The following is a 42702-nucleotide window of genomic DNA, read 5'->3' as shown; positions in this document are numbered from 1 at the left end:
CACCTCCGGCCTCGCGGTCGGGGTCCGCAAGGACGACACCACGATCAAGGGCGTCAAGGACCTCGCCGGCAAGACCGTGATCGTCGGGGCGAACACACCCGCCGTCACCGCGCTGCCCACCGCCGCGCCCGGCTCGAAGCAGATCGCCTTCGGCACCGACCCGCAGGCCTTGCAGGCGCTGCTGCAGAAGCGCGGCGACGCGTACGTGCAGGACTTCACGCTGCTCGCCTCGGGCGCCAAGGCGAACCCGGGGATGAAGGTGGTGGGCGAACCGTTCACCACCGAGGCCTACGGCATCGGCCTCAACAAGGAGGACGCGCAGTTCAAGGAGTTCGTCAACAACTGGCTGAAGAAAATCCAGGCCGACGGCACGTGGGCGAAGGTCTGGGAGGGCACCCTCGGCTCGGTGGTGGAGGGTGGGGCGCCCACCCCGCCCGCCCTCGGTTCCGCCGACGGCTCCTGAGCAGCCTCTCGTACCGATGGAAGCCCTCACCGCCCACCTGAGCGAGCTTGGCCACGGCCTGGTCACGACGGTCGAACTGACCGTCGTGACCACCGTCGGCGCGATGCTGCTGGGCATCGTCGTGGCCACTCTGCGGATCGCCCCCGTCCCGCTGCTGCGCGCCATCGGCACCGCGTACGTGGAGGTGTTCCAGAACCTGCCGCTGCTGGCGCTACTGGTGCTCTTCGTGTTCGCGTTGCCGACGATCGGCATCACGTTCCCGCTGTTCACCTCCGCCGCGATCGTCATCGCGGTGTACGAGGGGGCGTACCTGGCCGAGGCGATCCGAGCCGGGATCAACACGGTCGGTGTGGGCCAGGCTGAGGCGGCCCGAGCCATCGGGCTCACCTTCGGCCAGTCCCTGCGGCACGTGATCCTGCCGCAGGGACTCCGGGCGGTGATCCAGCCGATCGGCAACATCTGCATCGCGCTGCTGATGAACACCTCGCTGGCCGCCGCCGTCGGCGTGGTCGAGCTGACCCAGGCGGCCAACACCGTGAACCTGGTCGAGGCTCAACCGATCGCCGTCTTCACCGGCGCCGGCCTCGCCTACATGCTGCTGGCGCTGATCATCGGTCAGGTCACCGGCCTGCTCGAACGAAGGCTGGCGATCGTCCGATGAACAAGACGCAACAGATCCTCTTCGACGAACCCGGCCCGCGCGCCCAACGGCGGATCCGGATCGCCACAGTGCTGGGCGCCGTCGTCCTGGCCGGTGCCCTGGTCGCGGCGGTCTACCAGTTCGCCAGCCACGGCGAGTTGGCCGCCGCCCGGTGGGAGCCGTTCACCACCCGGCCCATCTGGCGGTACCTGCTCAACGGCCTGTGGGCCACGCTGCGCGCCGCCGCCGCGACCGCCGTGCTGAGCGCCGCGCTCGGGCTGTTGCTGGCGCTCGGCCGGCTGTCGACGCATCGACCGCTGCGCTGGCTGGCCGGCGCGTACGTGGAGATCTTCCGGACCGTCCCCACCCTGCTGCTGATCTACGTGACGCTGTTCGCGCTGCCGCAGTACGGGCTGAACTTCCCGCTGTTCTGGAAGCTCGTGGTGCCGCTGGTGGTCTCCAACTCGGCGGCGTTCGCGGAGATCTTCCGGTCCGGCATCCTGGCGCTGGACCGGGGGCAGACCGAGGCCGGCCTCGCGGTCGGGCTGCGCCGCGGCCAGGTGATGGCCCTGGTGGTCCTGCCGCAGGCGCTGCTCCAACTCGCCCCGTCCCTGGTCAGCCAGCTGGTCGGGCTGCTCAAGGACACCTCGCTCGGCTTCGTGGTCAGCTACACCGAGCTGCTCTACAGCGGGCAGGTGCTCTCCTCGTACACCCACCTGCTGATCCAGACGTTCCTGGTGGTGGCGCTGATCTACCTGGTGGTCAACGCCTCGCTGTCGAAGTTCGCCCGCGTACTCCAGGCCCGTAACGGCCGCTTCGGCGGACGGCGCGGCCGGCGGACCGCCGAGTTGCCCCCGCCACTCCTCGAAGGGAACACCCCCCGGTGAGCATCTTCCGCTACGCCGAACTGGCCCGGGTCGTGCGTAACGGCTTCGTGGAGAGCCAGCACTACGGCAGCGTCGTGGTGCTCGCCCCGGACGGGGCTGTCGCCCTCGCCGCCGGCGTACCCGACGAGCCGGTGCTGCCCCGCTCCACCCTCAAGCCGGTGCAGGCACTGGCCTGCCGGATCGCTGCTGGCGACGAGCTGACCGGCCCGGCGCTGGCCGTCGCCGCCGGCAGTCACACCGGCGACGACCGGCACGTCGAGGTGGTTCGGGCGATGCTGGCCGGGGCCGGCCTGAGCGAGGACGCGCTCGGCTGCCCGGTGGACTGGCCGGAGGACGAACCGACCCGGGACCGGCTGATCCGCGCCGACGGACAGCGCGACCGGATCCGGATGAACTGCTCCGGCAAGCACGCCGCGATGCTCGTCGCCTGCGTCGCCAGGTCCTGGAGCACCCACGACTACCTCGACCCCGACCACCCGCTCCAGCGGGAAACCGCCGCCGCCGTCGCCCGGCTGGCCGGCACGCCGGTCGCGCACCACGCTGTCGACGGCTGCGGTGCACCGCTGTTCGGCCTGTCGCTGACCGGCCTGGCCCGCACCTTCCAGGCGTTGGTCACCGCGCCCGCCGGCAGCGACGAGGCGCTGGTCGCGCAGGCCATGCGCCAACACCCGGAGTACGTCGGCGGCTGGAACGGGCACCCGAACACCGACCTGATGCGGGCGCTGCCCGGCGTCCTCGCCAAGGGTGGGGCCGAAGGCGTGCTCGCGGTGGCCGCACCGGATGGTCACGCGGTGGCGGTGAAGGCGATCGACGGTTCGCCCCGAGCCACCACCGCAATCGCCCTCGCCGCCCTCGACGCCGTGGGCGTACCGGTGGGTGGAGCCGACGCGCTGCGCCAGGTGCCGGTGCTCGGCGGCGGCGTACCCGTCGGTGCCGTCACGGCCGTCATCGACTGGGCCACAGCATCGTCTCGGACCGAAGCGGCATCGCCTCGCACGGAAAAGGAAGAATCATGAACACATTCGAGATCTGCATCGACAGCGTCGAGGGAGCGGTCGCCGCCGAGGAGGCCGGCGCCGACCGGGTGGAGTTGTGCTCCGCGCTCTTCGACGGCGGGCTGACCCCCAGCCTGGGCACCATCGAGACGACAATGCGCGCGGTCAGCCGGATTCGGGTACACGTGATCGTCCGTCCCCGAGCCGGCGACTTCATCTACTCGCCGTTCGAGATCGAGGCCATGGAGCGGGACGTCCGGGCCGCCGTGGCGGCCGGCGCGCACGGCATCGTGATCGGCGCGTTGACCGCCGAGGGTGACGTCGACGTGCCGACCACCCGCCGGCTGATCGCCGCGGCGGGCGACGCCAGCATCACCTTCCACCGGGCGTTCGACATGACCCGTGACCCGCAGGCGGCGCTGGAGCAACTGATCGAGCTGGGTGTTCACCGGGTGCTCACCTCGGGTCAGGAGGTCAGCGTGCTGGAGGGTGCTCCGCTCATCGCCGACCTGGTGCGCCGGGCCGCCGGCCGGATCGTCGTCATGCCGGGCGGTGGCATCACCCCGCGCAACATCGCCCGGATCGTCGAGGCGACCGGCGCCGACGAGTACCACTTCGCGGCCCTGGTCAGCTCGGACAGCCCGGCCGTGCACCGCAACCCGGCGCCCCTGATGGGTGGCAGCCTGAACCGGCCCGAGTACGAGCGTTCGGGCACCTCGGGCGCCCTGGTCGGCCAGGTGCTCGCCGCCGCCCGCCCCTGACCCACAGCGCGTTCCGACGAGCGGCGGACCTGGAGGAGTCACCTTCAGGCCCACCGCTCGCGGGTGTCAGCCGAGGGGCAAGCGCCGCGATGTCACCCCGGTTCGCCGGCGACCGCTCAGTAGCCCAACACAGCGATGAGCAGCGAGGACACCGCGGCGACCAGGAGCACTCCGCCGGTGCCGAGCCCGACCACCGCGCTCACCGCCACGACGCGGGCCCGGGCCACCGGCACCGCCGCGAGGGCCACCACGGTGACGAGCACGGCAACCAGATGAATCAACGGATAGTCGATCAGCGCCGCAACCGGGAAAAGGTGCACGCCCACGACGAGGGCGATCCAGGGGGCGGCCAGCTCATTGCGCCGCAGCATTGCGAGCAGTCCCGCACCGACCGCGGCGACGCCGAACTCGATGCCGACGACGATGCCGAAGGTAGGGCTGGTGTCGGCGTCGAAGGCCGTACCGTCCGACCAGTGACGCCAGGCGAGCAGGGCCCCGGCGGCTGCCGTGAGCAGGGAAAGAACCGACCCGGCGATGAGCACTGGCCGCCACCGCTTCGGCGGCGCCTCCTGCGCCCAACCGAACCAACTGATGGCGAAGAAGCCGAAGACGAACGCCGTCGCCGCCGCGTCCCGGACATGGTCGGTGATCATTGGCTCCCCGATTACTGCCTGGGCTTGGTGAGGGGGCACAGGCTACCCCCGCCCCCTTTGCTCTGCACCCCGATAAGCACCAGTCGCAGACCGTAACCGTCGCGTCCGCGGGTGCAGAGCAAAGGACAATCGACGAGCCCTTACCTCCCGGCCACCTCAGGCACCCGGCACCAGTGACACCCAGCGGCCACGCAACCCGACATCGGGAAGCAGCGGCCTCCGCAGCCGTGCGAGCCCACTACTTCATCGATTGAGCATGATCATGGGACCGTGAGCTGACTCGACGCGATGTCGTTGACGCAGCGCAGCACCGGGCGTGCGGTCAGTGCGGCGGGGTCCAGCGACCGATCCACGTGCACGGTGAACGTCGTCGACTCGCCGGGCAGCAGCGTGACCAGGGCCGTGTCCACCGTGGCCGCGCCGTCGAGGCGGTCCGCGAACAGCGTCAGATCGCGTAGCACGGTGCGAGCCGTGACCCGGACCCGCTGCCCACCGTCGACCGGCTCGACCGTCGCGTCCCAGGCCGCCGCCGGCCAGTCCACCTCCCTGTCCTCGGCGAAGAACCACAGGGCGCGCTCCGCGGTGCCACCGGACTCCGCGACCAGCAACTCGCGCCGGGCATCCTCCGGCCGCGCCAGGTCCGCCGGCAGCGGCAGCACCACCGAGGAGTACGCCGGGACGTCGAGGTCGACCGAGGTCTTCGCCCTCGGCTCCCCGGTGAGCGTGAACCGGGTGACCGCGGCCGGTACGGCCCACGCCTCGGCGGTCTCGTTGACCGCCACCAGGGCCAGGCCGCCGTCACGGGGTTGCACGGTGAGCAGCCGGTCGGCGTACGCGTGGCGCAGCGCGTACCACAGGGGTTTGCGGCGGCCGTCGCCGTCGACGGCCGACCAGGAGGTCACCGGCCAGCAGTCGTTGAGCTGCCAGACGATGGTGCCGGCGCAGACGTCCCGGTGGGAGCGGAAGTGCTCCACCCCGAGCTGGATCGCGCGGGCCTGGTTGAGCTGTGTCAGGTAGTGCCAGTCGTCGAAGTCGGCCGGGGTGGGCAGGTGCGCGTCGAGGCCGCGCTGGAGCTTGGCGTCTCCGCCGGCCGCCTTCTGGTGGTGCGCCATGCCCGGTGAGTCGTGGGCCAGGGGTTCGTCGCTCAACGCACGGCGCAGCGTCGCGTACGCCGGTGGGGCCTGGTAGCCGAATTCGGCGACGAAGCGCGGGACGTACTCCCGGTATCTGGTGTAGTCGTCGGTGTTCCACACGTCCCAGATGTGGGTGGTGCCGTGCGCCGGGTCGTTGGGGTGGAGCGCCTCGCTGCCCGACCAGGGGCTGCCCGGCCAGTACGGGCGGGTCGGGTCCAGCTCGCCGACGATCCTGGGCAGCACGTCGAGGTAGTAGCCGCGCCCCCAGGTGCGCCCGGCGAGGGCCTGCTGCCAGTCCCAGTCGTGCCAGCCCCAGATGTTCTCGTTGTTGCCGGTCCAGAGCACCAGCGACGGGTACGGCGCGAGCCGGGTCACCTGCTCGGCGGCCTCGGCGGCGACCTCGGTGCCGAACGGCTCCTCCTCCGGGTACGCGGCGCAGGCGAAGAGGAAGTCCTGCTGGACGAGCAGGCCGCGCTCGTCGGCGAGGTCGTAGAAGTCCGCCGACTCGTACCGGCCGCCGCCCCAGACCCGCAACAGGTTGACGTTGGCCGCGACCGCCTGGTCGAAGCGCTCGGCCAACCGGGCCCGGGTGATCCGGGTGGGGAAAGCGTCGTCCGGGATCCAGTTGACCCCACGGACGAAGACCGGGACGTCGTTGACCGACAACGCGAACGGGGTGCCGTGCGCGTCGGGGGTGGTGTCCAGCCGTACCGAGCGGAAGCCGAGGCGGTGCGACCAGCTGTCCACTGTGTCGCCGTCCGGTGCGTGCAGTGTCACAGCGATCGGGTGGCGGGCCTGCTCGCCGTACCCCCGGGGCCACCACAGCGCGGGATCGCGGACGGTGAGGGTGAGCACGGCCGTGCGCTGCCCGGCCGGGACGACCACCTCGGCGTGGACGCCGGCCACGGCGGCGCGGACGGTCAGCGGGACGTCCGCGACACGCTCGACCTCGACGTGCACCTCCACCCGGCCGTCGCGACCGTCCATGGTGACCAGCGGACGGACGGTGGCCAGTCGAGCGGTCGACCAGGCGTGCAGGCTGATCTCCTGCCAGATGCCGGCGGTGACCAGTGTCGGCCCCCAGTCCCAGCCGAAGTTGCAGGCCATCTTGCGGATGAAGTGGAAGGGCTCCGGGTAGGCGTTCGGCCGGTCGCCGAGCCGTTCCTGCTGTGCCTCGGCGTAGCGGTACGCGGAGTCGAACGTGACGACCAGGTCGTTGTTGCCGTCGCGCAGCAACGGTCGCACGTCGAACCGGTAGCCGCGGTGCATGTTCGCGGTCCGGCCGACCTCCACCCCGTTGACGGTGAGCGTGGCGACGGTGTCCAGGCCGGCGCAGACCAGGTCGAGGCGCTCCTCGTCGCCCGCCCGGTGGACGAATGTGGTCTGGTAGACCCAGTCGGTGCGCCCGATCCAGGCCAGCGCCACCTCGTTGTCGTCGAGGTACGGGTCGGGGATCAGCCCGGCGTCGAGTAGATCGGTGTGCACGCAGCCCGGCACTGTCGCCGGCACCGACCGGCCGGCGACCTCCTCGGGCACCTGCGCTCCGGGGGCCGCCCGCACCGTCCAACCGTCGTAGAGTGCCTGTCGACTCACGATGTCACTGCACCTTCCCGCATCGAAAGATGCCAACTGAACCGGATAAGCTGAGCCACGCTACGGTCCGGAATCGGGGCTGTCAACGGCCAGAGAGCGAAGGAGCACGCCGGTGAAGCGGCCGACCATCGCCGACGTCGCCCAACGCGCCGGGGTGTCCAAGGGCGCCGTGTCGTACGCGCTCAACGGGCAGCCCGGCGTCTCCGAGGCCACCCGGCAGCGAATCCTCGCCATCGCCACGGAGATCGGCTTCAGCCGCAGCAGCGCCGCCCGCGCCCTCTCGGCCGCCACCGCCGGTGCTGTCGGCCTGGCCCTGTGCCGCCCGGCGCGGACCCTCGGCGTCGAGCCGTTCTTCATGGCGCTGATCAGTGGCGTCGAGGCCGAACTCTCCGCCCGCTCGTACGCGCTGACCCTCCAGGTGGTGGCCGACCCGGACGCCGAGATCGCGGTCTACCGGCGTTGGTGGGGCGAACGACGGGTGGACGGGGTGCTCGTCTGCGACCTGCGCACCGACGACCGTCGCATCCCCGCACTCGAACAGCTGCAACTGCCGGCGGTGGTGATCGGCGGTCCCGGCGGCACCGGTGAGCTGGCGAGTCTCTGGTCCGACGACGCCGCCGCGCTGACCGAGACGGTGGAGTACCTGGCCGCGCTCGGGCATCGCCGGATCGCCCGGGTCGCCGGTCTGCCCGAGCTGCGGCACACCGAGATCCGCACCGACGCCTTCGCGGCGGTCTGCCAGCGGCTCGGCCTGGTCGACGCGGTCACCGTCTGGTCCGACTACACCGGCGAGGAGGGCGGCCGGGCCACCCGCCGGTTGCTCAGTTCGGCCGGCCGGCCCACAGCTGTCGTCTACGACAACGACGTGATGGCCATCGCCGGGCTCTCCGTCGCTCAGGAGATGGGCCTCACCGTGCCCGGCGACCTGTCCATCGTGGCCTGGGACGACTCGCCGCTGTGTCGGCTGGTGCACCCGCCGCTGACCGCGCTGGGCCGGGACATCCCGGCGTACGGCGCGCACGCCGCCCGGCAACTGCTCGCCGTCGTCGCCGGGCAACCGGCCGGGCGGGTGCAGGACGAGACACCCCACCTCACGCCGCGTGGCAGCACCGCACCGCCGCGAGGGAGATGAACCGGTTCAGCGGGACGCTGAGGGAAATTCCTCGAAGTACGCCTCGACCCGCTCGGCAGTCGCCGGCCGGGACAGCGCGAACCCCTGCCCGTACCGGCAACCGCCCCGGCGCGCGCCCTCGACCTCCGTCGACGACTCCAACTCCTCGGCGACGATCTCGACGCCCAACCGTTCGCCCACGTTGACCACCACGTCGATCAGCGGCGGTTGCCCGTCCGGCCGTGCGCCCACCAACTCCGGGCCCACCTTGAGCAGGTCGATCGGCAGGCGGCGAAGCTGGGCCAGCGAGGCGTGCTCGGCCCGGAAGTCGTCCAACGCGGTGCGCACGCCCAGCGACCGCAGCCCGGCCAGTCGAGCCACCACCGTCGACAGGTCACCGGCGACCCTCGGCTCGCTCACCTCCACCACCAGTCGCTCCGGCGGCACCCCGTACGCGGCCAGCACGGCCGCGAGCCGCTGGACGAAGTCGGGAGTGGTCAGCTCCCGGGTGGTGACGTTGACGGCCATCCACAGCTCCCGGACGCCCACCGACCAGTTGGACAACTGCCGGCAGGCCCGGTCCAGCACCCACCACTCCAACTCGCCGACCAGGTCCAGGTCCTCGGCGACCGGCAGCAACTCGGCCGGGAGCACAGTGCCGAGCACCGGGCTGCGCCACCGCAACAGCGCCTCCGCGCCCACCGGCTGCCCGTCGGCCAGGTCGACCACCGGCTGGTAGACGAGGTCCAGCTCCCCGCGCGCCACCGCACCGGGCAGCTCGCGTTCCAGGTCGAGCCGACGCACCAGCTGTTCCTCCAGGAACGCGTCGTACCACTCCACCCGGCCCCGGCCCAGTTGCACTGCCCGTCGCCGGGCCAGCTCGGCCTGCCGGAGCACGTCCGCCGGCCCGGCGCCGCTCACCTCGGCCAACCCGATGCTCGTCTGCACGCGCAGCATCGCGCCGGCCAGCCGGTAGGGCGGGTCGAGCGCGCTCAACAGTCGGGTGCCCAGCGCGTACGCCAGCACCGGGCCGGCGGCCGTGACCACCGCGAAGCCGGTTGCCGTGCAACCGGTGACCAGGTCGTCGGGTGCGATGACCGCACGGGCCCGGTGCACCGCCTCGGCCAGCACGTCCTCCCGGGCCGTCGGGCCGAACCCCTCGGTGCCGTGCAGGTCCACGAGCAGCAGCGCACCGGCCGGCGCCGGAACGTCACCGATCGCGGCCAGGGCGTCCAGCAGGGCGACCCGGTCACCGGGGGTGCCGCCCGCCGACGCGGCTGGCCGGTTGAGCCCCGACCACGCGGAACTGTGGTCAGGCGACCAGGTGGAGCCGACGCCCGTGGCGGTGGCTGCGCCCTCCGGGACGCCGAGGGCCTGCTCGGGCAGCGGCTCCGGCTTGTCCGGCCAGCGTGCCGGCACCCCACGGCGGTGCCGCAGCGAACGGCCGGCCGGTCGCCGATGAGCGGCCCGCCGGACGGACCTGGACGCGTCACCGGCGCGCAGCAGCTCGCGCAGCACCAGGGGCGGCACCGCCGCCAGGGCCAACAGCACGCTCGTCTGGTCCGGTGCGCGGCCGGCGCTCAGGTGCAGACCCGATGCCAGCAGCAGCACCGCCGCGGGGAGCACCGACCGGGGCCAGGCCGCTGCGACCGGCTCCACCGGCTCCGTGTCGTCAGCCGCATCCGCAGCGCCGACGGCGACGAGCAACATCCCGAACACCAATGGGGGTACGGCCAGCAGCGCCACCCGACCGGCCGGCGCGGCCGGCAACGTGGCCAGCAGCACCAGCCCACCCAGTGTGAGCAGCACGCCACCCCGGCAGACCGCGGCACCCGAGCGCCGTCGTGGCCCCGCGAACGCGTTCAACGCGGCCATGCCCAACCCGCCGAGCGTCAAAGCGGCGACCAGCCGGACCGGGGCCGGTGGGCCGTCGGGGGGCAGCAGCAACCAGCCGGCGAGAGCCAGACCGACGGCCGGGCCGGTCGACTCGACCAGCCACCGCAACCGGACCGGGGCCGCCGCCCGGGATCGGCCGGGGAGCCGGTGCAGACCGGCCGTCGAGAGGGCCGCCACGACCAGCGACCCGATCAGCACGGCGACGGCGTGCCCGATGCCGGCCAGCGGCAACACGACGGCGGTGAGGCCCGCCGCCACCACCGCCGCGTCGAGCAGCACCCCCGCCGCACGCGGTGTCGGATCGGTGCCGCGCCGGGCGGCCAGCCGGGACAGTCGAAGGCCCGCGAGCGTGGCGCCGGCGCCGGCGGCCAACGCGATCACCACGGAGGGCGGGACCAGGTCGACGGAGCCGGCGAGAAGGAGCAGCGCCACCGCCACGGACGTGGCGGCCTCCGGTGCCGCACGGCGGGGGACGATAACGCGGAACGGGTACGCGAGGAGCACGGCGGTCGCCTTCGTGAGGGGGCACGGGGGCGGTGCGGCGGTGCGGGACATCGGACGTTGCGAGTCCGCTACCCACGATTGGCAACGATGGACGGCCGAATTGGTTACTTGCCGGTCACTCAGGGGAGACAAAGACCTGTGTCACTGTACGGCGTACCGCACGCTGCCGGCACCGCCCGCCGCGAGCCGAAACAACCCGGAGTGGGATCATCGGAGGGTGAGTAAGCCCGACACGGTCCGCTTCCGGTACAACCAAGCCATCCTGGTGGCCGCGATCATCGCCTTCGTCGGCGCCCTGCCACTGGCCAACGCCCGGGACTACCTGCTGCCGGTGCTGCTCGTCCCGCTCGCCGTCGCGGTGTGGGCCTGGCGGGCCGGCACCGACGCCGACGCGCGGGAGCTGCGCATCCGGGCGCTGGTCGGGCAGCGTCGGATCGACTGGGAGCAGGTCCTCGAGCTGACCACCGACCAGCGCGGGCGCGCGGTGGCCCGGCTCGACGACGGCCACCAGGTCACCCTGCCGGCCGTCCGAGGAGCGGATCTGCCCCGACTGGTCGCGGCGACCGGCCAAACGCTGCCGGACGCTGCGGCGGAGACCCCCGGTCAGTAGCCGTCGACCACCGTGTTGATCAGCGGTTGCCCGGCGGCGAACCGGCGGACCTGATCGCCCACCAGTCGGTAGGCCCGTGGCAACAACCCGCGCACCGACCCGCCGACGTGCGGGGTGAGAAGCACGTTCGGCATGACCCAGAGCGGCGAGTCGGCGGGCAGCGGCTCCGGGTCGGTGACGTCCAACGCCGCCGAGATCCGACCGGTCCCCAGCTCGGCGACGAGCGCCTCGGTGTGCGCCACCGGGCCCCGGGCAGCGTTGACCAGCAGCGCCCCATCGGGCATCGCGGCCAGGAACTTCTCGTCGATCAGGCCACGGGTCTGGTCGGTGAGCGGCACGATCACCACCACCACGTCCGCGTCGGGCAGCAGCCGGGGCAGCTCCTCCACGGCGTGCACCCCCTGCTCCGGGCGGGCCGACCTGGCGACAAGGGTGAAGCTCACGTCGAACGGGGCGAGCCGGTCGCGCACGGCCGCGCCGATCGAGCCGGCCCCGACGATGAGCACCCGCTTGCCGGTCAGCTCGTCGGTCGGGGTGTTCTCCGCGAACGTCCAGCGCCGCTCGGCCTGCGCCCGGACGAACGCCGGGAACGCCCGCAACTGGGTGAGGATCGCGGTGACGACCCACTCGGCGGTGGACGGGTCGTGCACGCCCCGGGCATCGCAGAGCGTCACCGCAGGCGGTGTCCGGCCGGCCCAGGCGTCCGCCCCGGCGGAGAGCAACTGCACCACCGCCAGGTCGGGCAGCTCCCGCAGCACCGCCGTCCCGTCCGAGCCACCCAGGAACGGCGGCACCCAGAAGCGGACGTCGGCCGGCCCGGACGGCATCCGGTCGGTGTGCTCGAAGACCTCCACCGTCACGCTCGCGGGCAGCTCGCCCAGGAGGTTCAGGCCGGCCTGGTGCGGAATCCATACCTTCACGTCCGCCGACGATAGTCCCCGACGCGGCGGCTGGTGCGGGCACGGCGGCGAACGGGTATGCCGGACTGTGGCGCACGAGGCCGGGACGGGCGAGACTCAGCACACCGATGTTCGGCACGGGCCCGTGCGAGGTATAAGAAAGGGTCGGAGGGCGGGTCCGCCTCCGCCCGGCAGACAGGTGCACGATGACCGACGGCTCCCCCGCCACCAACCGGCGTTCGATCGCCCCACCCGCGGCGCTCGGCGATCCGGATCGGTTGCGCGCGCTCGCCGACACCGGGCTCGACGCCACCCCGGACGAGGCGTTCGACAGGTTCGCCCGGCTGGTCAGCGACCTGTTGGACGTGCCTGTCGCGTTGGTCTCCCTGGTCTCCGCCGACCGACAGTTCTTTCCGGGCGCTGTCGGGTTGCCCGACCCTTGGTCGCAGCGGCGGCAGACTCCGTTGAGCCACTCGTTCTGCCAGCACGTGGTGGACATCGAGGCCCCGATGGTGCTGCCGGACGCCCGGCTCTACCCCCGCGTCCGGGACAACCTGGCCATCGACGACCTCGGCGTGGTCGCGTACGCGGGAATGCCGCTGACCGACCTCTCCGGCCGGGTGCTCGGCTCGCTCTGCGCCATCGACAGCAAGCCCCGCGCCTGGACGGCAGCGCAGCTGCGGACCCTGGCCGACCTTGCCGCCGCCTGCTCGTCGGAGCTGCGGCTGCGGATCGCGCTCGACGGCGCACAGGAGGCGCAGCGGCGGGCCGTGCAGGCACACGAGCGGCTGGAGCTGCTGGCCGGGGTGAGCGAGACGTTGGCCGGCACCCTGGACGTGGGCACCGCGCTGCGCCGGCTCGCCGCCACCATGGTGCCGTTGCTCGCCGACTGGTGCCTGCTCACCCTGATCGGGCCGACCGGCCTGCCCCGCGAGGTGGTGTCGGTGCACCGGGACCCGGCCCGCACGGCGGACATCGACCGGTTCGGCGAGCTGCTGGGCAGCGGGCTGAGCGCCGAGTCGGTCATCCGGGCGGTGCTCCGGACCGGCCAGCCCCGGCTCGGCAGCGTGGCGTCGCTGGCCGACGTCACGAGGGGCAGCACCAACCCGGAGATGACACTGATCGCGCAGCGCCTGGGCATCGCCTCCTACCTGAGCGTGCCGGTGCGGGCCGCCGGCGGCACGGTGCTGGGGGCGATCACGCTCGTCAACGACGGCCAGCGTCAGCCGTTCGACGACCGCGACCTGCTCACCGCAGTGGACATCGGCCGCCGGGCCGGCCAGGCCGTCGGCAACAGCTCGATGTACGGCGAGCAGCGGCACGTCGCCGAGGTCCTGCAACACAGCATGCTGCCCCGGCTGCCGGTGGTGGCGGAGCTGGAGCTGGCGGCCCGCTACCAGCCGGCGGCCGACCGGGTGGAGGTGGGCGGTGACTGGTACGACACCTTCGTGCAGCCCGACGGCGACGTGATCGCGGCGATCGGGGACGTGGCCGGGCACGACATCGAGGCGGCAGCGACAATGGGCCAGCTACGCAACCTGGTGCGGGGCGACGCCTTCGGTCGGCCGGACGCGGTCGGAGTGCTGATGAGCAACCTGGACGGCGCGATCCGTGGCCTGCGGCTGCCGATCGCCGCCACCGCGACGCTGGTGCGGATCTGTCCGCAGCGCGCCGGTGCGCACGAGATGACCTGGTCCAACGCGGGGCACCCGCCGGCCCTGGTGGTCCGCTCCGGCGGGGCGGTCGAGGTCCTCCAGGGCACACCGGAGCCGCTGCTCGGCCTGGCCCGTCCGTCGCCGCGGAGCAGCCACAGCAGCAGCCTGGCCACCGGCGACACCCTGCTGCTCTACACCGACGGGCTGATCGAACGGCGGGACCGCTCGATCGACGAGGGGTTGGCAGAGTTGGCGGGCCGGCTGTCCGACACCGACAAGCTGCCCCTCGACGACCTGTGCGACCTGCTGCTCGCCTCGATCCAGCACCGTGAGGACGACACCGCGCTGCTGGCCCTGCGGGCTCGGTGAGTGGCCCACCGGGGCTCATCGGGCGGGCCCATCGGCATCCGTTGCATCTCGACGGGCCCGGCCGGGTCGCGCGGCGGGCTACCCTGGGCCGGGTGAGCGCCCGTCCCCCGTACCCTCGCATCCGCCGCCTCCGGGTGGCCCTCGCGGCGTCCTGCGCGGCGCTGCTGTTCACCGCCGGTTGCAGTTTCGGTGAGCCGGAGCCCGACCCGGCCGGCGAACCGCCCAACCTGCCCACCCCGTCCGCGTCGGCGGGCCCCGGTGGCGCCGGCCAGCAGGCGGTCGCGACGGTGCTCGCCAAGGGGCTGCGGGTGCCGTGGGCGATCGCCTTCCTCCCGGACGGCGGCGCGCTGGTCACCGAACGGGACAACGGCCGGATCCTCCAGGTCGGGCCCGAGTCCGGGCCGGACGGGCTGCGGGTCCGCCCGGTGCAGACGATCCCCGACGTGGCCGCGGCGGGCGAGGGTGGCCTGCTCGGCATCGCCGTCTCCCCCGACTACGCCCGGGACCGGACGGTGTTCGTCTACTACACCGCCGAACGGGACAACCGGGTCGCCCGACTGCAACTCGGCGGGCAGCCCACCCCGATCCTCACCGGCATCCCCAAAGCCAATGTGCACAACGGCGGAGGGCTCGGCTTCGGCCCGGACAAGCAGCTCTACGTCAGCACCGGTGACGCCGGCCAGCGCCCCCTCTCGCAGGACGTGAAGAGCCTCGGCGGCAAGATCCTGCGAATCACCCCGGACGGCAAGCCCGCCGCCGGCAACCCGTACCCCAACTCCCCGGTCTGGTCCCTGGGGCACCGCAACGTCCAGGGTTTCGCCTGGGACGCCGCGAAGCGGATGTACGCCGTCGAGTTCGGCCAGAACACCTGGGACGAGATCAACCAGATCACCAAGGGCGGCAACTACGGCTGGCCGGAGGTCGAGGGTCAGGCCGGCGACAAGCGGTTCACCGACCCGATCGTGCAGTGGGCGACGTCGGATGCGTCCTGCTCCGGCCTGGCCGCCACGGACCGGCTGCTGGTCACCGGCTGTCTGCGCGGCAAGCGCCTCTGGGTGATGGAGCTGACCGACACCGGCACCCTGCTCGGAAAGCCCAGTGAGCTGCTCACCAACCGCTACGGTCGGCTGCGTGCGGTGGCCGCGGCACCGGACGGGTCGCTCTGGGTGAGCACCTCCAACCACGACGGCCGGGGCGACCCGGCGGGCGACGACGACCGGCTCCTGCGGGTGGTCTTCGCGGGTGGTGACGGCGGACGCAGCTGATTGCGTCACCATCCGTTCAGGTTTGCCAAGATCTTCCGACGGGCAGGTCAGACTCTCAGCATGGCGGGCAACGCGACGAGCGGCACGACGACGCCGATGACCGGGACGACCCGGTGACCGGCGACGATCGGCCACGCCCTACCGGTTGGTGGGTCGGAGCGGCCGGCCCGCTGCGTCGCCTCGGGCTGATCGTCGCCGTCCTCGCCGTGGCCCTGGCCGGGGCGGTGCTCGGGGTGCTCGCCGGTGGCCAGGTGAGCACCGACATCGGCCCGTTCCGGGCCAATCTCAGCATCTCCCCCGCCCGGGACGGCGGCACCACCGTCGACATCCCGCCGCTCGGCGCGCTGCTGCTCGACAGCCACGACGGGCCGACCCATCTCACCGTCCGGCTGGGCGCCCTCGACCAGGGGCGCACCGAGGCGCTGATCGACGATCCCGCCAGCATCAGCCGGGCCAGCCAGAGCGCGGTGGAGGACGTCCGCTCCGGGGTGATGCGCCTCGGTCTGCGTACCCTCGGCGCGTCGGTGCTCGTCACGTTGATCCTGGCCGGGCTGATCTTCCGCGACGTCCGGCGGACCGCCTGGGCGGGAGGGTTGGCGCTGCTGGTCACCGCCAGCAGCCTCGGCACGGCGGCGGCCACCCTTCGCCCGCAGGCCATCGAGGAACCGCGCTACGAGGGGCTGCTGGTCAACGCGCCGGCCATCGTCGGTGACGCCCGCCGGATCGCCAACGACTACACCAAGTACGCGGAGCAGTTGCAGCGCCTGGTCGGCAACGTCAGCCAGCTCTACACCACTGTGTCGGCGCTTCCGCTGTTGGAGCCGACCCCGGGCACCACCCGGGTGCTGCACGTCTCCGACATGCACCTCAACCCGACCGGCTGGCAGCTGATCCGGACGGTCGTGGAGCAGTTCGGCATCGACGTGGTGATCGACACCGGGGACATCACCGACTGGGGCAGCGAACCGGAAGCCTCCTTCGTGGCCTCGATCGGCCTGCTGAAGAAGCCGTACGTCTTCATCCGGGGCAACCACGACTCCGGCAAGACCGCCGCCGCGGTGGCCCGTCAGCCGAACGCGATCGTGCTGAACAACACGACGACGACCGTCGCCGGGCTGACCATCGCCGGCATCGGCGACCCGCGCTTCACCCCGGACAAGAACACCTCCCCGGCCGGCAGCGGGTTGACCCAGCAGGTGGCCGACCAGGTGATCGGAGCGGGCAACCAGCTCGCTGCGACGGTCCGCAGCTCACCGCGACCGGTCAACATCGCGCTGGTGCACGACCCCGCGTCGGCCGGGCCGCTCGCCGGCACGTGCCCGTTGGTGCTGGCCGGGCACACCCACTCCCGGCAGGTCTCCGAGCTGCCGCAGGCGCCCGGGCAGCAGCCCACCACGCTGATGGTGGAGGGCTCCACCGGCGGCGCCGGGCTGCGTGGCCTGGAGGGCGAGAAGCCCACCCCGCTGTCGATGAGCGTGCTCTACTTCGACCAGCAGAAGCTGCTCCAGGCGTACGACACCATCACCGTCGGCGGCACCGGGCAGGCCCAGGTCAACCTGGAACGACGCCTGGTGGAGAACCCGACCGCCGGCGTCCCCGCCACACCCACGCCCACACCGACGCTGAGCGGCGGCGTCCCCGCCACACCCACGCCCACCCCGACCGGCTGAGCCGACGCCGACGCCCGCCAGCGGGCCGGCCGGTCAGCGCAGGGCGATGGCGGCCAGGGCGGCGTTGACGATGCTGCCGGGCAGCAGGTCGTGCAGTTCGTACAGCTCGGCGACGCTGCCGGACTGGCCGAACTCGTCCACACCGAGCGGCACCGCCGGTGCGCCGACCGCCGAACCGAGCCAGGCCATCGCGTGCGACGCGGCGTCGTGCACCGACACCACCGGCACCCGATCGGCGAACGCGGACCGCAACGCGCCCGGCACGCTGGGCACCGTGGCCGTCCGCACGCCCTGGCGAAGGGTGCGCTGCCAGGCCCGGTAGAGCCGGTCCAGCGAGGTCACGTCCACCACGTGCGCGGCGACGCCCTCGTCGGCCAGCTCCGCAGCGGCGGCCAGCACCTCGGGCAGCACCGCGCCGGAGGCGGCCAGCTGCACCACCGGGGCGTCGACCAGGTGCGGGTACGCCTGGTGCGCGTCGACCAGCCGGTACGCCCCGGCGACGACCTGCCGGCGCAGCACCGCGTCGCCGAGCCGCGCCCGGGCCGCCTCGAACGGCGTCTGGTCCAGTGGTCGGGTGCTCAACCGGAAGTAGTACGCGCCGTCCTCGGCAGGTGCGGCGGTGGCGGCCGGTGCCGACCCACCGGCGATCTGGCCGAGCGCGTCGCAGAGCAGCCAGTCGAGGGTGGCCGCGTACGCCGGCTCGATGAAGGTCACCCCGGGCAGCTCCAGGCCGACCGACGCGGTGATCGTGGACTGGTGGGCGCCGCCCTCCGGGGCGAGGGTGATGCCGGACGGCGTGCCGGCCACCACGAACCGCGAGCCGGAGTACGTGCCGTACAGGAACGCGTCCAGGCCGCGCAGCACGAACGGGTCGTAGACGGTGCCCACCGGTAGCAGCGGCTGCCCGGACAGGTCCCAGGACAGCCCGAGCTGACCGAGCAGCAGGAACAGGTTCATCTCCGAGATGCCCAGCTCGATGTGCTGCCCAGCGGGGCTCTCGGTCCAGCGCAGCATCCGGTCCTCGGTCCAGGAACGCTGCTCGGTGGGGGCGAACACTCCGGTCTTGTTGATGAACCCGGCGAGGTTGGTGGAGGTTGCCACGTCCGGGGCTGTGGTGACCAGGTAGCGGCCCACCTCCCGGTCGCGCGCCAGGTCCACCAGCACCCGACCGAAAACCTCCTGGGTGGAGATCGGCTTGGTTGCGCGTACTCCTGTGCTTTCCGGGACGGTGACCCCCAGCGCACGCTCGCGCGGCGCACGGGACAGCGCCTCCCGGCGGGCGCCGGCCTGGATCCCGGCGGGTGACGCCGGGTCGAGGCGGTCCCACTCGGTCTCGGCGGTCAACCCCTGCGCTGCGCGCAGCGTGTCGACCTGCTCCGAGCTGAGCAACGCGGAATGGTTGCGCGGGTTGCCGGCGATGGGCAACCCCCAACCCTTCACCGTGTACGCGAAGACGACGCTGGGCCGGTCGGTGACCGCGTCGCACTGGGCGTACGCGTCGAGCATCGCCTGAAGGTCGTGCCCGCCCAGGTCGGTGACGAGCGGGCCGAGGTCCTCGTCGTCGATGCCGGCGATCAGCTCGGCGATCCCGGTCGGCGCGCCGTCCAGGAACTGCTTGCGCAACGCCGGACCGGCCAGCCCGAACAGCGACTGGTACTGCTCGTTCGGCATCGCGTCGATCCAGTCGCGCAGCGCCTCACCGCCCGGCCGGGCGTACGCCTCGGCGAGCTTACGGCCGTACTTGACCTCCACAACGTGCCAGCCGGCCGCCTCGAACTGGCCCCGCCACTGGTTGATCCGGATGCCGGGGACCACCCGGTCCAGCGACTGGCGGTTGAAGTCGACGAGCCACATGACGTTGCCCAGCCCGGTGGTCGCCGGGTCGGCCACCGCCTCCCAGATGTTTCCCTCGTCCAGCTCGGCGTCGCCGATCAGCGCCACGAACCGGGAGTGCGGGCGGGCCCCGAAGTGCGCGTCGACGTACCGCCGGGTGGCGGCGGCGAAGAGCGGCGCGGCAGCGCCCAGGCCGACCGACCCGGTGGAGAAGTCCACAGCGTCCGGGTCCTTGGTGCGCGACGGGTACGACTGGAGGCCGCCGCGGGCCCGCAGCCGGGGCAGGTAGGAGCGGTCCAGGTTGCCGAGCAGGTACTGGATGGCGTGGAACACCGGAGACGCGTGCGGCTTCACGGCGACCCGGTCCTCGGCGTCCAGGTGCGCGAACCAGAGCGCTGTCATCGCCGTGACCAGCGAGGCGCTGGACGCCTGATGGCCGCCGACCTTCACACCGTCGCCGGTGGCCCGGTCATGATTGGCGGCGTCCACGATCCGGGTGGCGAGCCAGAGCACCCGCCGCTGGATCTCGTCGAGGACATCGAGGTCATGCTGGGTCACTGTGGCTCCATCCAGGCGTCGCCGTTGACGCCCTCGCGAGGGGTGCGGGGTGGCCGCTCAGTCGGCAGGGGGTGGCGGAAGGCCGCCGCCGGGTCACGGCGGCGGCCTCCTCCGGGCGGGTCTCTCAGCCCTGGACGCCGAGGCGCTCCAGGATCAGCTCACGCAGCGTCTTCGCGTCGGCCTGACCACGGGTGGTCTTCATGACCGCGCCGACCAGCGCGCCGACCGCCGCGACCTTGCCGCTGCGGATCTTGTCGGCGATGCCGGGGTTCGCGGCGATCGCCTCGTCAACGGCGGCGGTGAGCGCGCCCGTGTCCGACACGACCTCCAGGCCCCGGCTGGTCATGATCTCGGTGGGCGAACCCTCACCGTCGACCACGCCCTCCAACACCGTGCGGGCCATCTTGTCGTTCAGCTTGCCGGCGTCGACCAGACCCTGAAGCTCGGCGACCTGCGCGGGGGTGGCACCGATCTCGCCCAGCTCCACACCGCTCTCGTTGGCCCGGCGGGACAGCTCACCCAGCCACCACTTGCGGGCCGCCGCCGGGGTGGTGCCGGCAGCAACGGTGGCCTCGATCAGCTCGACCGCGCCAGCGTTCAACACCGACTGCATGTCCAGGTCCGAAAGGCCCCACTGCTCCTGGAGGCGACGCCGGTGCACCCGGGGCAGCTCCGGCAGAGCGGCCTTCAGCTCGGCGACCCAGGCCGGGTCCGGGGCGATCGGCACCAGATCCGGCTCGGGGAAGTACCGGTAGTCGGTGGCCGTCTCCTTCGAGCGACCCGGGGTGGTGTCACCGGTGTCCTCGTGGAAGTGACGCGTCTCCTGGGTGATCCGGCCGCCCGCGTCCAGCACCGACGCCTGCCGCAGCATCTCCGAACGGACCGCCCGCTCCACCGACCGCAGCGAGTTGACGTTCTTCGTCTCGGTGCGGGTGCCCCACTCCGCGCCCGGCAGGTTGAGCGAGGTGTTCACGTCGCACCGCAGCGAACCCTCCTCCATCCGCACGTCGGAGACGCCCAGGGTGCGGATCACGTCCCGCAGCTCGGCGACGTACGCCTTGGCCACCTCGGGGGCGAGCGCACCGGTGCCCGTGATCGGCTTGGTGACGATCTCGACCAGCGGAATGCCGGCCCGGTTGTAGTCGACGAGCGACTCCGTCGCCCCGTGGATGCGGCCGGTGGCGCCGCCGACGTGCAGCGTCTTGCCGGTGTCCTCCTCGAGGTGCACCCGCTCGATCTCGATCCGCACCGTCTCGCCGCCCACCTCGACGTCCAGGTAACCGTCGACGCAGATCGGCTCGTCGTACTGGCTGATCTGGAAGTTCTTCGGCATGTCCGGGTAGAAGTAGTTCTTCCGGGCGAACCGGCACCACTCGGCGATCGAGCAGTTCAACGCCAGGCCGATCCGGATGATCGCCTCGATGGCCGCCTTGTTGGCCACCGGCAGCGACCCGGGCAGGCCCAGGCACACCGGGCAGACCCGGGTGTTCGGCTCGCCGCCGAAGTCGGTCGGGCAACCGCACCACATCTTGGTGTTCGTGCCCAGCTCGACGTGGGTCTCCAGGCCGATCACCGGTTCGAAGCGCGCAACGACCTCGTCGTACGCGGGCAGTGTCGTGGTCATGAGACGCTCCAGGCGCGATCCGGACAGAACCTGTCCAGCCTAATGGGGTTGTCCGATCAATCCTCGGGCGGGTTTCGTCACGGGCGCGTGGCGTCGTCGGCGGCGGGGTAGGGAACGGCGATGACGAATACGGGGAGAGAGTCAGGAGTGCAGGCCCGGCCGGTCATGGAGGCCCGGCGGCGCTCAAGCCGGATGACCAGGGCCGCGGTGGTGCTGTTGGCGGCCACCGTCCCCGCCACGTTCGCCATCGGGATGCTGATCTCCGACGGGAAACGGGATGCCGGCGACCCGCTGATCCGGCTGCTGCTCCTCCTGGTGACTGCGACGCTGGGCGTCGCAGTCATCCTGCTGATCAACGCATGGATGACGAGAAACTCTTCTGTGTCCGACGGCGCCGACCCGGCCAGCCGTCGGCGGGTGAAGGCGGCACTGCGCGATGGGTCGAGCACTGACCCGCAGATCGACGCACTGGCCCGCAAGGAGGCTGAGCGGCAGGTACGTCGACGGTGGGTGTTCTGGGCCCTCGGTGCTGTCCTGGCGTTGCAGATGCTGAACGCCATCAGCACCGACCGCACGTCCGCCCGCTGGACGTCCGGACTGGGCGCGGTGGTCTGGGCGGTGGTGCTCTACCAGCACTGGCGCACCACCCAACGGGCCCGCCGCTACCTCGCCGGTCCGCCAACCGCCGAAACAGCCGAGGCGGGTCACGGACCGGCGTGAACCGCCCGTCCCGACCCGCCTCGGCCCCGTTCGTGCCTACAGCGCCGGCGGGGTGAACGTGCCGATCGCCGACTCCAACGCGGCGGCGACCCGGTACATCCGGTCGTCGGCCATCGTCGGGGCCATCACCTGCAGACCGACCGGCAGCCCCTCGGAGAGCCCACACGGCACCGAGATGCCCGGCCCGCCGTACAGGTTCGTCGGAATCGTGTAAAGGTCGGCCAGGTACATCTGGTACGGGTCGGCGGTCCGCGCACCCATCGGGAACGCCACCGACGGGGTGGTCGGCGAGATCAGCGCGTCGACCCGCTCGAACGCGGCAGTGAAGTCCCGGGTGATCAGGGTCCGGACCTTCTGCGCCTGCCCGTAGTACGCGTCGTAGTAACCCGACGACAGCGCGTACGTGCCGATCATGATGCGGCGCTTGACCTCCGGACCGAAGCCGGCCTCGCGGGTCAGCGACATGACCTCCTCCAGCGACCGGTTGCCGTCGTCGCCGACCCGCAGGCCGAACCGGACACCGTCGAACCGGGCCAGGTTGGAGGAACACTCGCTCGGGGCGATCAGGTAGTACGCCGGCAGGGCGTACGCGAACGTCGGGCAGGACACCTCGACGACCTCGGCACCCATCTTGGTCAGCGCGTCCACCGACTCACGGAACGCGGCCATCACGCCCGGCTCGGCACCCTCGCCCACGAACTCGCTCACGATGCCCAGCCGCACACCGGTCAGGTCACCCGTAGCGCCGAGCTTCGCCGCCGCCACCACGTCCGGCACCGGCTGCGGGATGGAGGTGGAGTCACGCGGGTCGTGCCCGCCGATCACCTGGTGCAGCAGGGCCGCGTCGAGCACGTTGCGGGCGCACGGGCCCGGAGTGTCCAGCGACGAGGAGAAGGCCACCAGCCCGTACCGGGACGTGCCGCCGTAGGTGGGCTTCGCGCCCACGGTGCCGGTGACCGCGCCGGGCTGACGGATCGAGCCGCCGGTGTCCGAGCCGATCGCCAGCGGCGCCTCGTACGCGGCCAACGCGGCAGCGCTGCCACCACCCGAACCACCGGGGATCCGGCTCAGGTCCCACGGGTTGTGCGTCGGACCGTACGCCGAGTATTCGGTGGACGAGCCCATCGCGAACTCGTCCATGTTGGTCTTGCCGAGCATCACCGTGCCGGCCTCCCGCAGCCGCTGCACGATCGTCGCGTCGTACGGCGGGCGCCAGCCCTCCAGGATCTTCGACCCCACGGTGGTCGGAATGCCCCGGGTGGCGAGCACGTCCTTGACCGCGACCGGCACACCCGCGAGCGGGCCCAACTCCTCGCCGGCGGCCCGGCGCTCGTCCACCGCGCGGGCAGCGGCGAGCGCACCCTCGGTGTCGACATGCAGGAAGGCGTGCACCCGGTCGTCGACCGCGGCGATCCGATCCAGGTGCGCCTGGGTCACCTCGACTGCGGACGTCTCGCCCCCAGCCACCAGGGCCGCGATCTCCGTCGCGGTCATACCAATGAGATCGCTCATGCCGTCACTCCGCTGCCGCTCGCTCATGAGGCCACATCCTCGGTCAGGATCCGCGGTACGCGGAACCGCTGGTCCTCGGCGTCGGGCGCGCCCGACAGCGCTTCCTCCGGGGTCAGGCACGGCGTGACGACGTCCTCGCGGAAGACGTTTGTCAGCGGCACCGAGTGCGAGGTCGGCGGGATGTCCGCGGCGGCGACCTCGCCGACCTGGGCGACCGCCTGGAGGATCACGTCGAGCTGGCCGGCGAACGTGTCCAGCTCCTCCTCGGTGACGGCGAGCCGCGACAGGCGCGCCAGGTGCGCGACCTCCTCGCGGGAGATGGCGGCCATCCGTGCCCCCTTCTGAATTCCTGCTGGTCGGGCGGTGTGCCGGCCGCGCGACGGGTGGAGCGTGACACGCGGTGACCGGAGCGAGTCTATTGTTCCGCTCCGGTGCCGCGTCCCCGACTCCCCCTCCAGCGGCCCTCGCGCGGGGTCAACGGGTGGGGCGGCGAGCGGCATCCGGCTGCGGGTGCCCGCCGGTCGGGCGGACCGGCCGGTACCGGGTCAGCCAGGTGACCAACTCCTCGGCCGGCATCGGCCGGGCGTAGAACCAGCCCTGCGCGGCGTCGCAGCCGGCGGCGTGCAGCATCCGCCAGGTCCGTTCGTCCTCGACACCCTCGGCCACCACACGCAGCCCCAGCGCGCCGGCCAGCTCGATCATCGACCGGACGATCGCCGCGTCGTCGGTGTCGTCGGCCATGCCGAGAACGAACGACCTGTCCACCTTCACCTCGGACAGCGGCAACCGGCGCAGGTGCTGGAGCGAGGAGTAGCCGGTGCCGAAGTCGTCGAGCGCGATGGCCACCCCGATCCGGTGCAGCCGGGAGATGGTGGCCAGCACCCGTCGCGGGTCGGCCATCAACGCGCCTTCGGTGATCTCGACCTGAAGCCGCTCGGCCGGCACCCCGTAGCGGGCCAGCCGGTCGGCGATCTGGTCGGCGATCTCGCCGGTGTGCAGGTCACGGACGCTCACGTTCAGCGCCGCGCGAAGGCCGATGCCGGCCGCCGACCACTTGGCGAGCTGCTCCACCACGTCGTCGACGACACGACGGGTGAGCAGTCGCATCACGGCGCTCTGCTCGGCGACCCGAATCAGTTCCTCCGGGTCGACCATGCCCCGACGGGGGTGCCGCCACCGCAGCAGCGCTTCGACCCCGACCACCTCGCCGGTCGCGATGGCGATCTGCGGCTGGTAGTACATGGTGATTTCCCCGGCGTCGTCGGCCGGCTCCTCGTCCGCGTGTGCCCACCCGGTCGGTTCGAGCGGCTGCCCGGGTGTACCCGGCCCGACGTCCCGCCGCGCCCCGGTGCGACCCCTGCCCACCGCGCTCCCGTTCGGGGACCGCCGGCCGATCCCGCCCCCGGCGCGCCGCTCCCGAGCCGAGCCGGAACGGGTGCCGGCGACAGTGGCACGGGCGTTGCGGCCCCGGATCGGGTCGGCTCCGGTGGCGATCCGGTTGATCAGCTCATCGGAGTGCACCAGGTCGGCGTCGGTGTGCCGACGGCGGGCCCACCATCGGGCAGCTCCCAGCCGTGCTGTGGCGACCGCCGCCGCCGGGTCCGCCGCTGGCGCGGACCGGTCCGACGCCGCGGTGGGCAGCGCGCCCTCGGCCGGCGCGCCGGTGGGCAGCGCCGCCCCGTCACCGCCGCGCACCTCCGCCGACGCGACAAGGGGTACGTCGGCAGTCCGCTCGGCGTCGCTCGGCCCGCTGTGCCGACCGTTGCCGTCCGGCTGCGCGTCCTCCTCCTGGGCTGCCGCTTCGACTTCCGCAGGCAACTCGGTCGACGGGCTGGCTTCCAGTACGCGCCGCAGGTCGGCGAGGAGGCCGAGTCGCTCGGCGGAGTTGTGGTCGGACTCCGGGGCGTACACGGCCACCGTGTCGTTGCGGTGCTTGGCGTCGTACATCGCCACGTCGGCGTGGCGCATCAGGGTGGCGAAGTCCTCGCCGTGCTCAGGGAAGAAGGCGATTCCGATCGACCCGCCCACGTCCAACGGCAGCCCGTCGAGCGGCACCGGCTCGGCCAACGCCTGAACCACCCGGTCGGCCAACTCCCGCGCCTGAGCGACGTCGGTCAGCCCGGTCATCACGATCGCGAACTCGTCACCGCCGAGCCGGGCGATCATCTGCGGTCGGGGCTGCATGTCGGTCAGCCGGGCGCTCACCTCGACCAGCAACCGGTCGCCCACGGCGTGGCCGAGGGCGTCGTTGACGTTCTTGAAACGGTCCAGGTCGATCAGCAGGAGCGCGAGCTGCCCGTCGGGTTCGCCGCGGGCGGTCCGCTCGGCGTGCAGGTGCACCTGCTCGGCCACCTCGGCCAGCAGCGCCTTGCGGTTGGGCAGACCGGTCAGCGGGTCAGCGGCGGCGAGGTGCTGCTGTTCGTTGGTCAACCGCGCCATCCGGTAGACGGCGAAGAGCGGCACCAGCACCAGCGGGATCAGCGCGGCGCTGACCCGCGCCGCCGCGACCAGCACCGGGGCGAGCAGCAGCAGCGAGCCGGTGGAGAGCAACTCGAAGCCGAGGCCCTGGCGGAGGGTGGGCCACCACCGGTCCCCGAAACGCAGCCGCACCGCCCAGCTGACCAACCCGTAGTTGACGACGAACCAGGCCAACGCGGCACCGCCGACGGCGGCCACGTCGGTCCAGTGCGAGCGCCCGCCGGAGAAGATGGTGCCCGAGCCGAGCTGGATCACCCCGTACGCGGCGGCGAGGGCACACACGTACTGGCCAACGTTGAAGGCCGTGCGCCACGCGGCGTGCCGCATCCGCCAACCCGAGACGACCACGCCCACCGCCTGCACCACCACCGCCGGGCCGAGACCCCAGCCGAGCAGGATCGCGAAGGTGAAGCAGGTGGACGGGAACACCGCCGACGTCTGCCGGCGCCCCGGTGGCACGAACGGGCGCGCGTCGCAGACCACAGCGAGCGCGGCCATCGTCCAGAACGCCACCGGCAGGTCGGGCAACTCGCCGGGGAGCGTCGCGAGTGGAACGGCGGCGGTCAGCGCGGCGACCGCCAGGATGCCGGCGACGAAGGCGGCGAACGGTGCGACCCGTCCCGCAGGAAGCGAGTTGCGTGGGTCGGCGACCTCCACCACACCTCCCGACCGACCATCGGCGTGCCGGTGCGCGCGCCGTGACCCAATGAAACGCCCTCGGCCCCCAGTTTCCCGGTATGACAGTCACGAATCGGTCGTAGTCGTAATTAAGTTGGTATACGCGGCCAGTCGCCGTGCCCAGCGACCGGCCGGGTCACTCCCCGAGCTGAGCGACCTCGCGCGCGGCCTCCGGGCCCGCCTCCAGCAGGAGCCGGAACCCGTCCTCGTCGAGCACCGGCACCTTGAGACTGACGGCCTTGTCGGCCTTCGACCCCGGGTTGTCCCCCACCACCACGAAGCTCGTCTTCTTGGAGACCGACCCGCTGACCTTGCCGCCCCGGCTCTGCACGGCCTCGGCGGCCTGGTCGCGCGAATAGCCGGCGAGGGTGCCGGTCACCACCACTGTCAACCCCTCCAGCGGGCGCGGCCCCTCGTCGACGGCCTCCTCCGCCATCCGTACGCCGGCCTCGGCCCACTTGCGGACGACCTCGCGGTGCCAGTCCACTGCGAACCATTCCCGGATGCTGGCGGCGATGGTCGGCCCGACACCGTCGACGGAGGACAACTCCTCCTCGGTGGCCGCGTCGATGGCGTCCATCGAGCGGAAGTGCCGGGCGAGCGCCTGGGCAGCGGTCGGGCCGACGTGCCGGATGGAGAGCGCCACCAGCACCCGCCACAGGTCCCGTTCCCGGGCGACAGCGAGATTGTCCAGCAACTTGGTGGCGTTGGTGCCCAGGCTGCCGTCCTTGTTGACGAAGAACGGCGACCGGGACAGCTGCTCGGCGTCGAGGTGGAAGAGGTCGCCCTCATCGCTGATGATCTCGGCGTCGAGCAGGGCGGCGGCGCCCTTGTAGCCGAGCACCTCGATGTCGAAGCCACCCCGACCGGCGAGGTGGAACACCCGCTCCCGCAACTGCGCCGGGCAGCTGCGGGTGTTGGGGCAACGGATGTCCACGTCGCCCTCCTTCGACGGCGCGAGCGGAGTGCCGCAGGCCGGGCAACTGGTCGGCATGACGAACGGCCGGGCATCGGCGGGCCGCAGGTCCACCACCGGGCCGAGCACCTCGGGGATCACGTCGCCGGCCTTGCGCAGCACCACCGTGTCGCCGATCAGCACCCCCTTGCGCTCCACCTCGCGGGCGTTGTGCAGGGTCGCGAGCGCGACCGTGGAACCGGCCACGCGCACCGGCTCGAGCACGGCGAACGGGGTGACCCGGCCGGTGCGCCCCACGTTGACGTCGATGTCGAGCAGCTTGGTGGTGACCTCCTCCGGCGGGTACTTGAAGGCGATCGCCCAGCGGGGGGCACGACTGGTTGACCCGAGCCGGCCCTGGATGGAGACCGGATCGACCTTGACCACCACGCCGTCGATCTCGTGCTCGACGTCGTGCCGGTGCTCGGCGTAATAGGCGATGAACTCCGCCACGCCGGCCAGATCCGGGACGACCCGCCACCGGTCGCTGGTCGGCAACCCCCACGACCTGAGTGCCGCGTACGACTCGGACTGCGCCGTGGGCTGGAACCCACGACGGGCGCCGATGCCGTGCACCACCAGGCGCAACGGCCGGGTGGCGGTGACCCGTGGATCCTTCTGGCGCAGGCTGCCGGCGGCGGCGTTGCGGGGGTTGGCGAAGGGCGCCCTGCCCTGCTCCACCAGACCCGCGTTGAGATCAGCGAACGCCGCGATCGGGAAGTAGATCTCGCCCCGGACCTCCACCAACTCGGGGACGTCCGGGAATTCGGCGGACGGGACGAGCTGGCCGGGCACGTCCCGAATGCTGCGCACGTTTGCCGTGACGTCCTCACCGGTGCGCCCGTCGCCCCGCGTGGCGGCCCGGACCAGCCGGCCGTTCTCGTAGGTCAGGTTGATCGCCAGGCCGTCGACCTTCAGCTCGCACAGGTAGGGCACCGGACCGCCCGCGTCCCGTTCGACCCGCTCGGCCCAGGCTGCCAACTCCTCGTCGGCGAAGGCGTTGTCGAGCGAGAGCATCCGTTCGGCATGGGTGACCGGGGTGAAGTCGGTGGAGAAGGTGCCACCCACCCGCTGGGTCGGCGAATCGGGCGTCCGCAGCGCCGGGAACTCCTCCTCCAGTGCCTCCAGCTCGCGCAACTGCCTGTCGAAATCGGCGTCGGGGATGGTCGGCGTGTCCAGCACGTAGTAGCGGTACTGGTGCTCGGTCAACTCCTGACCGAGCGCGGCGTGCCGTTCCCGGGCCTGCGGCGTCGGCTCAGCCCCGGCCGCCGCCTCCTGCGCCGGGCTGACCTGCTGACCGATCTGCTCCTCGGACACACCGCCACCTTCGGACACGCCTGCGACCTCCCTGATCACGCTACTCCGGCACCGTATCGGGCCGGTGGGACAATCCGCCGCCCACCCGCGCCCGAAGCGACCCCGCCCTCAGCCGCATCCGGTGATCCCGTGACGCTCGGTAGCCGTCGACCGGCCGTTCCAGCTACCGACCCATCGAGTGACGGCCGGCGTGGCGTCGTCGAGGTGTGCGTGCGGCGGGGCGGCTGCGGTGTGGTTGGCAGGCGGCACGGCCGCGGTGTGGTTGGCAGGCGGCACGGCCGCGGTGTGGTTGGCGGGCGGCACGGGCGGCGGCGTGCAAGGATCGCCGGACGGTGCGACCGGCGGGTCGCCGCAACGCGGAGGTACGGATGCGCGAGGCACTGCTCTGGGCGGTGGCGATCCTGCTGGCCGTGGCCGCCGGCTGGGCGTGGAACAGCTGGCGGCACCGGGTGGCCAACCGGCGTCCGGGCACCCGGCCGGATCGGGGCGACGCCGGTGGCCGTCGTTCCACCCCGCCGCGGCCCCGTGGCGCCGAACGGCCCTCCACCAAACCCCGCTCGCGCGACACCGACCGGCACGGCGACGCCCCGGCGGCCGGCGAGATCTGGTGGGCCGACGTGCCGTACGCCGACGGCACCGGGTCGAAGGTGCGCCCGTGCCTGGTCCTGCGTGCCGACTCCCGAGGCGCCGACGTTCTGAAGATCACCAGCCAGGACAAGAGCGACCGGGACGACCACGTGCGGATTCCGACCCGGGACTGGGACCCGGGCGCGGAGCACGACAGTTACCTCAGCCTCACCGAGCCGATCCGACTCAACTCGGCCGCCTTCGCCGACCATGCCGGCCGCTGCGACGCCGACCTGTGGCGGAAGGTCCGCAGCCTGCGCCACCTCCCCACCTCCTGACCACCCCTCGTGGCCGCCCGCCGACCACCCTCGACCGCCTTCATGCCCGCCCGCCAGCCATGATCGACTCGGGTTCCTGAAAGTCGCGGTGTCCTGAGCTCCCGGATGCCCCGGTTTACAGGAACCCGAGTTGATCATGAGCGGGGGTCGGCCGCGGGGGTCGGGGCAGACCACGCCGGCCGCGCCGGTCGGGGCAGACCACGCCGGCCGGTCCGGTCGGGGCAGACCACGCCGGCCGGTCCGGTCGGGGCAGACCACGCCGGCCGCGCGGGCCGGGGCAGACCACGCTGGCCGGTCCGAGTCAGTCCCAGGTCGCGCCGAGTGTGGCGAGCTGATCCGCGTACTCGATGCGGTTGACCCATTCGCGCGGCCAGGCGGTCATGCCGACGGCCGCGCCCACGAACGCGCCGGCCAGGGCTGCGATCGAGTCGGAGTCGCCGGCGGTGGTCGCGCCCCGAGCCAGCGCCGAGACCGGGTCGTCGGCGTGCCGTACGGCGCAGAGCAGCGCGGTGGCCAGCGCCTCCTCGGCCACCCAGCCCTCCCCGGTGGCCTGGCACGGGTCACCACCGTCGTCCGGCCGCGCCAGGGTGTCTGTCAGTCGGCCCAGCACCGCCAGACACTCGTCCCAGCCTCGCGCGATGAACTCCTCCGGCGTGCCGACCCCCGGGCGCTGCCAGAGGTCGCCCAGCCACCGCTCCCGGTAGACCAGGCGTTGGGCGAGCGCCCGCTCGGTGAGCAGCGCGGGCACCTCAGGCAGGGTGGCGCCCGCGCGCAGCACGAAGACCGCATAAGCGGTCAGCTCGCTGGCGGCCAGGCCGGTGGGATGGCCGTGGGTCAGCCCGGCCTGCAACTGGGCCAACCCGGCGAGCGTGTCGAGGTCCACGTCGAGCAACCCGACCGGGGTGACCCGCATGTTGGCGCCGCACCCTTTCGACCCGCTCACGGTGGCCTCCTGCCAGCGCACCCCACGGCTCAGCTCGGCGCAGGCGCGCAGGCAGGTCATGCCCGGGGCACGGTTGTTGTCCGGGCTGGCCGCCCAGGCCAGGAAGCGTCGCCGCAGCAGTGGCTCGACCGCCTCCGGCGTGAACGACGGCGCCTCGTGCAGCGCCCAACCCACCGCCAGGGCCATCTGGGTGTCGTCGGTGACCAGTGCGGGCTCGCCGACCAGCTCGCGTGGACCGGTCGGGCCGTACCGGCGCTCGATCTCGGCGACGGTCAGGAACTCGGTCGGCTTGCCCAGCGCGTCACCGTAGGCGAGGCCGAAGAGCGAACCGGAGGCGCGAAGCGCAGAGGTGTGGATCACGGCGGCCATGATGCCCGGCCGCCGCAACCCATGCCGGTCCGGCCAGCTCTTCCGAAACCAGCGCCCTAGTCCCAGCAGAGGCAGAACGGGTGGCCAGCCGGGTCGGCGTAGACGCGGAAGCCCTCACCCTCACCTGGCAGCCGCCGCGCACCCAGCGCGAGCGCAGCCTTCTCGGCAGCCTCGATGTCGTCCACCGTCACATCGAGGTGGAACTGCTGTGGGCGATCGGGATCCGGCCAGACTGGTGGGCGCAGGTTGAGCGCCCGTTGGAAGGCGAGGCGCGGCTGGTGACCGGGCGGGCCGCCCAGCACCACCCAGTCGTCATCGGAGTCGCCCTCGGCGAACGGTACGCCGAGCAACTCGGCGTAGAACGCCGCCAACGCCCGCGGATCCGGGCAGTCGATCACCACTGAACGCATCTGTCCAATCATGACCGTCATCCTGCCCACCGGGTACGACAGGAAACCTCAGTCCTCGGCGAGGCGCCGGCCGGCGTCCCGGCACGCGGAGAGCACCGCCCGCGCGTACTCCGGGCTGGCGCCGGCGAGGCCGCAGGCCGGGGTGACCACCACCTGTTGGGCGAGTTGGCGACGAGGGAAGCCGAGGCGGTCCCAGACCTGGCGTACCCGCTCAGCGATCTGCGCGGAGTTCGGCGCGCCACCGGCCGACGGCGGCCGGGTCGGCGCGGCCCCGGCCAGCAACCCGAGGCCGGCGTCGATCGCCTCGCCCAGCGGGTCGAGCTTGGTGACCAGGTCCAGGTCGAGGGCGACCGCGACGGCGCCGGCGGAGCGGATCAGCTCCAGCGGCACGTCCGGGGCGCAGCAGTGCACCAGCGTCGGTACGCCGACCGCGTCGACGATCGTGCGCAGCAGCGCGGCGGCGTCCACCGACTCGACCGCCCGGTACGCGCCCAGCCCGCTCTCGGTCGGCACCCGCCCGGCCAGCACGGTCGGCAGTGACGGTTCGTCCAGTTGCAGCAGTACCGACGCCCCGGGCAGCCGGCGGGCGACCGCCGCGACGTGCGCGCGCAGCCCCTCGGCGAGGGAGCCGGTCAGGTCGCGGACCGCGCCGGGATCGCGCAACAGTCGGCCACCGATCGGCAGCTCCAGCGAGGCGGCCAGTGTGAGCGGGCCGGCGGCCTGCACCTTGATCGGCCCGGTGTACCCCTCGGCCTGCTCGGCGAGCTGGTCCAGGTCGCGTTCCATCAGGTCACGGGCCCGGCGCAGGTCGCGGCCCGGGCGTGGGGCGACCCGCCACCGCCCCGCGTACACCTCGACCGGCAGCTCGACGAGCAGTCCGGCGGACCGGCCGATGATGTCCGCTCCGGGGCCACGGGCCGGCAACTCGGGCAGGTGGGGCAGCTCGGGAAGCTCACCGAGGACCACCCGCTGAGCCTCGCCGATGTCGGTGCCGGGCAGCGAGCCGATTCCGGTTGCCGCGCCGGCCGGCCAGGGCCACGCCTGATCTGTCACGGGCGAAGGCTATCCCGGGAACACCGAGGCCGTGCGGTCAGCCGGTGATGGTCGCGGAGCCGAGGACCACGTCGCCGGCCGGATCTGGTCGGTACGCCACCAGGGCCTGACCGGCAGCGACGCCGCGTACCGGTCGGCGCAGCTCGGCGTGCAGCCGGTCACCGTCGAGGGCGACGGTCGCCGGCACCACGTCGCCGTGCGCGCGCAACTGCACCTCGCACTCGACCGGGGCGTCCGGTCGGGCGCCGCCGGTCCAGACCGGACGTACGGCGTGCACGTCGGACACGTCCAGGGCCTCGGCCGGGCCCACCGTCACAGTGTTGGTCTTCGGCGTGATGGAGAGCACGTAGCGTGGCCGACCGTCCGGGGCGGGCCGGTCCAGGTGCAACCCGCGACGCTGCCCCACCGTGTACGCGTACGCGCCGCTGTGACTGCCGACGACCGCGCCGGTGGAGGCGTCCACCACGTCGCCGGGCGCCTCACCGAGCCGGCCGGCCAGGAAGCCGCGGGTGTCCCCGTCGGCGATGAAGCAGATGTCGTGTGAGTCCGGCTTGTCGGCCACGGCCAGGCCACGCTCGGCGGCCTCGGCGCGGACCTGCGCCTTCGTCAGGTCACCGAGCGGGAAGATCGACCGGTCGAGCTGCTCGCGGGTGAGCACGGCGAGCACGTACGACTGGTCCTTGGCCAGGTCGACACTGCGCCGCAGCAGCCCGTCCGCGCCGAGGCGGGCGTGGTGCCCGGTCACCACCGCGTCGAAACCCAGGGCCACCGCCCGGTCCAGCACCGCCGCAAACTTGATCTTCTCGTTGCAGCGCAGGCAGGGGTTCGGCGTACGGCCGGCGGCGTACTCGGCGACGAAGTCGTCGACCACGTCCTCGTGGAAGCGGTCGGCCATGTCCCACACGTAGAACGGAATGCCGATCACGTCGGCCGCCCGCCGGGCGTCCCGGGAATCCTCCAGGGTGCAGCAGCCGCGCGCCCCGGTCCGGTAGGTCTGTGGGTTGCGCGCGAGGGCCAGGTGTACGCCGGTCACGTCGTGCCCGGCCGCCACCGCCCGTGCCGCCGCCACGGCCGAGTCAACCCCACCCGACATCGCCGCCAGAACCCTCACTGACCCACTCCCCTTCCCCGTCCCGCCCGTTCCCCCACAACAACCCTATCCACCAGCCCCGAACCCCCCGCCACCCCACAACCCCAACCCAAACCCCAAACCCCAAACCCAAACCCACGCCCACGCCCACGCCCACGCCCACGCGATCTTGCACTTTCTGCTGGGACATATGCCGCACAAGACGCGAACAGACGACCGAAAGTGCAAGATCGCGGAAATCAGGGGGTGGGGGCCCGGTGGTTAGCGGGGGGTGCGGAGGGCTGCGGCTCGGCGGGCTCGGTCGACTGCTGCCGGAAGGGCCGCGATGAGGGCGTCGACGTCGGTCTGGGTGCTGGTGTGGCCCAGTGTGAAGCGCAGCGAGGAGCGGGCGCGGTCGTCGTCGGCGCCCATCGCCAGCAGCACGTGCGAGGGCTGGGCCACGCCGGCCGAGCAGGCCGAGCCGGTCGAGCAGGCGATTCCCTGCGCGTCGAGCAGGAGCAGCAGCGCGTCCCCCTCACAGCCGGGGAAGGAGAAGTGCGCGTTGCCGGGCAGCCGATCGGTCGGGTCACCGTTGTAGATCACCTCGGGCACCGCCTGGCGGACCCGCTCGATCAGGTCGTCGCGGAGCGCGGCCACCCGGGCCGCGTACTCCTGCTGACCCTTCACCGCCGTCTCCACAGCGACCGCGAAGGCGACGATGCCCGCGGTGTCCAGGGTGCCGGAGCGGATGTCGCGTTCCTGGCCGCCGCCGTGCAGCAGCGGCGTGGCCGGCACGTCCCGGGCGAGCAGCAGCGCGCCCACTCCCATCGGGCCGCCCAACTTGTGCCCGGTGACGGTCAACGCGGCGACCCCGCTCGCGCTGAAGTCGACGGGCACCTGTCCGACCGCCTGGATGGCGTCGGTGTGGAAGGGCACACCGTGTTCGGCGGCGACGGCGGCAAGCTCGGCCACCGGCTGGACGGTGCCCACCTCGTTGTTCGCCCACATCGCGGTGACCACGGCCACCTGGTCGGCGTGCGCGGCCAACTCGGCGCGCAGGGTCTGCGGGTCGAGCCGACCGACGGCGTCCACCGGCAGCCAGCCGACCTCGGCGCCCTCGTGCTGGGCCAGCCAGTCGACCGCGTCCAGCACCGCGTGGTGCTCGACGGCGCTGGAGACCACCCGGCGGCGGTCGGAGCGGGCTGCGCGGCGGGCCCAGAAGACGCCCTTGACAGCGAGGTTGTCGCTCTCCGTGCCACCACCGGTGAAGATCACTTCAGAGGGCCGCGCGCCCAGCACAGCGGCCACCTGTTCGCGTGACTCTTCGACCCGGCGGCGGGCACGGCGGCCCGACGCGTGCAGGGAGGACGCGTTGCCGACCTCGCGGGCGGTAGCGACGTACGCCTCCAGTGCCTCGTCGAGCATGGGAGTCGTCGCCGCGTGATCCAGGTAAGCCATCACCGTTCAGCGTACGGCCGACACCTTGGGGACCGGATGCCGGAGGGGACTGCGCGCACGGGCCGGGGCGGAACTCCACCCCGGCCCGACGCGTGCGGGCCCGGTCAGGCGGGCACCGCGGTGACGACGATGTTGTCGCGGTACTTGCGCGCCTTGGCGTCGAACGGCCCACCACAGGTGATCAGGGTCAGCCGCGGCTTGCCGTCGCGGGCGAAGTACCGGTCCAGCGGGATCTTGGTCTTGTCGTACTCCTCCCGGGCCACGACCCGGTACTTGCGGGCCTCGCCATCACTGCCGGTCGCGGTCAGGGTGTCGCCCTGATCGAGCTCCCGCAGCCGGAAGAACGCGCCCTTGCCCTGCTGGGCGCTGTCCACGTGACCAGCGATGACGATCGAGCCGGCGTTCGCCTCCAGGCCGGGCCCGTACCGGTACCAGCCGATCTTGTCGACGCTCGGCGGCACCTCGAAATCGTTTGTCCGCTTGTTGATGCCGACAGCGTTGATCGTGGCGGTGACGTCGATCGCCGGGATCACCAGCCGCACCGGCGGGACGATCTCCGCCCCGGCCGGCAGTTCGCCGACGGTCACCGGGACAGACTGGCCATCGGCCGCGCTGGCCGACGGGGTCGGGGTGGCGGTCGCGAGGTTGGCCGCCTCGTCGCCGCCCACGTCCTCGGCCGGCTGGGAGCCGCACGCCACGAGCGTGGCGACGGTGAGCGCGGCAACGCCGGCGGCCAGGGCCGCCAGCGCGCCGCGATTGCGCACCGTCACTTGCGGCCGGTCCGCGCGGTCGCCATCCGCACCCCACCACCAAGGAGCAGGAGTACGCCGGCGCCGGTGAGCACGTACCACCAGGTGTCCACGCCCGTGCCGGCCTGTCCGCCGTCACCGCTGGGCACGCCACCCGGGGCGGAGTGCAGGCCGGTGATGGTCTGGGCCACCACGTCGAGGGTCTTGCCCTCGGCGGAGCCGATCGCGTAGACGATCGTGGCGGTGCCCTCCTTGAGGTTGAGGTCCGCCGGGCCGATGGCCACGGTGTCGGTGCCGGCCAGCACCACGTCCGCCTTCACCTCGCCCGCGTCGACGTCACCCTTGGCCTCGTTCGGGTTGGTGAGGTCCTCGAAGACCGGCTTGCCACCGGCGCGGACGTCGACCGCCGGAGCGGCGGCGGTGTGCCGGACGATCAGCCGCGCCTTGCCGGCGTCGACCTTCGAGACGTCGTTCACGAACGGGGTGATCTTCGGCTGGCCGGCGGCGTCGAGGTGGGCCGCGATGCTGATGTTCGCACCGCCCGGCACCGCTGCGTTGTCGACTTTGAGGATCGCGCTGCCGATCGGCTCGCCCGGCTTGGTGAGCGCGATGTCGTAGTCGCCCTCCTCCAGGTTCAGCGGTCCGGCGACGTCACCGGGCTTGAAGTTGTCGAGCGTCTTCTTGCCGTTGACGTAGACGTCGACCGGGGTGTCCGGAATGCCGTGCACGACGGAGACCTTCGACGTGGCGGCGTACGCCGGGCCGGCGGTGAGCCCACCGACGCCGGCGAAGGTCAGCGCGGCTACCGCGCCGCCCGCGGCGACCCGACGGAAGTACGAGAGCTGCATGTCTGCCTCCTGGTGATAACTGCTGATTCGTCAGGCCTGGCTTGCAGAACGGGTTACGCCGGCTGTCGGACGGGCGGATGCGCCCCGGAGGCACTTTTCTTTTCCGGCCCCGACCGCATCCGCAACGGGGTCGGGAGACGAAGAGCAGGTGAGATGACATCGACCGGGGAAGTGGGGCGGAGACTGTGGCAGCTACAGTCGGGTATGCCCCATCGAAGGCGAGCCGCCCGATGACGGCGCTACGACAGGAACCGGACCCTCCGGTGGACGACCTCGACCGCAGGTTCCGTGACGGCGACGACGTGGCGCTGCGCGAGGCGTACGACCGCTACGGTCGTGCCGTGCTCCATCTGGCCACGTCCATGCTGGCGAACCGCAGCGACGCCGAGGACGCCACCCAGGCGACGTTCGTCGCCGCCTGGTTGGGCCGCGACACGTTCGACCCGTCCAAGGGGTCGCTGATCGGTTGGTTGCTCGGCATCGGCCGGCGGAAGGTGATCGACCGGATGCGCGCCTCGGCCCGGGAGACCCGGGTGGTGGAGACGGTCCGACAACTGCCCGAGCCGGCGCAGACCGAGCCGGATCCGGACCGCGTGGTGGACCGGTTGGTGATCGCCGACGAGTTGGCTCGCCTCCCGGACGACCAGCGACGGATGCTGGAGCTGGCCTTCTACGACGACCTGACACACCAGCAGATAGCCGCGGTGACCGGCGTGCCGTTGGGCACCGTGAAGAGTCACATCCGACGCGGCATGGCGAGCTTGAAGCGCAGATGGGAGGTGGACGGTGCAGCACCTGGACCACGACCGGCTGGTATTTCTGGCACTCGGTGAGAGCGAGGCGGACAACGGGGAGAGCACCCACCTCTCCACCTGCGCGCTCTGCCGCGCGGAGGTCGCGAGCCTTCAGCAGGTGGCGGGGCTCGGCACCGAGACGCAGGGCCTGGCCGACCTGCCCGACCCACCGGAGCACGTCTGGCAGGGCATCGAGGCCCAGGTCAGGGCGGCGGAGGCCGGGCCGTTGCTGACCGAGACCCGTCGACACCGGGTGCCCGGGCAGGCCGACACCACGACGGCCGGACAGGCCGACACCACCACGACCGAGCGGACCTCCGGCGCGGCGGCCGGGTCGACGGTGACCCGGCTGGACCCGGCGCGGCGATCCCGCCGGGGTCGCGGCTGGTCCGGTTGGGTGGCCACAGCGGTGACCGCGGCCGCCGCCGCGGCGGTTGCCGTCGTGGGCACCGTCTCGGTGCTCCGACCGGACGATCAGACGCCCACCCCGACGCCGGTGGTGGTGGCGAGCGCTCCGCTGGCCGCGTACGGAGCGACCCCGCCGACGGCCAAGGGCGACGCCCGGGTTTTCCAGGACGGCCAACTACATCTGCATGTGGCGAATCTCCCGAGCGTCCCGGGGTACTACGAGGTCTGGCTCATCAATCCGACGACCATGGAGATGTTCTCGGTCGGCACCCTGGGTGGCGGCTCGGACGCCCTGCTGCCCCTGCCTCCGAATGTCGACCTCAAGAGCTACTCGGTGGTGGACGTCTCCGCCGAGCAGTACGACAACAACACCCGCCACTCCGGCGACAGCCTGCTGAGGGGCTCCCTGACGGGCTGATCGGCGGGCCGGCTCAGCTCCCCGGCTCGCCGATCAGCTCCCATACGGCAGTGGCCGCCCGTGCGAACGGGCGGCCACTGACGTATCGCTGGCTTACTTGCGCTTGCGGATCTCCTCGGCGGCCTGCGGGACGATCTTGAACAGGTCGCCCACCACCCCGAAGTCAGCCAGCTCGAAGATCGGCGCCTCGCCGTCCTTGTTGACCGCGACGATGGTCTTCGAGGTCTGCATGCCGGCCCGGTGCTGGATCGCACCGGAGATGCCGAGGGCGACGTAGAGCTGCGGGGAGACCGTCTTACCGGTCTGGCCCACCTGGAACTGGTGCGGGTAGAAGCCGGAGTCGACGGCCGCGCGGGACGCGCCGACGGCGCCGCCGAGCAGGTCGGCGAGCTCCTCGACCAGCTTGAAGTTGTCGGCGTTGCCGACGCCCCGACCGCCGGAGACGACCACGCCGGCCTCGGTCAGCTCGGGGCGGGAGCCCTTCTGCTCGGCGACCCGCTCGACGACGGTGGCCAGCTTGTCGGTGTCGGTGACCGACACACTGAGCTGCTCGATCGCCGGGGTGGCCGCCGCCGGGGCGGGGGTGACCGAGTTGGGCCGGACGGTGACCAACGGCAGGCCCTTGGTGACCTTGGACTTGACGATGGTGGAGCCGGCGAAGGCGACCTGGGTCGCGGTGCCGTCGGCGTCCAGGCCGACCACGTCGGTCAGGATGCCGTTGTCGAGCTTGACGGCGAGCCGGGCGGCGATCTCCTTGCCCTCCTGGGCCGACGCCAGCAGCACGGCGGCCGGCTGCACGCGCTTGACCAACTCGGCCAGCACCGTCGCCTTGGGGGCCACCAGGTAGCCGTCGATCTCGTCACCCTCGGCGGCGTAGATCTTCTCCGCGCCGTACTCGCCCAGCTTGCCGCTCAGCGCCTCGGCGGCACCGGCGCCGCCGAGCACCACAGCGCTCGGGGTGCCCAGCTCACGCGCGAGGGTGAGCATTTCCAGGGTGACCTTCTTGACGCCGAATTCCTTTGTGGCTTCGACGACGACGAGAACCTCGGACATGTCAGACCCCCCTCTCACACGAACTTTTCGGTGGCCAGGAACTCGACCAGCTTGACGCCGCCCTCGCCCTCGTCAGTGACCTTGGCGCCGCCGGAGCGCGGGGGGCGCTTGGTGTGTTCGACGACGGCGCTGGTGGCGCCGTCGAAGCCCACCTCGTCGGCCGCGACTCCGAGGTCGGCCAGCGAGAGCGTCTGCACCGGCTTCTTCTTGGCGGCCATGATGCCCTTGAAGGAGGGGTAGCGCGGCTCGTTGATGGTGTCCCAGACGGAGACCACGGCCGGGGTGGCGGCGGTGACCACCTCGTAGCCCTCCTCGGTCTGCCGCTCGACGGTCAGCGTCGCGCCGTCGACGGTGAGCTTGCGGGCACCGGTGAGCGCCGCGACGCCCAGCCGCTCGGCGATCATGTGCGGCATGACCTGGACCCGGCCGTCGGTGGACTCGGCACCGCAGATGACCAGGTCGGCGTTGAGCTGACCGAGCGCGGCGGCGAGCACCTTCGAGGTGGCGACGGCGCACGAGCCGTGCAGGGCGTCGTCCAGCACGTGCACGGCCTTGTCCGGGCCCATGGAGAGCGCCTTGCGGATCGACTCGGTCGCCCGGTCCGGACCCATGGTCAGGATGGTGACCTCGCCGCCGTGCGCCTCCTTGATCTTCAGCGCCTCCTCGATGGCGTACTCGTCCATCTCGTTGATCACGTTGTTCGCCGAACCGCGGTCGACGGTGTTGTCGTCATTGCGCAGGTTGCGGTCCGCGCCCGAATCAGGCACCTGCTTGACGAGTACGACGATGTTCATCGCGCTTCGACGACCCTCCTGTGTGGTGTTGCGATTCGCTCGCCCGGTATGGGGCGCAGCGTCGCGCGTCGGTCGACGCCAGGTCAACCGCGGGCGGTTGTGCAGTTGCCCACGGCGCAATGTTACCTGCCAGTAGGTTGCACTCCCGCAGCACTCAGCGTGACACAGCTCACCGACGCGCGGCCGGTCAGGCCGGCTCGGCCAACGCGACCCGGATCTGGTCGATGGCCGCCGCCTCGGCAGGCGCCACCCCGTCGTGCGCGCGGGCCACCTGGTCCGCCGCGGCCAACACCAGATCGCGGTACGCGTCCACGTCCCGTGGGGACTTCTCGCGCAGGATCCGCACCGCCTCGCCCAGCGCCGGAAGCACCACCGACTCGATCTCCAGCTGCGAGTCCCGCGGAAGTCGCGGCAGCGGGCCGGTGGTCAGCGCCTCCTTGACAGTGCCACTGGCGTCGGCCAGCGCGCCGGAAGCGGCGATGCTCTCCCGGATCACACCCAGCACACCGGGATCGGCGTTGGAGACCAGGAAGACGGCACCGAAGGCACCGGTCTTGAGGGTCAGGCGCTCCTCGTCCGTCAACCGCTGTTCCATGATCACGGAGTGTAGACGTACGGGGTGGTGGTGGTGACCGGGACGAGGCCGAGCCGCTGGAGGATGGGCCGGCTGTCCTCGGAACAGTCGACCTGCATGAGCGTCCGACCCCGCTGCTCGGCGAGCCGCGCCCGGTAGTTGACCAACGCCCGGTAGATGCCCTTGCGCCGCCACTGCGGCAGGGTCGAGCCACCCCACATCGTGGCGAAGCCGGTGTTCGCCGGGAACCGCACCCAGCCCGCGCTCACCACAGTCCCGCCCGCCTCGGCCACCACCACGGTGATCGAGTTCGGGTCGGCGTCGATCTCCTTGGCCAGGCCCGTCACGAGGTGCGAGCGATCCTCCTGCCAGACCTCCTCCTCCATGGCGGCGATCCGCTCCAGGTCCTCCCGGGCGGTCACCTCACGCAGGCGTACCCCCTCGGGAACGACAGGCAGCGCGGCGGCCAGCGGGGCGACCGGCCCGACCACGACGGTCTCGCGGTCCTCCGGCACGAAGCCGGCAGCGCGCAGCCGGTCCGCCAGATCGGCCGGCTCGTCGTGCTCGTTGAGCTTCCACTCGACGGACTGGCCACGCTCACGGAACAACTGCACCTGCCGGGCGATCAGCTCGTCCAGCGCGTCACCTGTCAACCCGCCCAGGGTGCGGTAGGTGAGAAACCCGCCGGCGTCGAGCCCGATGATGCGGACCAGCGGCCCGTCCCGCTCCACGGTCACCCCGGCCGGAACCGGGTCGGGGATCTCCGGGCGGAGCTGGTTGTCGTAGGCGTCGCGCAGCGTCTGTACGTCGAGATCAGTCACCGGACCAGGCTAAGCGGGAAGGGAAACGGATATTCTCCCACTGTGTGGGAGGCGATCAGGCGGTGGTTCGACCCGACGGAGCTGCGTTCGGTCGGTGAACCGCCGGACTACCGCTTCTCCCTGGCCAACGAACGGACCTTCCTCGCCTGGCTGCGCACCGGGCTGGCACTGGTAGGAGGCGGGCTGGCCGCCGCGCAGTTCCTGCCACCCCTGCCGATGAGCCACCTGCGTGAGGTGATCGCGGTGGCGTTGCTGCTGCTCGGCGCGGCGGTCGCGATCCGCGCTGTGGACCACTGGGCGCGTACCGAGCGGGCCATCCGGCTCGGTCAGGAGCTGCCCGCGTCCCGGTTCCCCGCCATCCTGGCGCTCGCCGTCGGCGGCGGCGCGTTGCTGCTGGTGGTCGCCGTCCTGATGCGGGCGGTCGGCGGGCGGTGAACACCGAACGCGACCCGGGGCTGCAACCGGAGCGGACCCGGCTGGCCTGGCGGCGCACCCTGCTCACGGTGACCGTCGTGAGCGTGCTCGCCGTCCGGCTGGCGGCGACGGGAGACCCGACCGGTGCGCTGATCGCCGGCGGCACCGTTCTGGTGTGGGGCACCCTGCTGGTGCTCTGCTGGCCCCGGGGCACGGGCAGCGGTCCGGCCCGCACCGGCGGCCGGACACTGCCCCTGGTCACCGTGGGCACCGTGGTGCTGGCGCTACTGGGAGTGCTGCTGGTGCTGCGCGGACTGGGGTGACGCGCGCAGGTGCGTCATCATGGGTGCATGGCCCGGCTTGGCGTACTCCTCTTCCTGGTGCAGATTGTCCTCGCCGTCTGCGCGCTGATCAGCTGTCTCTCCGCCGAGGAGGGCAAAGTTCGCGCCCTTCCCCGGATCGCCTGGGTGCTGATCATCTTGTTCTTCCCGCTGGTCGGCTCGATCGCCTGGTTCATCGTCGGCCGGGAGCCCAGCCCCGGCGCCGGCAAGGGTTGGCCGGGCGGCGGCGAGCGGCAGCGTCCTCGGCAGGTGGCCCCCGACGACGACCCGGAGTTCCTGCGCTCCGTCGAGGAACGCGCCCAGCAGCAGGACCAGGAGCTGTTCCAACGCTGGGAGGAAGACCTGCGGCGACGCGAGGACGACCTGCGCCGCCGCGACGGTGAGCCGCCACGCGAGGGCGACCGACCGGAGGTGTGAGCGCGCCGCCGCCGGCAATGCTGCGTGAGGGGTGAGCCCGGTTCGCGAGCGGTGAGCCGGGTGTGCGCGCCCCGCAGTCGCGAAT

At 72.3% G+C, this 42702-nt stretch carries 38 protein-coding genes; 17 read left to right on the top strand and 21 right to left on the bottom strand.

The window, feature by feature from the left end; translation table 11 throughout:
* The 5 genes from ABZ749_RS01410 to ABZ749_RS01390 form a co-directional block, all read left to right on the top strand.
* A partial coding sequence (locus tag ABZ749_RS01410) for a transporter substrate-binding domain-containing protein (protein WP_357221605.1) occupies positions 1-463 on the top strand: 463 nt, incomplete at its 5' end.
* Between the two features lie 16 nt (positions 464-479).
* Complete coding sequence (locus ABZ749_RS01405) at positions 480-1124, top strand: amino acid ABC transporter permease (protein WP_112582064.1); 645 nt, start codon at positions 480-482, stop codon at positions 1122-1124.
* Complete coding sequence (locus ABZ749_RS01400; RefSeq protein ID WP_357221602.1) at positions 1121-1990, top strand: amino acid ABC transporter permease; 870 nt, start codon at positions 1121-1123, stop codon at positions 1988-1990. The genes ABZ749_RS01405 and ABZ749_RS01400 overlap by 4 nt, the downstream gene beginning before the upstream one ends.
* Entirely contained in the window at positions 1987-3006 is a 1020-nt protein-coding gene (locus tag ABZ749_RS01395; protein ID WP_357221599.1) for an asparaginase, read from the top strand. The genes ABZ749_RS01400 and ABZ749_RS01395 overlap by 4 nt, the downstream gene beginning before the upstream one ends.
* On the top strand, positions 3003-3746 hold the full coding sequence (locus ABZ749_RS01390; RefSeq protein WP_357221596.1) for a copper homeostasis protein CutC: 744 nt from the start codon (positions 3003-3005) through the stop codon (positions 3744-3746). The genes ABZ749_RS01395 and ABZ749_RS01390 overlap by 4 nt, the downstream gene beginning before the upstream one ends.
* Before the next feature lie 116 nt (positions 3747-3862).
* Here ABZ749_RS01390 and ABZ749_RS01385 read toward each other — a convergent pair whose 3' ends face one another.
* On the bottom strand, positions 3863-4399 hold the full coding sequence (locus tag ABZ749_RS01385) for a hypothetical protein (RefSeq protein ID WP_357221593.1): 537 nt from the start codon (positions 4397-4399) through the stop codon (positions 3863-3865).
* Between the two features lie 260 nt (positions 4400-4659).
* Complete coding sequence (locus ABZ749_RS01380) at positions 4660-7125, bottom strand: glycoside hydrolase family 2 protein (protein WP_357221590.1); 2466 nt, start codon at positions 7123-7125, stop codon at positions 4660-4662.
* A 112-nt stretch (positions 7126-7237) separates the two neighbouring features.
* Between ABZ749_RS01380 and ABZ749_RS01375 the strand changes: the two genes are divergently transcribed.
* Positions 7238-8257, top strand: coding sequence for a LacI family DNA-binding transcriptional regulator (locus tag ABZ749_RS01375; protein WP_357221587.1), 1020 nt, complete (start codon positions 7238-7240; stop codon positions 8255-8257).
* Between the two features lie 6 nt (positions 8258-8263).
* Here ABZ749_RS01375 and ABZ749_RS01370 read toward each other — a convergent pair whose 3' ends face one another.
* Positions 8264-10636 (bottom strand): GGDEF domain-containing phosphodiesterase, encoded by a 2373-nt coding sequence (locus ABZ749_RS01370; RefSeq protein WP_357221584.1) that lies wholly within the window; start codon positions 10634-10636, stop codon positions 8264-8266.
* A gap of 217 nt (positions 10637-10853) precedes the next feature.
* On the opposite strand from ABZ749_RS01370, the gene ABZ749_RS01365 reads away from it, so the two are divergent.
* The gene (locus tag ABZ749_RS01365; protein ID WP_357221581.1) at positions 10854-11246 is read left to right on the top strand and encodes a PH domain-containing protein; all 393 of its coding nucleotides are present in this window, start codon (positions 10854-10856) and stop codon (positions 11244-11246) included.
* Here ABZ749_RS01365 and ABZ749_RS01360 read toward each other — a convergent pair.
* Positions 11240-12166, bottom strand: a complete 927-nt coding sequence (locus ABZ749_RS01360; RefSeq protein ID WP_357221577.1) for a 2-hydroxyacid dehydrogenase — start codon at positions 12164-12166, stop codon at positions 11240-11242. The two genes, ABZ749_RS01365 and ABZ749_RS01360, sit on opposite strands and share 7 nt — an antisense overlap.
* 185 nt (positions 12167-12351) lie before the next feature.
* Here ABZ749_RS01360 and ABZ749_RS01355 point away from each other — a divergent pair, with 185 nt between their 5' ends.
* The 3 genes from ABZ749_RS01355 (at position 12352) to ABZ749_RS01345 (ending at position 17104) form a co-directional block, all read left to right on the top strand.
* Positions 12352-14169: a SpoIIE family protein phosphatase gene (locus ABZ749_RS01355; protein ID WP_357221574.1), complete on the top strand. Its 1818-nt coding sequence runs from the start codon at positions 12352-12354 to the stop codon at positions 14167-14169.
* Between the two features lie 92 nt (positions 14170-14261).
* Positions 14262-15434 (top strand): PQQ-dependent sugar dehydrogenase, encoded by a 1173-nt coding sequence (locus tag ABZ749_RS01350; protein ID WP_357199581.1) that lies wholly within the window; start codon positions 14262-14264, stop codon positions 15432-15434.
* A 113-nt stretch (positions 15435-15547) separates the two neighbouring features.
* Positions 15548-17104: a metallophosphoesterase gene (locus ABZ749_RS01345; RefSeq protein WP_357221571.1), complete on the top strand. Its 1557-nt coding sequence runs from the start codon at positions 15548-15550 to the stop codon at positions 17102-17104.
* A gap of 33 nt (positions 17105-17137) precedes the next feature.
* Here ABZ749_RS01345 and ABZ749_RS01340 read toward each other — a convergent pair whose 3' ends face one another.
* Positions 17138-19495: a pyruvate dehydrogenase gene (locus ABZ749_RS01340; protein WP_357221568.1), complete on the bottom strand. Its 2358-nt coding sequence runs from the start codon at positions 19493-19495 to the stop codon at positions 17138-17140.
* A gap of 124 nt (positions 19496-19619) precedes the next feature.
* The gene (gatB, locus tag ABZ749_RS01335) at positions 19620-21119 is read right to left on the bottom strand and encodes an Asp-tRNA(Asn)/Glu-tRNA(Gln) amidotransferase subunit GatB (protein ID WP_357221565.1); all 1500 of its coding nucleotides are present in this window, start codon (positions 21117-21119) and stop codon (positions 19620-19622) included.
* Between the two features lie 192 nt (positions 21120-21311).
* Here gatB and ABZ749_RS01330 point away from each other — a divergent pair, with 192 nt between their 5' ends.
* On the top strand, positions 21312-21839 hold the full coding sequence (locus ABZ749_RS01330; RefSeq protein ID WP_357221563.1) for a hypothetical protein: 528 nt from the start codon (positions 21312-21314) through the stop codon (positions 21837-21839).
* 36 nt (positions 21840-21875) lie between these two features.
* On the opposite strand, the gene gatA is transcribed toward ABZ749_RS01330, so the two are convergent.
* From gatA to ligA, 4 genes are all read right to left on the bottom strand, one after another.
* The gene (gene gatA, locus ABZ749_RS01325; protein ID WP_124859764.1) at positions 21876-23351 is read right to left on the bottom strand and encodes an Asp-tRNA(Asn)/Glu-tRNA(Gln) amidotransferase subunit GatA; all 1476 of its coding nucleotides are present in this window, start codon (positions 23349-23351) and stop codon (positions 21876-21878) included.
* A 23-nt stretch (positions 23352-23374) separates the two neighbouring features.
* The gene (gene gatC / locus ABZ749_RS01320; RefSeq protein WP_354889995.1) at positions 23375-23680 is read right to left on the bottom strand and encodes an Asp-tRNA(Asn)/Glu-tRNA(Gln) amidotransferase subunit GatC; all 306 of its coding nucleotides are present in this window, start codon (positions 23678-23680) and stop codon (positions 23375-23377) included.
* A 145-nt stretch (positions 23681-23825) separates the two neighbouring features.
* Positions 23826-26486, bottom strand: coding sequence for a bifunctional diguanylate cyclase/phosphodiesterase (locus ABZ749_RS01315; protein WP_357221560.1), 2661 nt, complete (start codon positions 26484-26486; stop codon positions 23826-23828).
* Between the two features lie 157 nt (positions 26487-26643).
* Positions 26644-28779: an NAD-dependent DNA ligase LigA gene (gene ligA, locus ABZ749_RS01310; RefSeq protein ID WP_357221557.1), complete on the bottom strand. Its 2136-nt coding sequence runs from the start codon at positions 28777-28779 to the stop codon at positions 26644-26646.
* Between the two features lie 332 nt (positions 28780-29111).
* Between ligA and ABZ749_RS01305 the strand changes: the two genes are divergently transcribed.
* Entirely contained in the window at positions 29112-29684 is a 573-nt protein-coding gene (locus tag ABZ749_RS01305; protein ID WP_357221553.1) for a type II toxin-antitoxin system PemK/MazF family toxin, read from the top strand.
* Positions 29685-29985: 301 nt separating this feature from the next.
* On the opposite strand, the gene ABZ749_RS01300 is transcribed toward ABZ749_RS01305, so the two are convergent.
* The 7 genes from ABZ749_RS01300 to ABZ749_RS01270 form a co-directional block, all read right to left on the bottom strand.
* Positions 29986-30996 carry an ADP-ribosylglycohydrolase family protein gene (locus tag ABZ749_RS01300; protein WP_357221550.1) on the bottom strand — a complete coding sequence of 337 codons (1011 nt, stop codon included), beginning with the start codon at positions 30994-30996 and terminating at the stop codon, positions 29986-29988.
* A gap of 56 nt (positions 30997-31052) precedes the next feature.
* Positions 31053-31418, bottom strand: coding sequence for a VOC family protein (locus ABZ749_RS01295; RefSeq protein ID WP_357221546.1), 366 nt, complete (start codon positions 31416-31418; stop codon positions 31053-31055).
* A 36-nt stretch (positions 31419-31454) separates the two neighbouring features.
* The gene (locus ABZ749_RS01290) at positions 31455-32459 is read right to left on the bottom strand and encodes a methionine synthase (RefSeq protein WP_357221543.1); all 1005 of its coding nucleotides are present in this window, start codon (positions 32457-32459) and stop codon (positions 31455-31457) included.
* Between the two features lie 37 nt (positions 32460-32496).
* Entirely contained in the window at positions 32497-33570 is a 1074-nt protein-coding gene (gene mnmA / locus ABZ749_RS01285) for a tRNA 2-thiouridine(34) synthase MnmA (protein ID WP_357221540.1), read from the bottom strand.
* A 240-nt stretch (positions 33571-33810) separates the two neighbouring features.
* Positions 33811-34986, bottom strand: coding sequence for a cysteine desulfurase family protein (locus tag ABZ749_RS01280; protein ID WP_357221538.1), 1176 nt, complete (start codon positions 34984-34986; stop codon positions 33811-33813).
* 104 nt (positions 34987-35090) lie between these two features.
* Positions 35091-35756, bottom strand: a complete 666-nt coding sequence (locus tag ABZ749_RS01275) for a class F sortase (RefSeq protein WP_357199541.1) — start codon at positions 35754-35756, stop codon at positions 35091-35093.
* The gene (locus ABZ749_RS01270; RefSeq protein WP_357199538.1) at positions 35753-36583 is read right to left on the bottom strand and encodes a DUF4397 domain-containing protein; all 831 of its coding nucleotides are present in this window, start codon (positions 36581-36583) and stop codon (positions 35753-35755) included. The genes ABZ749_RS01275 and ABZ749_RS01270 overlap by 4 nt, the downstream gene beginning before the upstream one ends.
* A gap of 230 nt (positions 36584-36813) precedes the next feature.
* Here ABZ749_RS01270 and ABZ749_RS01265 point away from each other — a divergent pair, with 230 nt between their 5' ends.
* Together ABZ749_RS01265 and ABZ749_RS01260 are read left to right on the top strand one after the other, a co-directional pair.
* On the top strand, positions 36814-37416 hold the full coding sequence (locus ABZ749_RS01265; RefSeq protein WP_355005355.1) for a sigma-70 family RNA polymerase sigma factor: 603 nt from the start codon (positions 36814-36816) through the stop codon (positions 37414-37416).
* The gene (locus ABZ749_RS01260) at positions 37370-38203 is read left to right on the top strand and encodes an anti-sigma factor (protein WP_357221534.1); all 834 of its coding nucleotides are present in this window, start codon (positions 37370-37372) and stop codon (positions 38201-38203) included. Before ABZ749_RS01265 ends, ABZ749_RS01260 begins: the two co-directional genes overlap by 47 nt.
* A 93-nt stretch (positions 38204-38296) precedes the next feature.
* On the opposite strand, the gene ABZ749_RS01255 is transcribed toward ABZ749_RS01260, so the two are convergent.
* The 4 genes from ABZ749_RS01255 to ABZ749_RS01240 form a co-directional block, all read right to left on the bottom strand.
* Complete coding sequence (locus tag ABZ749_RS01255; protein WP_091393283.1) at positions 38297-39256, bottom strand: electron transfer flavoprotein subunit alpha/FixB family protein; 960 nt, start codon at positions 39254-39256, stop codon at positions 38297-38299.
* 14 nt (positions 39257-39270) lie between these two features.
* On the bottom strand, positions 39271-40050 hold the full coding sequence (locus tag ABZ749_RS01250) for an electron transfer flavoprotein subunit beta/FixA family protein (protein ID WP_357221530.1): 780 nt from the start codon (positions 40048-40050) through the stop codon (positions 39271-39273).
* Positions 40051-40237: 187 nt separating this feature from the next.
* Positions 40238-40651, bottom strand: coding sequence for a hypothetical protein (locus ABZ749_RS01245; RefSeq protein WP_357221527.1), 414 nt, complete (start codon positions 40649-40651; stop codon positions 40238-40240).
* Positions 40648-41445 carry a GNAT family N-acetyltransferase gene (locus tag ABZ749_RS01240; RefSeq protein WP_357221524.1) on the bottom strand — a complete coding sequence of 266 codons (798 nt, stop codon included), beginning with the start codon at positions 41443-41445 and terminating at the stop codon, positions 40648-40650. The genes ABZ749_RS01245 and ABZ749_RS01240 overlap by 4 nt, the downstream gene beginning before the upstream one ends.
* Before the next feature lie 42 nt (positions 41446-41487).
* Between ABZ749_RS01240 and ABZ749_RS01235 the strand changes: the two genes are divergently transcribed.
* Genes ABZ749_RS01235 through ABZ749_RS01225 form a run of 3 tightly spaced genes read left to right on the top strand, consistent with a single transcriptional unit; the run spans position 41488 to position 42617 of the window.
* Positions 41488-41880, top strand: coding sequence for a DUF202 domain-containing protein (locus ABZ749_RS01235; RefSeq protein ID WP_357221521.1), 393 nt, complete (start codon positions 41488-41490; stop codon positions 41878-41880).
* Entirely contained in the window at positions 41877-42182 is a 306-nt protein-coding gene (locus tag ABZ749_RS01230; RefSeq protein ID WP_357221518.1) for a DUF202 domain-containing protein, read from the top strand. The genes ABZ749_RS01235 and ABZ749_RS01230 overlap by 4 nt, the downstream gene beginning before the upstream one ends.
* A gap of 27 nt (positions 42183-42209) precedes the next feature.
* On the top strand, positions 42210-42617 hold the full coding sequence (locus tag ABZ749_RS01225) for a PLD nuclease N-terminal domain-containing protein (protein ID WP_357221515.1): 408 nt from the start codon (positions 42210-42212) through the stop codon (positions 42615-42617).
* Positions 42618-42702: the final 85 nt, after the last annotated feature.

The organism is Micromonospora sp. NPDC047753 (genome assembly GCF_040642735.1).
Lineage (GTDB): Bacteria > Actinomycetota > Actinomycetes > Mycobacteriales > Micromonosporaceae > Micromonospora.
The sequence above is the reverse complement of the archived record's forward strand: the minus strand, read 5'-3'. Positions and strand labels throughout refer to the sequence as shown.

Bases quoted from the DNA above. Each gene is read 5' to 3' on its own strand.
- ABZ749_RS01300 (WP_357221550.1), bottom strand. From the start codon at position 30,996: ATGGCCGCCGTGATCCACACCTCTGCGCTTCGCGCCTCCGGTTCGCTC.
- ABZ749_RS01295 (WP_357221546.1), bottom strand. From the start codon at position 31,418: ATGATTGGACAGATGCGTTCAGTGGTGATCGACTGCCCGGATCCGCGG.
- ABZ749_RS01255 (WP_091393283.1), bottom strand. From the start codon at position 39,256: ATGTCCGAGGTTCTCGTCGTCGTCGAAGCCACAAAGGAATTCGGCGTC.
- ABZ749_RS01400 (WP_357221602.1), top strand. From the start codon at position 1,121: ATGAACAAGACGCAACAGATCCTCTTCGACGAACCCGGCCCGCGCGCC.
- gatC (WP_354889995.1), bottom strand. From the start codon at position 23,680: ATGGCCGCCATCTCCCGCGAGGAGGTCGCGCACCTGGCGCGCCTGTCG.
- ABZ749_RS01250 (WP_357221530.1), bottom strand. From the start codon at position 40,050: ATGAACATCGTCGTACTCGTCAAGCAGGTGCCTGATTCGGGCGCGGAC.
- ABZ749_RS01330 (WP_357221563.1), top strand. From the start codon at position 21,312: ATGACCAGGGCCGCGGTGGTGCTGTTGGCGGCCACCGTCCCCGCCACG.
- ABZ749_RS01265 (WP_355005355.1), top strand. From the start codon at position 36,814: ATGACGGCGCTACGACAGGAACCGGACCCTCCGGTGGACGACCTCGAC.
- ABZ749_RS01390 (WP_357221596.1), top strand. From the start codon at position 3,003: ATGAACACATTCGAGATCTGCATCGACAGCGTCGAGGGAGCGGTCGCC.
- ABZ749_RS01405 (WP_112582064.1), top strand. From the start codon at position 480: ATGGAAGCCCTCACCGCCCACCTGAGCGAGCTTGGCCACGGCCTGGTC.
- ABZ749_RS01270 (WP_357199538.1), bottom strand. From the start codon at position 36,583: ATGCAGCTCTCGTACTTCCGTCGGGTCGCCGCGGGCGGCGCGGTAGCC.
- ABZ749_RS01355 (WP_357221574.1), top strand. From the start codon at position 12,352: ATGACCGACGGCTCCCCCGCCACCAACCGGCGTTCGATCGCCCCACCC.
- ABZ749_RS01280 (WP_357221538.1), bottom strand. From the start codon at position 34,986: ATGGCTTACCTGGATCACGCGGCGACGACTCCCATGCTCGACGAGGCA.
- ABZ749_RS01385 (WP_357221593.1), bottom strand. From the start codon at position 4,399: ATGATCACCGACCATGTCCGGGACGCGGCGGCGACGGCGTTCGTCTTC.
- ABZ749_RS01225 (WP_357221515.1), top strand. From the start codon at position 42,210: ATGGCCCGGCTTGGCGTACTCCTCTTCCTGGTGCAGATTGTCCTCGCC.
- gatB (WP_357221565.1), bottom strand. From the start codon at position 21,119: ATGACCACGACACTGCCCGCGTACGACGAGGTCGTTGCGCGCTTCGAA.
- gatA (WP_124859764.1), bottom strand. From the start codon at position 23,351: ATGAGCGATCTCATTGGTATGACCGCGACGGAGATCGCGGCCCTGGTG.